This is a genomic window from Propionibacterium ruminifibrarum, assembly GCF_900289195.1.
GTDB lineage: Bacteria > Actinomycetota > Actinomycetes > Propionibacteriales > Propionibacteriaceae > Propionibacterium > Propionibacterium ruminifibrarum.
In genome coordinates, this window is record NZ_OMOH01000005.1 from 230,687 (window position 1) to 285,793 (window position 55,107).

The window sequence follows — 55,107 nt, forward strand, 5'->3', positions numbered from 1 at the left end:
GGGTAGGTGGGCAGCAGGTACAGGCCGGTGACGGCCGGGAACGAGGCCACCATGACGGCCCCGCTGACGCCCATCGCCGCGGCGACGGGCATGAAGGCCGCGGTCGTCGCGCCCTGCGAGTAGAGCAGGGCGGAGGCGAAGAACAACACCACTGCCAGCAGCCACGGGTTCCCCTGGATGACCGACTCGCCCGCACCCTTGATGAGATCCATGTTGGACTGCACGAAGGTGTTGCCGAGCCAGGCGACGCCGAGGATACACAGGGCCGCGCTCATGCCGCCTTTGAAGGTGGCCTGGTCCGTGACCTTGCCGAGTTCCATCTTGCAGGTGAGTTTCATGATGAGCGCCGCGGCCATCATGAAGGTCATGATCGCCGAGTTGCGGTCCAGCGGCAGCTCGAAGGCCGACGTCATGGCGGCATAGACCATGACGATGAGCAGGGTGACGCCGAAGATGACCAGCGAGCGGCGGGCGTACGGCTTGATGTCGTAGCTGCCCTCACCGCGCATCTTCACCAGTCCGGCCGCCATGCGCTCCTGGTAGACCGGATCGTCCTCGAGTTCGCTGCCCAGGCGGGAGGCGACCAGCGCGCCGACCATGCAGCCGGTGAAGCAGATGACGATCGCGATGCCGACCAACGGCAGGTAGTCGACGCCGAACGGCTCGACCACGCCGGCCATGGCGACCATGGCGGCCGAGATCGGGGAGGCGGCGATGGCGACCTGCGAGGCCACGACGGCGATCGACAGGGGCCGGGACGGGCGGATCTTCTGCTCCTTGGCCACCTCGGCGATGACCGGCAGCGTGGCGAAGGCGACGTGCCCGGTGCCGCAGAAGACGGTCATGAAGAAGGTGACGACCGGGGCGAGGAAGGTGATGCGCTTGGGATTGCGGCGCAGCATCCGCTCACTGATCTTGACCAGCAGGTCAAGGCCGCCGCAGGTCTGCAGACCAGCGATGCAGGAGATGACGGCGAGGATGATGCCGAGGACATCCCAGGGGATGCCGGTCGTGGGATCCACCTCGCAGCCGAGCAGTCCGAGGACGACGACACCGGCGGCGCCGGCGTAGGCGATACCGATACCGCCGAGCCGGGCGCCGATGAAGATGAAGATCAGAACCACGGCCAACTGGGCCCAGAACATGATGTGCTCCTTGTGTTGAGTGACGAATCAGCGGTGGGGGCGTGACCTACTTGGCCGGAGGGGTCAGCCCGTCGGGCAGGCCCTTCTCGTCGGGTCCGTAGATCTTGCCGGAGTAGGTGGGCTTGAGGAAGTTCTCCGTGGAGAGGATCGCGTCGATCTCGGCCTCGCTGAGCAGTCCCATCTCCAGGGTGACCTCGCGGACGGACTTGCCCGTGCGAGCGCACTCCTTGCCGATGAGGTCGCCGTTGTGGTGGCCGATCACGTCGTTGAGGTAGGTGACGATGCCGATCGAGTTCATGACGAAGTCACGGCAGATCTCCTCGTTGGCCGTGATGCCGTCGACGCAGAGCGTACGCAGCGTGTCGAGGGCGTTCGTGAGCAGGTGCAGCGACTCGAACATCGCCTGCGCCGTCGCCGGCTCCATGACGTTCAGCTCGAGCTGGCCGGCCTCGGCGGCGAAGCCGACCGTGACGTCGTTGCCGAAGACCTTGAAGCAGACCTGGTTGACGACCTCCGGGATGACCGGGTTCACCTTGGCCGGCATGATCGAGCTGCCGGCCTGCATCTCGGGCAGGTTGATCTCCTTGAGGCCGGCGCGCGGGCCGCTGGAGAGCAGACGCAGGTCGTTGCAGATCTTGGAGACCTTGGCCGCGAGACGCTTCACCGCCGCGTGCAGGGCGATGTAGTCGCCGTTGTCGTAGCTGGACTCCACCAGGTCGGGGGCCGAGACGATGTCGTAACCGGTGACCTCGGCGAGCTTGCGGGCCGCGACCTGCGGGAAATTCGGCGGCGTGTTGAGGCCGGTGCCGATCGCCGTGCCGCCCAGGTTCATTCCGAGCATCAGTTTCGCGGCGGAGCGCAGCTGCTCGATGTCCTCGGACACGTTGGTGGCGAAACCGTGGAACTCGTCGCCGAGCGTCATGGGCACGGCGTCCTGCAGCTGGGTGCGGCCCATCTTGAGGACCTGGCTGAACTCGTCGCCCTTCTTGTGCAGGCTCGCGACCAGCTCCTCGACCGCGCGCAGCAGGTCCTGCGCGACCGTGTAGAGGGCCAGGCGCAGGCCGGTGGGGTAGGCGTCATTCGTCGACTGGGACTTGTTGACGTGGTCGTTCGGGTTGATCACGTCGTAGCGGCCCTTGGGCAGGCCGATCAGTTCGAGCGCCAGGTTCGCGACGACCTCGTTCGTGTTCATGTTGACCGAGGTCCCGGCGCCGCCCTGGAAGGAGTCGGTGGGGAACTGGTCCATGCAGCGGCCGTTGACGAGGATCTCGTCGCATGCCGCGCAGATCGTGTCGGCGATGTCGGCCTGGATCGACTGCAGCTCCTTGTTCGCCAGCGCCGTGGCCTTCTTCACCTGGACCATGCCCCGGATGAACTCGGGTTCGTCGTTCATGCATCCGGCGGAGATGTTGAAGTTCTCCAGCGCTCGAACCGTGTGGATGCCGTAGTAGTTCTCGTCCGGTACCTCTCGCTGACCCAGTAGATCCTCTTCGATGCGGGTGGTCATGATCGTCTCTCCTTGATGTGCAGGACACGGAACAACGCGGATGGCCGAAGACCCCGACATCAGCGTCGGGATACCAGTGGTCTGTCCGGTATGACCATATAAACCAAGTCGCGTTCCCATGTCAAATCGAGATGTTGATGAGACACGAAGCAGGCTTCTCAGTGCGGGTTCTTGTTTTATCAGAATCGACTCGGTCAAATTTTGATCGGTTGTTGTCAACAATTCGATCGTCGGTGCTGGGGCTGGAAGAATGGGGGCATGTCCGTTCTCAATGGCGCACCGCTCCGCAAATCAGAGATGCTCGTCCGTGTCTTCGTCGATCGCATCCGGTCGGGGGAGTGGAAGCCGGGTGTGCGGCTGCCCTCCGAACGGGAGCTGGCCCGCCAGTTCCAGGTGAGCCGGACGGCGGTGCGTGAGGCGCTCAAGGCGCTCCAGCTCGCCGGCGAGATCGAGACGCGCCTGGGGGAGGGCAGTTACGTGCTCGAGAACCAGCGCAGTGTCGCCGACGAGGACGCGCTGGTGGGGGCGGGGCAGAGCATCGTGAGCAGGCTGCAGGCCCGGCAGGCCCTCGAGATCGCCTCCGGCGTGCTGGCCATCAGGAACGCGAGCGAGTCCGACCGCATCAAGTTGAAGGCCGTGCGGGTCGAGCTCTCCGAGGCACTCGAGATCGAGGACTACCAGTGGTACCTGGTCGTCACCTTCGACCTGCACGAACTCATCGCCCGGATCTCGCACAACAGCTATCTCGAGGAGGCCACGCGCGAGGTCGTCGAGCCCATGCGCAACGACGAGTGGGCGCTGACCGCGAGCTATGACGCCGAGATGGCCCGCTACTCCATCGGGGTGCATCACGCGATGATCGACGCCCTCCTGGCCAACGACGTCGACGCCTTCGTGGAGAGCGTGTCGAGGCACTACGAGGACTACCCGGCGCTGCGCCACCCGGAGCTGAAACGGCTCCGCGCGCTGTCCGAGGCGGGCTGACCGACCCTCGGCGACGATCTGTTCAACGAGGGGTGGGGCTCGGGGAACCATGGTTCCCCGAGCCCCACCCCTCGGAACTGGTGCCGGTCAGCCCTCGTCGGCGGCGGACGGATGGGTCATGTCCATCGGGACGACCCACTTGCCGAACTCCTCCTCGGTGACGAAGCCGAGTTCGAGTGCGGATTCCTTGAGGCTGATGCCCTTGTGGTGGGCATTCTTGGCGATCTTCGACGCCTTGTCGTAGCCGATGTGCCGGTTGAGTGCGGTGACCTGCATCAGGTTGATGTCGAGATCGTGGGCGATCTTCTCGCGGTTGGGCTCGATGCCGTAGGCGCAGTTGTCGTTGAAGCTCACGCAGGTGTCGCCCAGCAGCTGGATCGACTCGAGAACGCACCAGGCCATGACCGGCTTGAAGACGTTGAGCTGGAAATTGCCCTGCGAGCCGGCGAAGCCGACGGTGGCGTCATTGCCGAACACCTTGGTGGCGACCATCGTCATCGCCTCGCACTGGGTCGGGTTCACCTTCCCGGGCATGATCGAGCTGCCGGGCTCGTTCTCCGGGATGAGCAACTCACCCAGACCGTTGCGCGGACCCGAGGCGTACCAGCGGACGTCATTGGCGATCTTCATGAGGGCGTCGGCGAGGACCCGCAGCGACCCGGAGACCTGGACCAGGGCGTCGTGGGCGCTCAGGGCGGCGAAGAGATTGTCGGCCTGCTTGAACTCGATGCCGGTCTCCTCGGAGATCTTCTGCGCGGCGAGCGCCCCGAACCTCGGATGGGCGTTGAGGCCGGTGCCGACGGCCGTGCCACCGATGGCCAGCTCACGGGCACGTGACTCGGCGTAGCGGATGCCGTCGAGCGCGAAGTCGATCTGGGCGACCCAGCTGGAGATGACCTGGCCGAGCAGGATCGGTGTGGCGTCCTGCAGGTGGGTGCGCCCGGGCATGACGATGTCCATGTACTCCTTGGCCTTGGCGTCCAGGGTGTCGCGCAGCTTCTGCACGCGCGGGAACATGTCATTCAGCTCGCACACCACGGCGATGTGCATGGCGGTCGGGAAGGTGTCGTTCGAGGACTGGCCGCGGTTGACGTGGTCATTGGGGTGGACGGGGGTCTTGCTGCCCCGCTCGCCGCCGGCGATCTCGATGGCGCGGTTGGAGATGACCTCGTTGGAGTTCATGTTGGACTGCGTGCCGGAACCGGTCTGGAAGACGACCAGCGGGAACTCGGCGTCGAGCTTGCCCGCGATGACGTCATCGGCTGCCTGCACGATGAGCTCGGAGATGTCCTTCGGCAGCTCGCCCAGTTCGCCATTGGCCTGCGCGGCCGCCTTCTTGAGGGTGCCGAGGGCCTTGATCATCGGGCGGCCCCACACGAAGGTTTCACGGCCGATGTCGAAGTTGTGGAGGCTGCGCTCGGTCTGAGCGCCCCAGTAGTGGTCAGCGGGCACCTCGATCGTGCCCATGGAGTCGGTTTCCGTGCGCGTCTGTGCGCTCGTGTTATCAGCCATGGGCCCAGCCTAGCGGTGCGGGGCGGCGCCGTCGGCGGCCCCACCGGATTCCCGGGGCCGATGGGGAGGACGTCATCCCCGGAGACGTTCTCACCTGTCCCGGCGCGGGCGAGCGGGCCGGATCACCGCGTCACACGGCGCTGGGTGCCGGGCGGCCGGCGAGCACCGCCAGCACGTTCTCGACGGCGAGATCGCCCATCGCCGTGCGGGTCTCGATGGTCGCCGAACCCAGGTGGGGCAGCAGGACGACGTTCTCCAGGCCCAACAGCGCCGGATGGACCTGTGGTTCGTTCTCGTAGACGTCCAGGCCGGCGCCTCCCAGGTGGCCGCTGGCCAGGGCCGCGGCGAGCGCCTCCTCGTCGATGCAGGCGCCGCGAGCCGTGTTGATGACATAGCTGCCGGGCCGCATGGCCGCGATGCGCTCGGCGTTGAGGATGTGACGGGTCTCCTCGGTGAGTGGGCAGTGCAGGCTGATGACGTCGCAGCCGGCGACGAGCTCGTCGAGCGGCATGCCGGTGGCCGCCAGTTCGCCGGCCGCGGGCTCGCGCATGGGGTGCTCGTCCGCGTAGGCGATGGTCATGCCGAAGGCCTTGCAGCGGCGGGCCATGGCGGTGCCTATCTGGCCCGCCCCGATCAGGCCGATGGTCTTCCCCTCGATCGAGTGGCCGAGCATGAAGGTGGTGCGGTAGCGCCAGGGCCGCCCGGCGCGGATGAGGCGTTCCCCCTCGCCGAGTCGGCGGGTGACCATCAGGAGCAGGCCGAAGGCGATGTCGGCGGTGGCGTCGAAGAGCACACCAGGGGTGTTCGTCACGACGACACCGCGGGCCCGGCAGGCGGCCAGGTCGATGTTGTTGTACCCGGCGGCCACGTTGGCGACGATCCTCAGCTGGGGGCCGGCCGCATCGAGGAATTCCTCGTCGACCCCGTCGGACAACACGGTCAGCACGGCGTCGGCACCGGCGACCAGGTCGAGCAGTTCACTGCGGCCCGGGGGCAGGTCGCCGTCCCAGACCGCGACCTCGTGCCCAGCCGCGCGCAGCGTGGTGACGGCGGCCTCGGGGATCGCGTCGGTGATGCAGATTCGCGCCATTGGAGCCCCCATCGGTGGTTGGTCCTGCCGGCATGCTACTAGAGGTCCCAGGGGCGAGAAAATGAGGTTAGGCTCATCCTCACGGCGCCAGAAAACGTTCCGAGAGGGCTGCTCACCGCTGATTTTCGCGGCCCGGGAATCACCCGCGGGCACGGTAGAGTTGGCGGCGACGACCGCCGGTGTGGCGGCGTCCTCATCATTGTTGACCGTTTCAGGAGCCGTCATGACTTACGTCATCTCCTTGCCCTGCGTGGACGTCAAGGACAAGGCCTGCGTCGAGGAGTGCCCCGTGGACTGCATCTACGAGGGTGACCGCACGCTGTACATCAACCCTGAGGAATGCGTCGACTGCGGTGCGTGCGAGCCGGTGTGTCCCACCGAGGCGATCTACTACGAGGATGACCTGCCCGACGACATGACCGAGTGGCTCGACATCAACGCGAACTTCTTCGCCGAACTCGGCTCCCCCGGAGGCGCCGCGCGCCTCGGCAAGCAGGATTTCGACGAACCGACGGTGGCCGCGCTGCCGCCCCAGGCCTGATGAGCCTCTCGCAGACGCTGCCCGCATTCCCGTGGGACTCGTTGGCCAAGGCGAAGGCCTTGGCCAACTCCCATGAGGGGGGCATCGTCGACGTGTCCGTCGGCACGCCAGTCGACCCGACGCCGCGGATCGTCCGGGAGGCCCTCGAGTCCGCGTCACAGGCCCCCGGGTATCCCACGGTGTGGGGCACACCGTCGCTGCGCGCGGCCATCATCTCCTACTTCCAGGACCGCTGGTCCAGCACCGCGCTGGATGAGCACAACGTGACGACCGCCGTCGGCACGAAGGAGTTCGTCGCCTGGCTGCCCACGCTCCTGGCCTTCGGCCCCGGCGACACGGTCGTCCTGCCCCGGGTCGCGTACCCCACCTACGAGGTGGGGGCTCTCATGGCCGGTGCCGCGGTCCAGCGCTGCGACGATCCGGACCAGGTCGAGGGCTCCCCGCGACTCATCTGGGTCAACTCCCCGGCCAACCCGCACGGCGCCATCGCCTCGCTCGACCTGCTGCGCCGGTGGGTCCGGTTCGCCCGGGAGCACGACGCGGTCCTGGCGGCCGACGAGTGCTACGCCGAGTTCGCCTACGACGCACCCGCCCACTCGGTGCTCAGCCCTGCGGTGAACGACGGTGACATCACGGGGCTGCTCGCGGTGCACTCGCTGTCGAAACGCTCCAACATGGCCGGCTACCGGGCGGGTTTCGTCGGCGGCGACGCCGCCCTCGTCGACGAGCTCACCGCCGTGCGCAAGCACCTGGGCATGATGGTCCCCTCTCCCGTCCAAGCGGCCATGGTGGCGGCTCTCGGCGATCAGCGGCACGTCGATGAGCAGCGAGCCCGCTATGCCGCCCGCCGCGCCAGGATGCGTGCCGCGCTCGAGCAGGCGGGCTTCCGCATCGACCACTCGGAGGGCTCGCTCTACCTGTGGGCCACCCAGGACCGGCCCGGCCGGGAGAGCATCGACTGGCTGGCCGAACGCGGCATCCTGGCCGCACCCGGGGATTTCTACGGGCCCCACGCCACCGACCACGTGCGCATCTCGATGACCGCGACCGACGAGCGTATCGCCGCCGCGGTGGAGCGCCTGACCCGCTGACCGCCCGTCCCGGTGGGTCCCTCCGCCGCGTGTCGTGTCCCCGGCGCGGCGTGCCGGCCGCCTTCTCCAGCCGCCTGGGCACGGCCGGCCGGGGGTGTTCGCGGCTCAGGTGCGCAGCGTGGCGACGACCTGCGTCGCATCGGATGCGGTGTCGCCCTGCCAGCCGGCCCGTTCGGTGCTGCTGTTCGTCCACGTGGCCTGCCCCGCCTGAAGGCCCGTCAGGCCGGCGGCCGAGCCGCGGCACATGAGGAGCTGGGCGAGACTCCAGCCCTGGCGGGAGTCGGGCGCCGTGAAGGTGAGCGTGGTGCCCTCCCTGGCGGCGCCGACCGCAGAGCCCCAGACGGTGTCGACGAACTCCATGAGCGAGTCCGCGTCGGTGCCGGCCTCGGCGCGGTCGACGAGGGTGACGGCGGCCTCGTCATAGCCGTACAGGGCACTGGCCCAGATGCGGCCGGCGTCCTCGTGCTGGGCGTAGCCATCGGGCACACCGGAGCGCTGCACGCTCTGGGCCACGTCGTTGATGTCGCCGCTGTCCCAGCCCTCGACCTGCACGAGGGCGTCGTAGAAGGCTCCGGAGGAGTACCACGGATCCATGATCTGCTCCTCGGAGCCCCAGCCCTGGCTGGCGCGCTGCTGGAACAGGCCCAGCGAGTCCCGGTCGCCGTAGTCGATGTTGTAGAGCCTCGATTCCTGGAGCGCCGTGGCGAGGGCGATCGTGGCGGCCCGGGCCCTGAGACCCCGGCGGATCGCCTCACCGACGATGATCGCCGCGTTGGCGGCCTGGTCGAGGTCGAGCAGATCGGTGAGCCCACCGGCGCTCGCCTGGGCCCCCTGTTCCGGCAGGATCGTCTCGGAGCCTCCGGAACAGGCCGCCAGCGTCAACCCGAGCGCCCCGGCACCGAGACCGGCGAACAGCCCCCGGCGGGTCAGGGTCGTCATCGACGTCAGTTCTCGTGGAGGGCCGCGTTGAGCTCGATCTGCTGCCCGGCGCGGGCGACGACGCGCACCGCGCCGGAGACCGAGTCGCGGATGAACAGCATGTTGGAGCCGCCGGACAGTTCGCGGGCCTTGACCTGCGTCCCGTCGGGCATCGACACCTTGGTGCCGGCGGTGATGTACAGGCCGGCCTCGATGACGCAGTTGTCGCCCAGCGCGATGCCGCACCCGGACTCGGCGCCCAGCAGGCACCCCTTGCCGATACGCACCCGTTCGGTGCCGCCCCCCGACAGCGTGCCCATCGTCGAGGCGCCGCCCCCGATGTCCGAACCGGCGTCGACGACGACGCCCTGCGAGATACGCCCCTCGATCATCGAGTCGCCCAGGGTGCCGGCGTTGAAGTTCACGAAACCCTCGTGCATGACCGTGGTGCCCTCGGCCAGGTGGGCGCCCAACCGGATGCGGTCGGCGTCGCCGATACGCACCCCCGAGGGGATGACGTAGTCGACCATGCGCGGGAACTTGTCGACGCTCGTGACGACCAGTGAGCCGCGATCGGCCAGCAGGGCACGGCGGATCTGGTCGAAGTCCGTCGGCGAGCAGGGGCCGGCACTGGTCCACACCACGTTCGGCAGGACCGCGAAGATGCCGTCGAGGTTGATGCTGTTGGGAACGGCCAGACGGCTGCTCAGCAGGTGCAGACGCAGATAGGCGTCACTCACGTCGGCCGGTGCAGCGTCGAGGTCGATGACGCAGCGACGTACCCGGCAGCTCACGTGGCGCAGCTCGTCGCGGGTCTCGACGAGGTGATCCGGGGCCGGTTCGTCGGAGGGTTCGCCGAGGGCGGGCGAGGGGAACCAGGTGTCGAGCGTCTGGCCGGAGTCGTGCACGGTGGCCAGACCCCAGCCCCAGGCGGTACGAGTTGCGTCAGTCATGGCGACAAGACTACTGGTGGGCGGCGCGATACCCCGGCATGACAGGTGGCCCGGGTGATGTGAGGATTGAGCGGCCCGGCCGGGATTCGGCGCCGCCGTGATGATCACCGGGCGCATCGGGGGCGATCATGGCTAGGCTTCAGCTCATGACCGCGTACAAGGAGGAGCTCGCCCTCACTGACCTTCATGCCCTGTTCCGCCAGATCGTCGACGTCGAATCCGTCAGCGGCCGGGAGCACCACCTGGCCGATCTGGTCGAGCAGGCCCTGAGCGGCTGCCCGCACCTCGAGGTGCTGCGCCAGGGAAACACCATCGTGGCCCGCACCGACCTGGGCCGCAGTCAGCGCGTCATCATCGCCGGACACCTCGACACCGTTCCGGTGGCCGGTAACCTGCCCAGCCGCCTGGAGGAGCGCGACGGGCGGGCATTCCTCGTCGGACGCGGCACCGCCGACATGAAGGGTGGTGTCGCCGTGGCCCTGCACCTGGCGCACGCCCTCACGACCCCGGTGCACGATGTCACCTGGGTCTTCTACGAGTGCGAGGAGATCGAGGCCACGGCGAATGGTCTGGGCCGAGTCGCCCAGACCCACCCGGACTGGCTCGCCGGGGACTTCGCCGTCCTCATGGAACCAACCGGCGCCCGTATCGAGGGCGGCTGCCAGGGCACCACCCGGTTCAGGCTGACCACCCACGGCACCGCCGCCCACTCGGCCCGAAGCTGGCTCGGCCACAACGCCATTCACGAGCTCACCGATCTGCTGGAGACCATCCGTGCATACCCGGTGCGCGAGGCCGTCGAGGTCGAGGGCCTCGTCTTCAGGGAGGGCCTGAACGCCACGATCGTCAGCGGAGGCGTCGCCGGCAATGTCATCCCCGACACCGCCGAGCTGTACGTCAACTACCGCTTCGCGCCCGACCTGGCGGCCGACGACGCCATAGCGGCCATGCGCCGGGCCTTCGAACGTCCCGGCGTCGACTTCGAGGTGCTCGACCTGTCGCCCGGGGCACGCCCGGGCCTCGACCGCCCAGCGGCTCGGGAGTTCTGCGCGGCCGTCGGCGGCGAGCCCCGACCCAAGTACGGCTGGACCGATGTGGCCCGTTTCTCGGCCCTCGGCGTGCCGGCCGTCAACTACGGCCCGGCCGACGCCGGCAAGGCCCACGCCGACGATGAGTGCTGCCCGCTCGACGACCTCGACGCCACGAGGGACGCCCTCATCACCTGGCTCACCCCCGAGGAGCGCTCATGACAAACCAGCCCCACCCGTCGTCCCCGCAGATGACGTCCGGCCCAGTCATCCGCCGCGGTGGCCAGGCCATGGGACCCACCACCGACCAGCGCCTGCTCGACACCCGGCATGGCCAGAAGAACGACGATCCCTGGCGGGTGCTGCGCATCCAGGCCGAGTTCGTCGAGGGTTTCGGTGCGCTCGACGAACTCGGCCCGGCCGTCTCGATGTTCGGTTCGGCCCGCGCCGGCGAGGACACCCCCGAGTACGCGCAGGCGGAGTACATGGCCAGGGAGCTCGTGAGCAGGGGGCTGGCCGTCATCACGGGCGGCGGTCCCGGCATCATGGAGGCCGCCAACAGGGGGGCCCACGAGGCCGGCGGGTGCTCGGTCGGTCTGGGTATCGAACTGCCCTTCGAACAGGCCATGAACCAGTACGTGAACCTGGGGGTCAACTTCCGGTACTTCTTCGCCCGAAAGGTGATGTTCCTCAAGTACGCGCAGGGATTCATCGCCATGCCCGGAGGTTTCGGCACCTTCGACGAACTGTTCGAGGCACTCACCCTCATCCAGACCCGCAAGGTGACGAACTTCCCGGTCGTCCTGTTCGGCTCCGCGTACTGGGAGGGCCTGGTCACCTGGCTGCGGACCAACGTCATCGACGGCGGCTACATCAGCCCGGTAGACGTCGACATCTTCCACGTCACCGACGACCCGGATGAGGCGGTACGCGTCGTCACGGCACAGATCTGAGTGCCCGCCGCGCAGCCCGCCCGGCCCGCCGTGGCCCTCCCGCGGGCCCGGCCGTGCCGGTTGCGCGCCGTCCCTAGGATGGGCGCATGGTCTGGGCTCTGGGAATCCTCGTCGTCGTCATCATCGTGCTCGGGCTGTGGTCCTCGCGCGGCCGTCTCGGTCAGCTCGGACCGCAGCTGCCGGACCGCCCCGGCCCCGACCTGCCCGACGGTCCGGTACGTGCCGAGGACCTCGACGCCGTGAGGTTCGCCGTTGTCACGCGCGGGTACGACATGGAGCAGGTCGATGCCGTGCTCGCCCGTCTCGTCGAGCAGCTGGCTGCCACCGGGGACACCGCTGCGCCCTCGACCCAGTGGCCTGTACCCGACGCCCCGCGGACAACAGGTTCGATTTCCACCCGATCCATGGGGGATAATGGGGGCACGAGCACGGCTGGTGGCGTGCAGGACAACCCAGAAGCGAGGAACCAATGGCAGCAATGAAGCCACGTACTGGCGATGGCCCGATGGAGGTCACGAAAGAGGGCCGCGGCATCGTGATGCGCGTTCCGGTTGACGGTGGTGGCCGCTTGGTCGTCGAACTCAACGCGGAGGAAGCAGCCGAACTCCTCGGATGCCTCAAGGGCGTCGTCAGCTGACGTCCGGGAACAGGACACACGAAGAAGAACAAGCCAGAAATCGGGCCCGGCACAACGATGGTGCCGGGCCCGATTCGTGGGCAGCGATCGCGGGGTCAGTGGGCGCGGTGCGCGTCGTGGTATTCTGCGGCGGCCTTGTAGACGTCAACGGTCTGGGCGGCGATGGCCTCCCAGCTGAAATGGTCGATGCAGCGTTGGCGGCCGGCCTTGCCGAAGACCTCGACCTTGTCGGGATTGCCGACCATGTCATTCATAGCGACGGCGAAGCGGTGCTCGAAATCGGCCACGTACTCCGCGTCCTTCGCCTGGTCGGGGTCGTAGGAGACCAGTGTCCCGGTCGTGTCGTCGTCGACGACCTCGGGAATACCGCCGACCGCCGATGCCACGACGGCCGCCTCGCAGGCCATGGCCTCCAGGTTGACGATGCCCAGCGGCTCGTAGATCGAGGGGCAGGCGAAGAGCGTCGCATGCGAGTAGACCTGGCGGACTCCCTCACGCGGGGCCATCTCCTGCACCCAGATGACGTCATCGCCGTGCACCTTCTTGAGCGCGTCGAGGCTCTCGCCGAACTCGGCGGCGATCTCGGGCGTGTCGGGCGAGCTGGCCAGCAGGACGATCTGCGTGCCGGGGGTGAGTTCGCGGGCCGCGCGCACCAGGTGCACGAGCCCCTTCTGGCGCGTGATGCGTCCCACGAAGACCACCGATGGGCGGGACACGTCCATGCCGATCCGGTCGCAGAAGTCGTGGTCGTCGGTGGGGTAGAACTCCGTGACGTCGACACCGTTGCGCACGACGTGCACCTTGTCGGGATCGAGTTCCGGGTAGCACCGCAGGATGTCGCCGGCCATGGCGGTGCTCACCCCGATGATCGCCGAGGCGCCCTCGTAGGCGGTCCGCTCCGCCCAGCTGGACAGTTCGTAGCCGCCACCGAGCTGCTCCCGCTTCCAGGGGCGCAGGGGCTCCAGGGAGTGGGCGGTGACGACGTGGGGTATCGACTTGAACAGCCCACCCAGGTGGCCGGCCATGTTGGCGTACCAGGTGTGCGAGTGAACCAGGTCGGTCTCCTCGGGCAGTGCCGATACCATCGACAGGTCCGCGCCGAGCACTCGCAGGGCCGCGTTGGCCTCGGGCGGGAAGTCCTCGGCATGGGCGACCGCGCCGTCGCGGGGCTCGCCCATGCACTGCACATCGACGTTGATGAGGTCGCGCAGGCGCGGCACCAGCTGGGCCACGTGGACGCCCGCGCCGCCGTAGACGGACGGGGGGTATTCGCGAGTAAGGATGGATGCATGCATGACCCGATCGTTTCACAGCTCGGCGTCGCCGGCCCAGGCGGTCGGTGAGTTTTCGCTTCCCAACTCTCGACCACTGCACGCAAGATCGGGTGCCCGCCTTGTCGCAGAACCGTTCCGGGCCGTAGGTTGAGGTCATGGCTACACCCAGCGTTCTCTCCCTCGTGCTGGCGGGCGGCGAGGGCAAGCGGCTCATGCCCCTCACTGCTGACAGGGCAAAACCCGCCGTTCCCTTCGCCGGCTCGTACCGTCTCATCGATCTCGTCCTGTCCAACCTGGCGAACTCCAACCTGCTGAAGATCGCCGTCCTGACCCAGTACAAGTCGCACTCGCTCGACCGTCACATCTCGGTCAAGTGGCGCATGTCGACGATGCTCGGTAACTACGTCACGCCAGTGCCGGCTCAGCAGCGCCGCGGCCCCCACTGGTACCAGGGGAGCGCTGACGCGATCTACCAGTCGATGAACCTCATCAACGACGCCGACCCCGACTACATCGTCGTCTTCGGGGCCGACAACATCTACCGCATGGACGTCATGCAGATGCTCGAGGCCCACATCGACTCCGGCCTGGCCGCCACGGTGGCCGGAATTCGGGTGCCGCGTTCGGAGGCCTCGTCCTTCGGCGTCATCGACTCAGACAGCGACCACCGGATCAAGGGCTTCCTCGAGAAGCCCAAGGACCCGCCCGGCCTGCCCGACTCGCCCGACGAGGTCCTGGCCTCGATGGGCAACTACATCTTCAGCCGTAAGGCGTTCGTCGAGATGCTCGAGGCCGACGGCGTCAACTCCGATTCCAAGCACGACATGGGCGGCGACATCGTCCCCGCCTTCGTCGACGCCGGTGAGTGCGGGGTCTACGACTTCAAGGACAACGTCGTGCCAGGTGCCACCGAGCAGGACAAGGACTACTGGCGCGACGTCGGCACCATCGACGCCTTCCACGCCGCGCACATGGACCTCGTCTCGGTCGTGCCGCAGTTCAACCTGTACAACGAGCAGTGGCCCATCTGGGCGGACTCGATCCAGGCGCCGGGCGCCAAGTTCACCCTGCACGGCACGGCCGAGTCCTCGCTGGTGTCCGCGGGCTGCGTCATCTCCGGCGGTGACGTCGATCATTCGGTGCTCTGCCCGAAGGTCCGTGTCGAGAAGGGCGCCTCGCTGGACCGCTGCGTCCTCATGGACGGGGTCCAGGTGGGGGAGCAGTGCATCGTGCGCAACACGATCCTCGACAAGGGGGCCATCCTGCCGCCCGGGACGCATGTCGGGCTGGACCGGGAGGATGACGAGGCCCGTGGCCTGACGGTCTCGGCGGGAGGCGTCACCGTCGTGCCCAAGGGATTCACCGTGACCAAGGAGACGGCCTTCCGCGCCGACTCCTGAGCACCGGCCAGAACCGTGACAGGAGGAGGGCCCGGGGATCACCCCGGGCCCTCCTCTCCCTTGTAAGGTGGCTCCGCCTCCGGCGCCGCGGTCTCAGCGGGTCTTGATCCCCACGAGCAGGCCCTCGCCCACGGGCAGCATCGCGCTGGTGAGGGTCTCGCTCTCGAGGACGGCCGCGAGCGTCTCGCGGATGATGAGGGCCTCGTCCTCCTCGTTGGAGGGGTCGGCGACCTTGTTCTGCCAGAGCACCTCATTGAGGATGACCATGCCGCCGGGCCGGAGCAGGCGCAGGGCCTGGTCGAGGTACTCGGCGTACTCGAGCTTGTCGCCGTTGACGAAGACGATGTCGTAGGCGCCGTCGCGCAGGTTGTTCAGCACGTCCAGCGGGCTGCCGGGGATGAGACGGAAACGGCGCGTGGGGATCTTCTCGGCCGTGAAGGCACGGCGGGCCTCCACCTGCCACTGGGTCTGCACGTCGATCGAGGTGAGGACACCGTGCTCGTTCATGCCGGCGAAGAAGGCCAGCCCCGATGCGCCGGTGCTCGTGCCGATCTCGACGACGGCCTGCGCGTCGACCGCCTTGGCCAGCATCGTCAGGGTGGCACACGTCCCGCTGCTGAGTGCCGGTGCGCCCTCCAGGACAGCCTGCTCGCGGGCGGTGCGAACCGACTCGACGGCGGGGATGAAATCATCGGCGTAGGACAGGGAACGGGGGTTCAGCCCGTCCTGGGTGGGATTCTTGCTGCTCGAAGAGGTTGACACGTGCACAGCCTAGCCGCCCGGGTCTCTACCATGGGTTGAGGCATATCGCACGGATGAAAGGCGACAACGATGAGCGAACCGATTTTCGGGCGACTGTTGACAGCGATGGTCACACCCTTCGACGGCGAGAGGAAGCTCGACCTTGACAAGGCCAAGGTGCTCGCGGCTCATCTTGTCGACGACATGAGCAACGACGCCCTGGTCATCTCCGGCACAACCGGCGAGGCCCCCACGACCACCGCCCAGGAGAAGTTCGACCTGCTCGCGGCGGTCAAGGCGGAGGTCGGTGACCGCGCCAAACTGGTCGCCGGGGTCGGCACGAACGACACGGCCGTGAGCGTCGAGCTCGCCCGTCAGGCCGAGCAGGCCGGCGCCGATGGCCTGCTGGCCGTCACGCCCTACTACTCCCTGCCCCCGCAGGAGATGATCATCGACCACTTCGTGGCCATCGCCGACGCCACGAGCCTGCCGGTCATCCTCTACGACATCCCGCACCGGACCGGGCGTCCGATCGAGACCGAGTCACTGCTCACGCTGGCGAAGCACCCGAGGATCCGCGCCGTCAAGGACGCGAAGAAGAATCTCGACGCCTCGTCCCGTGTCATGGCCGAGACCGACCTGACCTACTACTCGGGTGACGACGCCATCACCCTGCCCCTCATGGCGATCGGCGGCGCAGGGGTGATCGGTACGAGCACCCACTTCACCGGGCGGCGCACCCATGAGATGATCGACGCCTTCTGCCGAGGCGACGTGGCCGAGGCGCTGCGCCTGCACCGCGCGCTGCTGCCCATCTTCACCGGCGTCTTCGCCACCCAGGGCTGCATGATGGTCAAGGCCGGCCTGGCCCACCAGGGCCTCGACGTCGGCGCCTGCCGGCCACCGCTGCAGAGCGCCCCGGCCGAACTGGCCGAGGTCTTCTTCGGGCTCCTCGACGCGGCCGATCTGTGAGCCGTCGGCCCGGGTGAGGGGCGGGCGCAGTCCCGCTTCCCGCCCGGGCCCCGTGTTTCTCCGGGGCGGCTAACCTTGGGGCGTGGTCCCCATGAGTTTCCTCGGCATCAATGCCAGCGAGTTCCTCATCCTCGTTGTGCTCGCCGTGATCTTCTTCGGGCCCGAGCGCATCCCCGAGTTCAGCCGCAAGGCGGCGCGGGTGGTCTTCTACGTGCGGAACATCGCCAACGGCGCCACCCAGCAGCTCAAGGACGAGCTCGGCCCCGAGTACCAGGACTTGACGCTTGACGACCTGAACCCCAAGAACTTCGTCCAGAAGCACCTGCTCGACGACATCCAGGCCGACCTCGACGGCGTCAAGAACGACCTCAACGACGTCAAACGCGAGATGACCTCGGCGACGAGTGCCGCGGCCGGCGCGACGAGCACCGTGAACCAGGCCGTCCGCGACGCGGCCCCCAAGAAACCGAGCGCCGGCCAGGCGCGGGCCGCCCACGGTGCACGGGACGGGTCCTCACCGGCCCGGCCGCAGGCCGCCTCGCCGGTGACGAGTGCGGCAGCCGGTCAGGCGACGGCGACGGCACTGGATGCCGCGGTGAACGCCATGAAGGCGCGCTACGGCCTCTGCTTCGACCTCGACGCGACCTGAGGGATCGCCCGCCCGGGGCGGGTCCTCAACTCACCGAGAGGTTCAGCGCCTTGCCCTTGAGGCCCTTGCGGTGCGAGGTGACGATGGCCGCCAACGTCTGGATGGCCTGCGTCGTCGGGCTGTTCTCGTCGGTGAGGACGATCGGGCTGCCCGTCTCGCCGCCTGCGCTGACCCGCGGGTCGACCGGGATCTGCACCAGCAGGTTGATCTTGCGGTTGCAGCGCTCGGACAGTGCGTCGGCGGTGGCCTGGCCCCCGCCGGCCCCGAAGAGCTCAACCTTGTGGTGCTCGTGGCAGTGCGGGCACTCGACGTCGTAGTAGCTCATGTTCTCGACGACGCCGAGCACGTGCTGGTGCAGCATCTCGGCCATCGTGCCGGCCCGCTCGGAGACCTCGGAGACGTTCGACTGGGGAGTGGTCACCACGAGCACGTCGGAGTTCGGGATCTTCTGGCCGACCGCCAGCGCGACGTCACCCGTGCCCGGGGGCAGGTCGATGAGCAGATAGTCCAGGTCGCCCCAGAAGACGTCGGACAGCAGCTGGGTGATGGCGCGGTCGAGGATGGGGCCGCGCCAGGCGATGACCTGGTCGCGGGACTGCTTGAGCATGCCCATCGAGATCACGTTGATGCCAGAGACCGGGACGGGCAGGATCATCTCGTCCACGACGGTGGGCCGGGCCTCACCGATGCCGAGCAGATCGGGAATCGAGTGGCCGTAGATGTCGGCGTCCAGCAGCCCCACCTTCAGCCCGCGCTGGGCGAGGGCCAGGGCCAGGTTGACCGTGACGGAGCTCTTCCCGACGCCGCCCTTGCCGGAGGCGACGGCCACGACCCGGGTGAGATTGCCGGGCTGGGAGAAGGGTATGACGTTCTCCGCCTTGCCGCCCTGCAGGGACTTGCGCATCGCCGCGCGCTGCTCGTCGTTCATGACGCCCATCTCCACCTCGACGCCGGTGACGCCTCGAACGGCGGACAAGACCCTCGTGACGTCCTGCCGGATGGTCGCGTGCAGCGGACAGCCCGGTACGGTCAGCAGCACCTTCACGGTGACGACACCATCGTCACCGATGATGACGTCCTCGACCATGCCGAGGTCGTCGATCGGGCGGCGGATCTCTGGATCCTGCACGTTGTGGAGAGCCGCCCGGATCTGGGACAGCATGGGGTTCGGCGCTTCGCTCATAGGCATGTGTCTACGTCACTTCCATGGTTTGTTTCAAATGCGGTGGAAGAATTCCCCGTCCGGGGGCGGTTCCGGAGGGCGGTCCCGCCCAGGCCGGTACTTAGGCGGGGCCTACGGGCCGCTCTCGGTGGCCGGCCCCTCGGTGTCCTCCTCGGAGTTGTTGCCGTGCTCCAGCTCGAACAACAGCTCGCGCAGCTGATCGCGCAGCTCCGAGCGGACGAAATCCCTGGTCGCCATGTCGCCGACGTTGGAGCGCAGCGTGGCGATCTCGCGCGCCAGGTAGTCCATGTCCGCTCGTGACTGGGCATTGACGCGCCTGTCGTCGTCGAGGGAGGCCTTGTCACGGGCCTCCTGGCGGTTCTGGGCCAACAGGATCAGCGGGGCCGAGTACGAGGCCTGCGTGCTGAAGGCCAGGTTGAGCAGGATGAAGGGGTAGGGGTCCCAGTGGCGCCACCGGCCGATCAGGTTGAGGACGACCCAGCTGATGACGAAGATGGTCATCCACAGCAGGAACCGCGGGCTGCCCATGAATCGAGCGATCCACTCGGCGAACTGGCCGAAGGTCTCCTCGTTGAACCGGAGGCGACGCCGGCGGTGGAAACCCGTGCGGTCCCCGGGCGTGTTGAGGCGGTCCTCGGGGCGCTGGCTGTCGGCCATCAACTCACCTCCCGGTCATTGGGCAGTTCATCCGGTTCGATCCCGTCCATCTGGTCGCCGCGCCAGTCGTCCGGCAGCATGTGGTCGAGCACGTCGTCCACGGTGACGGCGCCGATGAGCTGGTGTTCGGTGTTGACGACGGGCGCGATGACCAGGTTGTAGGTGGCGAAGTAGCGGGAGACCTTGTTCAGGTCGGCGTCGGGCGTCAACGGCTGCAGTGCGTCGTCGATCACCGTCGAGGCCATCAGGCTCGGCGGCTCGCGCAGCAGGCGCTGGACGTGGGCGGCGCCCAGGTAGCGGCCCGACGGGGTGTCCGTCGGCGGTCGGGTGATGAAGACCATCGAGGCCGCGGCGGGCGTCACCTCGGGGTTGCGCAGCTGCGCCAGAGCCTGGGCGATCGTTGCGTCGGGGGCGACGATCACCGGTTCGGGCGTCATCATGCCGCCGGCCGTGAGTTCCTCGTACTGCATGAGGTTGCGCACGTCGGCGGCCTCCTCCGGCTCCATGCGGGCCAGCAGGTCCTCGGCGAACTCCTCGGGCAGGTCGTTGATGAGGTCGGTGGCGTCGTCGGGATCCATCTCCTCGAGGACGTCCGCCGCCCGCTCGACCTCCAGGGCGCTCAGCAGGGCGACCTGCTCGTCCTCCGGCAGCTCCTGGAAGGCATCGGCCAGCTGCTCGTCGGCCAGCGCGCGGGCCACGTCGGTGCGCTGGGCAGGGGACATGTCGTGCAGCTCGCGGGCCACGTCGGCCGGACGCATGTCGGCCAGCTGGGCGACCTTGCGGTCGGTCGCCTCGTCGTCGGCGGCCAGTGATGGCGCGATCTCGTCCCACGGCACCTGGAAGAGGGTGCCCTTGCGGGATGTGAAGCTGAATCGTCTGGTCGTGGTCTCACGCAACGCCGCCTGAGTGATCTCCCACTGCCGGTTGCGCATCTCCTGCATGGCGACATCGAAGATCAGCGCCTTCTTACCGTCGGTGGTCACCACCGTGCGGTCGAAGAGGTCGTCGAAGACCAGGGTCTCGCCCTCTCTCTGGTGGAAACGACGGGCGTCGATCACGCCGGACAATGACAGGCGTTCGGCGTCGATCGATTGGACGCGGGCCATCGGCACGAAGATGCGGCGTGCGGCGAGCAGTTCGATGACCAGCCCCTTGACCCTGGGAAGACGCCCGAGGGCACGGAACTGGGTGACGAAGTCACGGACCTTGCCCACCTGATCACCCGAGGCATCCAGCACCGGCAGGCCCTGCAGGCGTGACAGGAAGATCGAGGAGACGACAGGACTCACGGGTGAAGATTACCCGCTGACGACCCGAAATCAGCCGGGTCCGCTCGGCGATCGCCGAACGGACCCGGCTTGTCGCTTCAGGGATCGGAGCCTTCGCGGCGGCCTCAGCGATACCTCGCCGCCTCCGCCTCGACCGTGGTCGGTTCGGAGTGGCCCGAGTACAGCACCGTGTCCGGTGGCAGCGTGAAGATCTTCTGCGCGATGGTGCTCAGCAGCTGGTCGGCGTTCCCGCCCGGGTATCCGGGGTTGCCGAGGCTCCCCTTGAAGATCGTGTCACCGACGAAGCAGGCCCGGTCGGCGCCGCTCAGGAACAGCGTCGAGTCCTCGGTGTGCCCCGGGGCGCCGATGACGTCCAGGAAGAACCCCGGGTTGGCCTGGAGCCGGATCCGGTCACCGTCGTGGAGCGGCCTGTGGCCGGGCACCACGACGTTCCTGTCGCAGTACGCGGAAAGGTTCATGTGGGTGTCGGTCAGGTACTTCTCGGCGCCCTGGTAGGCCAGAACCGGTATGGGCATCTCGGCCAGGAGTGCTTCGATCCCGCCGGTGTGGTCGAAGTGCCCGTGTGTCAGTACCACGTACTCGATCGTCCAGTCGTTCCGGCGGATCGTCTCGGCGAGGCGACGCCCCTCCGCGCCGGGATCGACCAGGAAGCCGTGCCCGGTGGCCGGGTCGATGCTGACGTAGCAGTTGGTCGTGAAGACGTCCGTGACGAAAATGGTCCTGATCATCGGATCCGGCACCCGTCGGGGCCGCAGGATGCTCCCTCGGGCGCGTCCGGCCCGGCCTGCTCCTCCTCCAGCGCCTTGCTGAGGACGGACTCCAGCTGCTCGGCGGGGACCGCTCCGGGCACGCCGTACCGGCCGATCACGAAGAATGGCACGGCGTGGACCCCGTACCGGGCCGCCTCCCTCTCGTCGAGTCGGACCTCGTCCTCGTAGCGGCTGGAGGAGAGGAATGCGGCGGTCTCCTGCCTGTCGAGCCCTGCGGCCTGCGCCACGTCGAGGAGGACCTCGTGGTCGGCGAGCTCGAGGTTCTTCGAGAAGTAGGCCTCGAAGAGGGCCTCCGAGAGTCGTTCGGCCACGTCGGCGCCCTTGGTCGTGGCGTACTTCGTCAACCGGTGGGCGTCCATGGTGTTCGTGAACAGGGTCGTCGCGTAGTTGAACTCGAGTCCCTCCTGCCTGCCCAACTCCGAGATGTCCTCGATCCTCGCCGCGGCCTCCTCGGTGCTGAGCCCGTACTTGGCGGCGAAGCGGTCCAGGGTGCTTCCCGCGGAGCGCTGCGGCGCTGCGGGGTCGAGCTGGAAGGACTTCATCTCGAGCTCGATGCTGGTGCCCGCCGGGAGTTCGGCGATCGCCTTCTTCAGCCGTGTCTCGCCGATGTAGCAGTAGGGGCAGGCGTAGTCGGACCAGTACGTGATGTTCATCCGGTGCTCCTTGTCTCGCGTCGGATCAATATTAGAACATGTTCTATTATTACAACAGTGCGGGCCTGCGATCGAGGGTGTGAGCAACGTGGTGCCGTCCGGGTGCTTGCGAGGACAGTCCGCCGGGGCGCCGTGAAGCCATTGCGAGGGTGGATCGGTGGACCCGGCGGTGAGGGTGGCCGGACGGGAGTGCGTCGAAGGGCTGGTAGCGTGAGGGCGCTGAGAGCCGGGACGAACGTGAGTTCAGCGGTCGGCGGGCTCGTCGGCACGGGTTTCTCCGGGCCGTGCCCGCTCGGTGCCGACGTGATGCGTGCGGAGGATGGAAGACATGGCCGGTCCACCGGGAAGACCGAGAAGGGGCGAGACGAGGGACAGCCGACAGGTGATCCTGGACGCGACGGTCGCGATCATCAAGGAGCGCGGCGCCGGTGCGGTGCGCGTGAGGGATGTGTGCGAGCGGGCCGGCGTGTCCACGGGAACCTTCTACCATCACTTCGAGAACAAGGACGATCTCCTCATGTTCTTCGTGCGGGACGGCTTCTTCCCCGCAACGGACCTGCGGACGCCGCGGGACGACCCGGCGGGACGGATCGTCGAGCTCTACTCGTCCCTCATGTCCGCCTACGTGGCCATGGGCGAGGACTTCATGAAGAGCTTCTACACCACGGACAACGCGGCACTGTCGGCCTCCTTCGGCCAGACGGACGGCAGATTCCCGCCCGGATCGGTCATGGCGGTGAGCGAGGAGGAGATCACGGTCGCGGTCTCGTCGGGTCTTCTCCCGGGCGTCCGGGACGTTCACCAGGCTGCCGCCGACATCTGCACCCTCGTGAAGGGGTGCGTGTTCGAGTGGTGCCTCAGCGGCGCCGACCTCGATCTGGGCGAGATGATCGACCGGCTCATCCGGGACCATCTGCGCGCGTGGGGCCTGCGCGACCGCACCCGGTAGCGGGGCCTGAGCCCGGTGGCGGCACGACGATGCCTGCGCGGGGCTTGGTGGCCAAGGCCACGGCCGGGTCGGGCATCCGGGGCGCCGGGGCGTTAGCGTTGTGCCATGAGCTACCGACCTCGCCGCTCCGTGCTGTACATGCCGGCGTCCAACGCCCGTGCCCTGGCCAAGGCCAGGACGATCGACTGCGACGCGGTCATCCTGGACCTCGAAGACGCCGTCGCGCCAGACGCCAAGCCGGCGGCACGCGAGGCGGCCTGCGAGGCCGTGCGGAGCGGCCAGTACGGTCACCGCGAGCTGGTCGTGCGCGTGAACTCGCCGGGTACCCGCTGGCACGAGGACGACCTGGCGGCCGTCTGCGCCGCCGCCCCCGACGCCATCGCCGTGCCGAAGGTGGACTCCGCCGAGCAGGTTCGATCACTGATCGCAGCCATGGACCGGCTCGGCGCGCCCGGGAGCACCGGCCTGTGGGCGATGATCGAGACGCCGCGGGCCGTCCTGGACGCCGACGAGATTCTCGGCTCCTCCGAACGCCTCGAGGTGGCCGTACTCGGTACGAACGACCTCGTCAACGAGCTGAGGGCGGCGTGGGTTCCCGGGCGCGCGCCGCTGGTCCACGCGCTGCAGACCGTCGTGGCCGCGGCCCGCGCCCATGGCAGGGTCGTGCTCGACGGCGTCTACAACGACGTGCGCGACGAGCGGGGCTTCGAGGCCGAGTGCAGGCAGGGCCTGGAGTTCGGGTTCGACGGCAAGACGCTCATCCACCCCGGCCAGGTCGCCATCGCCAACGACGTCTGGGCGCCGGATGAGGCCGCCGTCGCCGAGGCCCGCGAGCTGATCGCCGCCTTCGACGAGGCACTCGCTGCCGGCTCCGGAGTCGTCACCTTCCGTGGGCGCATGATAGAGAACCTGCACGTGGCGGCTGCGCGCCGCATCGTCGACGCCTACGAGGCGATCGCGAGTCGCTGAGCCGTTCGCCGCGCAGCACGGGAAGGCCTCCGACTCGGATGCTGCACACAAGCGGTTCACAGTCGGCGCAATGCTTCGTCCAGGCATGCCGACTAGACTTGAGTCAATCAGGCTTAGGTTTCGCTCTCACGTGGAAGAGCGGGGCTGGACCACGGTGATACGAGGAGAACCCATGACCTTGACGGGCGGCACGGCTTCTGTCCCCGGTCGCGGCAATACGCGCCTTCAGCTGCGTTCCCCCGCGTCCATCGCGATCTACGACTCCTACGATGACGCCCAGCACGCCGTCGACTATCTGGCCGACCGCAACTTCCCGGTGCAGTTCCTGTCGATCGTCGGCACCGATCTGAAGAGCGTCGAACGCATCACGGGGGGCCTCAACTGGGGCCGGGTGCTCGCCAGTGCCGCAATGAATGGGCTCGTCTGGGGCGCCATGGCGGCCCTGCTGTTCTACTTCTTCATTCCCGATGTGAGTCTCGGGCTGATCTTCCTGGGCGCCATCGTCGTCTTCGTCCTGGCCAACGTCATCACCTCGGCGATCAGCTATGCGATGACCGGCGGGCGGCGCGACTTCACCTCGGCCTCCCAGATCGTCGCCACCCGCTACGAGGTCCTCGGCGAGAGCCAGGTGGCGGGCCAGGCCCGCCAGCTCCTGGCCGGCGGCCAGCCGGTGCGCACGGTGCGCAACGATCCCCCCGCCCAGCCCGCAGGGGCCCCCGCCGCCCCCACCGATCCCGTCGGCGGCCAGCAGCCACCCGCGTACGGCCCGCCAGTGCATGGCCAGCCACAGCCCTACGATCAGGGCGGGGCACAGGGTGACCTGTCTGACCTGCCGGTCCCCGGGTATCCGGCGGCGGCCGGGCCCTCCGGCGTCCCGAACCAGACGCCTCCCCAGGCGACCGGTCGTGGCGGTGAGGTCGGCGACGCAGAGGCCTTCGACCCCACTGATCGCGGCCAGGGCTGATAAACCGTTCGGCGTGGATCCAGGGTAGCCTTAGGCCTGTTCGGCTCGGCGAGGAATGTGGTACTTCCCGAAAAACACCGAGCACTCCCATGGCCAAGGCGCGGGTCGATGCTGTTGTGTCCAGCGTCGTAGTAGACGGCAGGTTTGATCGGTCCTGCTTGTGAGGGGAATGAGGTGGTGCCTGTGGTTGCGAAGTGGACGTTGTCGTTCAGGATGCGTCGTCCGGGGCAGGAGGAGCGCATGGAGGAGGAGGCTGCGCGGTCCTGGGAGCTGATCCAGCAGTTGCGGGGCCTGCACCCCACCCTGGACCCCTGGCGGCAAACCAATAGGATCAAGGCGAAGGCCGCGGCGAACCCCGAGATCACCACCCTGGAGGAGTTCCTCGCCGTCATGCACGCCAACATCAAACCCGACCTGTCCGGCGTCAGGTTCTCACTGTTCTCCGGTGATGTGGACCGCGCCGATGGCGCCTCCATCATGGTGAGGATTGGCGGGTGGCAGCCCGACACCGGCGGCGTAAGGCTTGAGTTCCATAGTAGTGAGTTCGCTGATCTGCTCGTCGGTGATGAGTCGCTGGCTGATCGCCTAGTCGCCATGGGCGCGGACATCCTGGATCCCGAGATCGGGGGCCTGTCCCGTGAAGATCACCCTGTCAAGGATCATCCTGAGCCGTATGACTATACGCAGGGGTGGAAGATGTTCTTCCCGGCCTCCTCACCCCACTGGGCGCAGGCGGGTGCCCTGGCCACGGCCTCCTACCCGACCGCTAACGGTGCGGTGTTCACCTACGGTACTCCCGACACCTACCCCACCATCCTGGACACCTGGCCCAAGAACTCCTGAACCCTTCAAACCCGCTCGCCCCGAACAACGTCACCCGCACCGGGTGCTCACATCCCGGGTGCGAGCTGACGTGCTGCGCTGTGCACGGCGCCGCAATCAACGGCAGACACACCCCGGCATGTCCGGCATCCCAGCCGGGCCATCCGGGGACAGCAGCAGGGGTGGTATCAGACGGCTTTACCACGAAGCCTCGAGCCGGCTATCAGGGGGCGCAGGAGCCAAAAAGGTCTGCACTGACCCAAGGAGCGCCTGGGTCTTTCACTCGAGCGGTACCGTCACTGAATCATGATGACCAAGAGTGCTGCGGAATGACCTGTCGCTCACAAACACTCTCGCTCAAGGAAGGGGAACTCCCATGATTGACATGGATGCTGTCGGCCGGGAGATTGCTGCTGGTAAGAACGAGCTCTCCTCCAGTGACAAAGCGATCCTCTCCCTTGGTGCGCGCAGGCGCATCTGGATGGCGATGCAGGATCCCGACGACAATGAGATCACCTACCGACACCGCGTTGAATTGGAAATTCAATGTGTCGAACACGTTCAACATCTCTGGGACAGGGCATTCCCTGGTGATGCTGGCATCAATGAGATGATTGCACTCGCACGAGAGCTCATCGAGCGACGAGCGGATCCTGAGCAGGCAGAGCGACGCGCGAGTAGCTTTTTGATCGATACCTTGGACAGGGTTTCTGTGTTCGATTCTGTCGTTGAGCCCGCTACCTTCGTCGCCGATGCCGCCTCGCACACGGTGATATCCGCCTGTTATCGTAATCCTGGTTTTGATATCGAGGATCCGGAGCTTGACGACGACGAGCTACTCCCTGATGCGCTCGAGGCAAGCTACAGCTGCGCCATTGCGATGGCGAATGCTGCGAACTGGCAGCCGATTGAGGAGACCGACGTGGCGGCACGCCGGGAGTTCTGGGCCTGGTACCTGGATGAGGCCATCCCCCAAGTCCTCGCGAGATAACTCCCCAACGGCCCTTTCCCCTACATTTTCGGTACGATCCATTCCGCATCGACGCACCCCCAAAACAGGCATAGAACGCCAGTTCGTAAGAGTTGTCTCAGCCCGCGGCCATAATTCAGAAGGCGGGTCATGGGTGGGTGCGGAGGTCGAGTCCTACAGCGTACACTATGGGGCGACAGGAACCGTTCGATGATCTGGTCTCACCTGATAACCCGGCCCGGGTCGCGCTGCCGGACTGAGACGCCATCGAGAACACCGAGGTTGAAGTGCATTCCGTGTCCGGCCGGTACTGGTCATATGCACCAACGACGGAAGGAGGCAATCATGAGACGTTTCATCACGTGGGTTGTTGACGCTCAGTCGGGTCATCTGGAACAGTTCAAGGCCCATCAGACCCCTGAGGTGATTGCCGACGACATCGCCCGTCAGCTGACTTCCCCGACCTTCCTCACTGGGGGGCCGCGCTTTGCCTCGGGACTCTGGATGCTGTCTGACAGGAAGGACACCCGTGCCGAAGGCGCCTATTTTGCTCTGGGGGTTCAGCCCCTTCCCGAGGGGGTGAGATCTCCCGATGAGTTGCCAGATGATGATCCTGAGCAGATGCGGTACATGCAGGCGGCCGGGTCTAATCGGGCCATGACGATCGAGGCCCGGGTCCCCGACGCGGACGGGGGCTACACCCACTACGTGCTGGCGCGTGAGCCTGGCGCGGATCCGAACCGGTGGGTGCCCCTGGCCTGGGACAACGGCTCGGCCAAGCCGTACAAGATCCGGCTGCACCCGGAGGAGGTGTTCACCGGCGAGCAGGCGGCATCCGTCTTCCGCGACTACATCGTCAACGACCAACTCCCCGGCCCCGAGCTACTGCGCCCCATCGACGTCTGACCCGCTGCCGCAGTCCCTCCCGGTCGGCACGGGGCGCCTCCTCAGACGCGGGGGACCGATCCCATCCACGCCTCGACCCCGGCGCTGTCCCTCGGCAGCTGGTCGCTGAGGATCGAGCAGCCGTCGGCGGTGATGACGATGTCGTCCTCGATGCGCACCCCGATGCCGCGCAGCGGCTCGGGGACGAGCAGGTCGGTGGACTTGAAGTAGATCCCCGGTTCGACGGTGATGACCATGCCCTCGGCCAGGGTTCCCTGGCGGTACTGCTCGGCACGGGCGTGCGCGCAGTCGTGCACGTCGAGACCCAGGTGGTGGCTCGTGCCGTGCACCATCCAGCGGCGCCACTGGCCGCCGTCGGTCGACAGCGCCTCGTCCACCGAGACCGGCAGGATGCCCCAGTCGTGGAAGGCCTGCGCGAGCACCTGGACCGCCGCCCGGTGCACGTCGAGGAACCCCGCCCCGGGCCGCGCCGCATCCATACCGGCCTGCTGCGCGGCACGGACCGTGTCGTGGACCTGGCGCTGGGCGTCGGTGAAGGAACCGGTGACCGGCATCGTGCGGGTGATGTCGGCGGTGTAAAGAGAGTCGAGCTCGATGCCGGCGTCCATGAGGACGAGGTCGCCGGGTCGCACCGGGCCGTCGTTGTGCACCCAGTGCAGGGTGTTGGCGTGGTCGCCGGCCGCGACGATCGAGTCGTAGCCGACGGCATTGCCCTCGGTGCGCGCGTGCATGCCGAAGACCCCCTCGAGCAGCCGTTCCCCGCGGCGGTGGGCGACGGCCCGGTCCATGTGGGCGACGACGTCGGTGAAGGCCTCGGCGCTGACCCGGCAGGCCTCGCGCAGCTGGCCGAGTTCCCAGTCGTCCTTGACCAGGCGCAGCTCGTCGGCGGCGGTGTGCAGCTCCCCGTCGGCCGCAGCACGCATGCCGCGGGCCCTGTCGACCAGCTCGGTGACGCCCCGGTCCGCCTCGCGGATGACGCGTAGCGGGGCGCCGCCGCCCTCGATGAGCGCCGGCAGCCGGCCGATGTCGGCGGTCCGCATGCCGCACATCGCCGACATCTCCTCGAGCGACTCGCGGGCGCCGACCCACATCTCGCCATAGCGGGCATCGGAGTAGAACTCCGGGTCGGTGCGCGGGGCACGCGGGTGGAAGTGCAGGACACCCTCGCCGTCGGGCTCGATGACGAGGACGGCGTCGGGTTCGCGGTCGGTACCCAGTCCGCTGAGATGCGCGAAGGCCGAGTGCGGGCGGTAGGGGAAGTCGCAGTCGTTGTTGCGCCGCCGGTACCCGCCGGCAGGGATGATCAGACGCTCGCCGGGGAACAGGGCGGCGAGGGCTGCGCGGTGGGCCGCTGCGCTGGGGGCCGCCGGCAGCCGGGGCGGGGGCTCGGTGGGGTAGGGCGCCCAATCAGAGGTGATGAAGTCCTTGAACGCGTCCGAGTAGCGCGGCCCGCTGCGGGGCTGCTGTGGTTCCTGCTCGCTCATGGGCGCCTCCCATCCGGCTCGTGTCGATACTAGGCCGGGCGGGCGGTTCCGGGGTCTCGGCCTCCGAAGACGCTCCATCCCCGCGGCCAGCCGACGGGCTCGTCGTCGAGCACCGCCAGCGCCGCGACCGCGTCGGGAAGGGGCCGCCAGTGCGCCAGCTGCACGCCGGGCCACTGCAGGGTGTCGTTCTCGGGCCGGCGCGGGTCGGACAGGAAGCCGGTGCCGCGGGCCTTCAGCAGCGCCTCCTTCGCGGTCCACAGGCGCAGCGCGTCCGCATCGCGGGGGTGGGCGGCCAGCCATGCGCGTTCGGTGGCGGTGAACACGGAGTCCAGTTCGCGGATGGTTCCGGCGCTGCCCAGACCCTGCGTGTCGACGCCTACCGTGGCCTGGGAGAGTACGACGACCACGGTGTTGTCGTGACTGATCGAGACCTGCCAGCCGGGCAGGTCGGGCACGGGGCGGCCGGTGCCGTGGTCCGACCCGCTTGTGAGGAGCCGGACCGTGGTTCCCGGCGGGGCCAGGCCGAGATCGGCGGCGATGAGTCCGGCACGGTGCAGCAGGGCCCTGGCGGTGGCGTACCGGGAACGGTCCTGCTCGCGGCGTAGCCGCCCCAGGCGCTGGTGATCGGCTGCGGTGAGCAGGTCCGGCGGGATGTCGCGGCGCCAGTGGGCCAGGGGCCGCGACCAGGTGAGGACGGCCAGCGGCCGGGCCAAGGTGAGCGCGCCGAACGAGTCGTCCGGCCACTGTCCGACGTCAGACATGATCGCTCCCCGCTGCTTCGCCCTGGTCGACGTTCGGCCAGCCTATCGTTCGTACCGATGGACCAAGACGCTTCGGCGCGAGTGATGGTGGTGCGGAAGTCCACGCAGGCGGCCCTATCCGGTCGATCGCCGGCGCCCCCGACTAGGCTTGGCCCATGCTCGCTGATCCAGCCGCGCAGCGTCGCCTGCTCGACGTCGCCGCCCTCGACATGAAGCTCATGCGCCTTCGCCATCAGGCGGCGAACCTTCCCGAGAACGAGGAACTCAAGGCGCTGCAGGCCGAACGGGCCACGCTGACCGGGCAGATCACCGAGGCGGAGACCCGACGCAGCGACGCCCAGGCCGAACTCGACCGGATCGACCGTGACCTCGACGCCGCCAAGGCGCGCCAGGACCGCAACCAGAGGCGCGCCGACTCCGGCGAGGTCGCCGACCAGCGGGCACTGCAGTCCCTGCTGGCCGAGATCGAGCACCTCGGTGGCCGCATCAACGACCTCGAGGACACCGAACTCGAGGCCATGCAGGCCGTCGAGGACGCCACGACGGCGCACACCGAACTGACCGCCCAGCGCACCGAGATCGAGAACCGGATGCGTGCGCTGCTGGCCAGCCGCGAGAAGAAGAAGACCGAGATCACCGAGCAGGGCAGGCAGCTCATGGACGAACTGGCCCTCACCCGCAAGCCGCTGCCCGATGATCTGCTGGGACTGTACGACAAGGTCGCCAAGCGCACCGGCTCCAGCGGTGCCGCCGAGCTGCGTGCCAAGCGCTGCGGAGGCTGCGGCCTCGAGCTGGACGCCGCCGAACTGCACGCCATCGCCGCGGCCCAACCGAACACGGTCGTGCGGTGTGAGGAATGCGGCCGCATCCTCGTGCGCACCGACGAGTCGGGCCTGTGACAACCGGCGACCGACCCCCGCCCTCCGCGCATCGTGGGCGCCGGCGAGGCGCGCTACGCTGTCCACGGACGAGTCGGCCGGACGGTCGCGGCGTCTCGGCGTCGAGGAAAGTCCGGGCTCCACAGGGCAGGGTGGTGGACAACATCCACCCGGGGCGACCCGCGGGACAGTGCCACAGAAAACAAACCGCCCGAGTGATCGGGTAAGGGTGAAACGGTGGTGCAAGAGACCACCGCGTCGCAGGTGACTGCGATGGCAGGGCAAACCCCACCCGGAGCAAGACCAAGAAGGATGCCTCGGCATCCGCGCAGGTGTTCGAGGGCTGCCCGCCCGAGCCTGCGGGTAGGTCGCGCGCCCGTTGCGGAAGCGGCGGGCGGAGGGCGCCGGCAACGGCGTTCACAGATGGATGACCGTCGGCTGTTCGCAGTCACAGAACCCGGCTTACAGGCCGGCTCGTCCTCTCGTGTGGCAGAGTTGGCCGTGCTGGTGCACATGGAGTAGTCCTCGCCAGTCCCGAATGGGTGCGTGAAAGGACCGCTGATGAAGAGATTCCAGACCGCAACCCTGGCCATGGCGGTGATCACCTGTGCGGTGTGGATCGACGACACGGCGTGGTGGACGCGTGCCATCACCACCGCAGCACTCGTGGTGTGCCTCGTGGCCGACATACGTGGTGCGCGCAGGCAGGTGAGTACGAGGTGAGTGTTCAGGCTGTACAGGAAGCCGCCGGTCGGGTCGCAGAGGCGAAGGCCGTTCATGATGAACGGGTCAGAGAGCTGCGGGCACAGATGCGGGCGGCCGCGGAGGCGGGCGTTCCGGTCGCTGCCGTGGCGCGAGCCGCCGGGGTGTCGCGGCAGACGGCGATCAACTGGCTCAAGAACGAGCACTAAGGCCCCAAGGTCGGGCCGTGCAGGGCGTGTTGTCTTTGACAGGACGGGCGGCCAGGCAGCCTGCCAGCAGGTGAGGACGGTCAGCTTGACTGCTGGGCCTGCCAGACGTCCTTGTGCCGTTCAACGAGAAGAGATGGTTGTGATGAGTCGCAGCAGATTCACGGTCACTGTTGAGCGCGGTCATGGTTCATGGTGGGTGATCGAGTGCGCAGAGCTCGGTGCCGTCTCCCAGGTGCGTCGCATCGATCAGGCAGCCGACGACATCCGGGAGGCGGTCGCCCATTTGTCCGGATTGCCCGAGGACGGGTTCGACATCGAGGTCGTCCAAGCGCTGCCGACGAGCTCCGAGCGAAAGTGAGAAACCTCAGGATGCCGCAGGGCTGAACCACGGACTCCCGCACGATGCGGGTGTTCCGCCTGCTCGGTACCTGCACTGTCACTGCCCACCCCGGTGGCACCATGGAGGGCATGGCGGATGCGGATTCGAGCGGCACGGACGGGCTGAGGCCCGGCTATCTCGTCTCGTTGGCCGTCAAGACCTTCCTCCTGGTGGGGGTCGTTCTCGTCGTCGTGTGCTTCTTCACGCTGATCTCCTCCTCGCTCGGCTACCAGGAGGGGAGCCCCGCTGGGGGCGTCAGCGACTGGAGTGGGTGGATTCTTCAGCGTGCCTTCTTCGACGGTCTCGACCCGCGTCTGTCGGCAGGGGAGTTGTTCGGTGCAGCCCTGTGGACCGGTATGCGCACCTTCGGTCTCTTCCCCCTGACCCTGGCCCTGATGGCCAGGCATGTCTCCCGCCAGATCTGGGAGGAACCGAAGCGCCATGTCTTCAGACTCATCGGCCTGGGCATGTTCGTGCTGGCCCTGCTCAACCCGGACGATCTCATGCGCTCGGGCCTGCCCTACGGCCTGAACATCTACGCCGTGACCCTGGGCCCCGCCCTGACCGTGGTCGGCGGATGCATCGACCGGCAACTCTTCGGTGCCGAGAAACCCATCTGGCAGCGCGACTGGGATCCTGCTGCGCAGGGCCTTCCCCAGCCCGTCTGGTCATCAGTGGCGGGGCCCAGCGGTACACAGGAGCCGCCGCTGCCAAGCAGCCAGAACCCGTACTGACCGATGACCCGCCCAGCAGCCGGGCCGCAGCCCGCGCGGCCCGGCCTGGCGTCAGGCGACGGACTGCTCGATGGCCGACAGATCGATGGCGCCCGGGTCACCGCCGAGGATCGGTTCGCCGCTGCTGGGCAGGGTGAGGACCTCGGCGCCCTGCTCGGTGATCACCAGGGTCTGTTCGAACTGGGCGCACCGTGAGCCGTCCTGGGTCAGGACGGTCCAGCCGTCGTCCCACTGCGTGGTGCGGGCGCTGCCGATGGTCAGCATCGGCTCGATCGTCAACGTCATGCCCGGCGCCATCGTGCGGTCGTAACGCGGTTCGTCGTAGTGGAAGATGATCAAGCCGGAGTGGAAGGCCGTGTGCACGCCGTGCCCGGTGTACTCGCGCACCACGTCGTAGCCGAAACGCCTGGCGTACTTCTCGATGACGCGGCCGATGACCGACACCGAACGGCCGGGCTTGCAGGCCTTGATCGCGCGATACATCGCCTCCCTGGTGACCTCGGAGAGACGCTTGGACTCCTCGTCCACCTCACCCACGTAGAAGGTGGCGCAGTTGTCGCCGTGCACGCCCTCGGCATAGGCGGTCACGTCGATCTTGACGATGTCGCCGTCCTCGAGGGGCCGCGTGTCGGGGATGCCGTGACAGATGACCTCGTTGACGCTCGTGCAGATGCTCTTGGGGAAGCCCCGGTAGTCCAGGCTCGCCGGCCACGCATGATGGTCGCACATGAACTCATGGGCCACGGCGTCGAGATGATCGGTCGTGACGCCGGGTGCGATCTGGCTGGCCGCCACGAGGATGGCGTCGGCGGCGATCCGGCCCGCGACGCGCATCCTCTCGACGATCTCGTCGCTCTGGATGTCGGAGCCCTCATAGTTCTCAGGCCCCATCTTCCCCACATAGGGGGGGCGGGCGATGCCGGCGGGGACGGAACGTTTCGGGCTCTGAGGGTAAGGCTTCATGGCAGTCACGGGCACAGTCTAGGACCCGGCCCGCGCCCCGCCCATCAGAATTGCGAGTGGTTCTCGAAAATGCTCAGGGGACCACCTTCATCTGGTCCATGCACTCCTGCGCCTTGGCCATCCGGTCGGCATCGCCCAGGTTGATGCTGGAGATGAAGACGCCGAGGTGGTCGTTCGAGCCGACGTCGACGACGTAGATGTCGACGACGTCGCCCCTGACCTGGGGCAGGGAACTCATCGACACGTAGACCTCTGACTGGATGTGCCAGGCCTGGTGCCCGTCGACGGTGGTCTCCTCGTCGACGAGGTCCTTCTGTCCCGTGTATCCGTCGTAGTAGCCGCTGGAGGCGTAGCACTCGAGGGTCTGGCGGGCCGAGGTGCTCAGATCGGTGAAACCGTCCTCGAACAGCAGGGCGCCGACGGCGATGTCCGCCACCCAGCCAACGTAGATCTGATCATCGATGGCGTGGAAGTCGGCGACCCAGTCGAGACCCTTGTAACTCTTGTCCCAGCCCTCGATCGTGGGGACCCGCAGGTTGCCACCGGTCAGTGAGCCATCCACCTGATCGGTCGTCGTCCCGCCTGTCGTGACGGGGCAGCGTTGGCTGGATTGGTTGGAGGTGTCTTCGGGGGTGGGGGTGCTGGTTTCGTCCCAGACGGGTTCGGTGGGTGCTGCGGTGTTGGTGTCCTCGGGGACGTCGCCGTGTCGGTTGAGTCCGCCTCGGGTCAGGGCGATGGCTGTGATGATGGCGNTGCTTGTTGTGGCGGGTGTGGTTGTTGGTGGTGGTGTTGTGGCGGGGTCGGTTGTTGTGGCGTCGGACCAGGTGTGTCCGTCCCAGTAGCGGTAGCTGCCGGGTGTGCCTGCTGGGTCGGGGTACCAACCGGGGACGGGCATGCGCACTCCTCAACGACGGTGGGTGAAGACGGCTCTAGGAGGTGACCTCGACCCCGGAGATGCAGTCGCGCACCTTCTTGTCACGGCCGGAGTCGCCGATCGTGACGCTGGAGATGAGGACGCCGAGGTGGTCGTTCGAGCCGACGTCGACGACGTAGATGTCGACGACGTCGCCCCTGACCTGGGGCAGGGAACTCATCGACACGTAGACCTCGGACTGGATGTGCCAGGCCTGGTGCCCGTCGACGGTGGTCTCCTCCTCGACGAGGTCCTTGCGGCCGGTGTACCCGGAGTAGTAGCCGCTGGAGGCGTAGCACTCGAGGGTCTGGCGGGCCGAGGTGCTCAGATCGGTGAAACCGTCCTCGAAGTTCAGGGCCCCGACCGAGACGTTCGACATCCAGCCCGTGTACACCGTGTCCATGAGCGTGTGCGTGTCCGAGACCCAGTCCAGGTAGAAACTCGACGAGGTCCGCCAGCCCGAGATGTCCGGGGCCTTCAGGCCGCCCCCGGCGATGCCCTTGGCGGGCTGGCTCGACTCGGCCGATGCGGTGGTGACGGGGCAGCGTTGGCTGGATTGGTTGGAGGTGTCTTCGGGGGTGGGGGTGCTGGTTTCGTCCCAGACGGGTTCGGTGGGTGCTGCGGTGTTGGTGTCCTCGGGGACGTCGCCGTGTCGGTTGAGTCCGCCTCGGGTCAGGGCGATGGCTGTGATGNTTGTGGCGGGTGTGGTTGCTGGTGGTGGTGTTGTGGCGGGGTCGGTTGTTGTGGCGTCGGACCAGGTGTGTCCGTCCCAGTAGCGGTAGCTGCCGGGTGTGCCTGCTGGGTCGGGGTACCAACCGGGGACGGGCATGCGCACTCCTCAACGACGGTGAACCGGGCGAACCCCTGTCCGCGCGGCGGCCTGTCATGGCCGAGACGGTGGCTCACAGTGGAGTTTATCGCCTCGGCCCCCCGGTCGCGTCGGCGTTGGGCGGTGCGCGCTGGCACACTTGGGGGCATGGATCGTCAAACCGAGTTCGTCCTGCGCACTGTCGAGGAACGCAATGTGAAGTTCATTCGGCTCTGGTTCTCCGACGTGCAGGGCTTCCTGAAGTCGGTGGCCATGGCCCCGGCCGAACTCGAGAGCGCCTTCGACGAGGGCACCGGTTTCGACGGCTCGTCCATCGAGGGCTACGCCCGCGTGTACGAGTCCGACATGATCGCGCACCCCGATCCGTCCACCTTCCAACTGCTGCCGTGGCGCACCCACGCCAACACGGCACGCATGTTCTGCGACATCACCATGCCCGACGGCTCGCCGGCGATGGCCGACCCGCGGCAGGTGCTCAAACGGGCCCTGGGCAAGGCCGCCGACATGGGGTTCACCTTCTACTGCCACCCCGAGATCGAGTTCTTCCTGCTCGAGAAACTGCGCCAGGGCGACTTCGAGCCCAAACCGCTCGACAACGCCGGCTACTTCGACCACACCACGATGGACGACGGCACCGATTTCCGCCGCGACGCCGTGATGATGCTCGAACAGATGGGCATCTCGGTCGAGTTCAGCCACCACGAGAGCGCGCCGGGCCAGCACGAGATCGACCTGCGCTACGCCGACGCCCTGTCGATGGCCGACAACATCATGACCTTCCGGGTCGTCGTGCGTGAGATCGCAGCCGCCCAGGGCATCCAGGCGTCCTTCCTGCCCAAGCCGTTCACCGACGCCGCCGGCTCGGGCATGCACACCCACATGAGCCTGTTCGAGGGCGACCGCAACGTCTTCTTCGACGCCGCCGACGAGGTGCGCCTGTCGAGGACCGGCAGGCGTTTCGTGGCCGGCCTGCTGGCCCACGCCCGCGAGATCACCGCCGTCACCAACCAGTTCGTCAACTCGTACAAGCGCCTGTGGGGCGGCGGCGAGGCGCCCGCCTACATCTGCTGGGGCCGCAACAACCGGTCGGCGCTGGTACGGGTGCCGCTGTTCAAGCCCAACAAGCAGTCCAGCGCCCGCATCGAGTACCGGGCCATCGACTCGGCCTGCAACCCCTACCTCACCTACGCCCTTCTCCTCAACGCCGGGCTGGACGGCATCGAACGCGAACTGCCGCTGCCCGACGAGGCCGAGGACGACGTGTGGGCCCTGACCCACAAGGAGCGCCACGCCCTCGGCATCGCCCCGCTGCCGCGCAGCCTCGACGAGGCGATCGAGGCCATGGAGTCCAGCGAGCTCGTCGCCGAGACCCTCGGCGAGCACGTCTTCGACTACTTCCTGCGCAACAAGCGCGCCGAGTACTTCGAGTACGCCCAGCAGGTCACCCCGTGGGAACTCAAGCGGGGCATCGGCCGGATCTGAACCAGCGAAGCGGAGGAGGCCTGCCATGATGTTCGTCTGCTCGTCATGCGGGGCCCGCGAGCCGGCCACCACCCGGGCGTCTGGGTGCGCCTGCGGCGGCCTGTGGGACCTGGAACACGAGCACCCGCCGTTCGGCCTCGACGCCGTTGACCGCGGCGAGTGGAGCATGTTCCGCTACCGGGCCTTCATGGGGCTCGACGACGATACCGCCTGGCGGTCCGTCACCATGGGCGAGGGCATGACCCCGATCATCGACTTCGACGACGACCTGGCGCTGAAGATGGACTACTTCATGCCGACCCTGTCGTTCAAGGACCGCGGGGCCGCGGTGCTCGTCGCGCACTGCGTCTCGATCGGGGTCGAGAACGTCGCGCAGGACTCCAGCGGCAACGCCGGCCACGCCGTGGCCGCCTACTGCGCCCGCGCCGGGATCGGCTGCGAGATCTTCGTGCCCGAGGGCACCTCACCGAAGAAGATCGACCTGATCAGGGCCTGCGGCGCCACGGTCAACGTCGTGCCGGGCAACCGCGACCACTGCGCGGAGGTCTGCCGCGCCAAGGTCGCCGACGAGGGCGTCTACTACGCCAATCACGTCTACAACCCGGTCTTCTACGAGGGCACGAAGACCTTCGCCTACGAGATCTACGAGCAGCTGGGGCGCGTCCCGGCGAACATCCTCGTGCCGGTCGGCAACGGCACACTGTTCCTCGGCCTGATGAAGGGCCTGGAGGACCTGCTGCACGCGGGACTCATCGAGACGATGCCGCAGATCATCGCCGTCCAGGCGCAGGGCTGCGACCCGCTGCTGCGGGCTGCCGAGGCCGGCGCCTCGCAGCCGGTGACGGTCACGCCGGAACCCACCCTCGCTGAGGGCATCGCCATCGGAGCGCCGATGCGCGGAGCGCAGATCCTCGCCCACGCCCGCAGGTACGGCGTGCGTTTCGTCCACGCCCCCGAGGACGAGATCCTGCGGGCCCGCGCGGCGCTCGCCGCCAGGGGCGTCTACTGCGAGCACACGACGGCCGCGAACCTGGCCGCCTACTGGCAGTACTGCCGGCAGTGGGGACCCACCCCCGACTGCCTCACGGCCATGTGCGGGGCCGGCCTCAAGTCGGACCACTGAGCCCGGGCCGGGGCATCACTCCGGCGCTCGGGTGCCGGCCGCCCCGTGCCGGTACCCGACTCTTCCCAGACCCGCCCGGGGGGCCTGCGCGACCGGGCGCCGCCTCGCATGTTTCGCGTTCCTCCCCGATCCGCCGGGGGGCGGACCAGCCCGGATCAGCGCGGGGCGATGACCGGCAGCATCTGCCGCACCTCGGCGGCGTGCACGCCCGAGACGCGCAGCAGGTGCCGTTCTCGCGCGGCGGTCCAGTCCAGCATGCCGGTGCACAGGGCCCAGAAGGTGTCCGGGTCGGTCTCGACGACGTTCGGCGGGGTGCCGCGGTGGTGCGTCGGGCCGCCGGTGAGCGCTCCGAGCTGCACGGCCGTCACCGGGGGCACCCGCAGTTCGATGCTCTGGCCCGGGTGGCGTTCGCTCAGCGCCTGCGCGCAGGCCCGCAGCGCCTCGGCCGTGCCCGCCCGGTCGAGTCCGGCCCCGCACCGCTCGGCCAACAGGCGGGCCTCGATCGTCGCGGCCCGGATGACGTCGGGCAGCCTGACGGGCCCCTGGTCGGTCTCGACGACACCCGTACCGGCCCCGTCCAGCGCCCGCCCGCACGCGGCTAGGGCCTCGTCCGCGTGGGCGGCCAGCTGCTCCGGCGACTCGTCGGCGGCGAGACGGTCGACCCGATCGTCGCGGGCCGGGCGGTCCTGCTCCAGGGCGGTCAGGTAGTCGGCCAGCGACATCGGGGTTGCGCGCAGCGGGGCAGTGGCCGCCCGCTCGACGACCTCTGTCTGCCAGATGAGCTCGGCCAGGGCGCGGGCTCCGTGGGCTTCCGCGGGGTCTCTCAGCGCCCTCAGCCGGGTGAGATGGGCGCCTGCCGATCTGCGTGCTGCCGCTTCGGCGCGGGTTGCCATGCGATCCCTCCCGCCTCGTTGGTCCTCATCGTCGCCCACCTGACGCGTGGACGGCAGGTCAGCGCGCTGCGAGACTACCCGCTCATCGGCTGTCGAGGCGCGGAGCTCGGGACTGAAGACCCCACGTCCCGCGGTGGCCACGGCCCGGCGGGATCACGAGGCATCCGCATTGCACCAGCAATCACTGAGCAGAGCAGTGTTTCTGCGCAGATCTATGATGCGGCACGAACTGGCCGAGGTTCGAGTAGGCTCCTGACGAGGGCAGTGGGGTTGGTCTCGAGACCGGCCCAGCATGTGGCGTGCTGTTCTGCGCGTCCGGCTCGGGCGGAAGCCGCCGAGAGCCCGATGACGTGCGCTCTGAAGAGGCGCTGTCGGCTGCGCGAGGGTCTCCAGGAGGCGGGTGTGAGTGACGAAGAGGACGAAGGCGCCGGCGCGGCTGACTTCTGGGCCATGACGCCTCCGCCGGAGCCTGATGACCCGGTGGAGCAGGATGCGTTGACCGATGAGTTGATTGACCGTGATCTGCTCGATCCGGTGACGGGGGCCGGACTTGCGCCGATGGGCGTAGCGACCCCGGTGCCGGAGGAATACTTCGAGCGGTTCGCGCAGATCTTCCCCCGGTCGATTCTGCGGGTGTGGCGGCGGTTCGGGTTCGAGGGCTTCGGTGACGGCCTGTTCTGGATCACCGACCCGCTGGAGTGGGCGCCGGTGGTGCAGATGTGGCTGGAGCCGGTGAGGGATCGGCTTCCGTTCACGGATACCTGGTACTGCCTTGCCCGTGACGCCATGGGGAACCTGTTCCTGTGGGGTGAGAAAACCGGCCGCAGTCTGGAGGTCGACCCCACTCGTGTCGAGGTGATCATCGACCAGCTCGCCTTACTGTCCTTCGACGATCCGGCGGTCCGTGAACGAGCCGGACGTGTCCGGTTCATCGGTCCCGCTGGCCGGATCGTTGAGGATCCTGAGGACGACGAGGATGACATGGAACCGCTGTTGGCGCCGCAGGCCCTTGAACGACTGGGCCCGGTCGACTCGGGGCAGGTGTACGGTTTCGTACTGCCACCGGCGCTGGGCGGGCAGCTCAGCGTCGACAATCTGCGGATCGTTGACGCGCAGACCTACCTGACCCTGCAGGCGCAGCAGGACGAGATCACTGTGAGCGATCCGGTCGGCGCCAACTGGGGGCAGGTCTCCACGCTCATCGGTGCCGATCCAGTGGCTCCCCCGGTTGAGCAGATGGGTGAGGAGAACGGCGGGGCGGCCGGTGCCGGGCAGGGCGATGCCGGCTCGGCGATCCCGTGGCACATGGTTCCTGAGCCGTCCGATCCGGCCGCGCAGGATGCGCTGACCGATGAGGTGATCGACCACGATCTACTGGGGCCCGGGGGCGCGAACCTCAAGCCGATGGGTGTGGCCGTACCGGTGCCCGAGGAGTACTTCGAACGGATGGCAGTTTTTGTCCCGCGGTCGGTGCTGAGGGTGTGGCGGCGGTTCGGGTTCGAGGGTTTCGGCGATGGCCTGTTCTGGATCACCAATCCGTTTCAATGGATGACGGTGGTGAAGATGTGGCTGGACCTGGTCTGGGACCAGCTGCCGTTCGCGGACACGTGGTTCTGTGTGGCTCGCAGCGCCATGGGGGATCTGTTCCTGTGGGGGGAGGACAGCGGCAGAAGCCTGACGATCAATCCCGCCTACGGAGAGGTGATCATCGATTGGCCCGCCATATTGTCCTCCAGCGATCCTGATCCCGCGGCGCGACAGCGGGACGGTCGCGCAGTTTTCACTTCTGCGGCGGAATGGAGTGTGACGGAGCCTGCGGATGATCTGGAGCGACCGCTGGCGCCGCAGGCACTCAAGCGGCTGGGTCCGGTCAATTCAGGGCAGATGTACGGGTTCGTCGTGCCGCCGACGCTGGGCGGGCCACTCAGCGTGGAGAATCTGCACATCGTCGACGCCATCACCTACCTGACCGCGCGGGTATGGCAAGGTGGGATCAGGGTGGATGATCCGATGAGTGACTACGACAACAGCTGATATGACTAGGGGTTTTGTCACGTGGGAAGGACGAGGAGCCGCCGGACGGGGTGCCTGGCGGCGCCTGTCTCGTGTTGGCCCGGGGTGGTGCCGGCGAGGTCCCGGCGGTCGCGGATCGTCTTACCGGGAACGTAGCGGTGCTGGTGGTGCCGGGCCCGCATCAGATCCGAACGGCAGTCCTCACACGCCCTGAAGATCTCTCCGGTCCACACATCCACCGCATGCGCCACCACACAGCGGGCGTGCACATCCTGACCATCACTCGTACGCCCGCGTGAACAACCGGGGCCTCCCACACATGACCGCGTGAGGCCGGACAAGCCCGCCCTGCCCGGCAGCCCACGCATCGTTACGCGGCAAGCCACCGGCCCACCAGAACCTCACCACAACCCGGGGCCACCCACATACCGTCTAGGCTCGTGTGCAGCGGACCGCGACACGGGTGTGCGGTGAGGAGGGGCCATGGCAGCACGCAGGACGACACTGGCGGGCATCCTGGCGCGGCGCGGGTTCACCGGCGCCGCCCACGCCGCCGAGGTGCTCGAGTCGCTGCCGGTCGACCCGGCCGGGCTCATCGACGAGCTGGCCGCCACGGCCGACCCGGACCTCGCCCTCACCGCCTTCGCCGAACTCCTCGACAAGGACCCCGAGCTCATCAACGAGGTCATGGGCGACGGCGACTGGCGCCGCCGCCTGGTCACCGTCATCGGCTTCAGCCAGGCCCTCGGCCGCCACCTGGGCGCCCACCCGCAGGATGTGCGCGTCCTCGCCGACGAGCCGCAACGGTGGACCGCCGCACGCATCCGCGCCGACCTGCTCACCGCCATCGGGCTGGGCGAACTCGTCGACGCCCGACCCGACGAGCTGGCCTGGGCCGTCGCCACCGAACCCGATGCCGCCGACCGGCTGCGCCTGGCCAACAAGCGCCACCTGCTGCGGATCGCCGGGCGTGACCTGTCGGCCGACGACCCCCCGGAGATCGTGAGCTCGGTCGCCTCCGAACTCGCCGACCTCGCGGACGCCATCATGGGCTGCGCACTCGCGATCGCCCGCGGGCAGGTCACCGAGCAGGCAAAGGCCAGGCTGGGGGTCATCGCGCTCGGGAAGTGCGGAGCCCAGGAGCTCAACTACCTGTCCGACATCGACGTGCTCTTCGTCGCCGAACCCGCCGACGAGTCGGTCCCCTCCTCGGAGGCCACCGCGGTGGGCAATCTCATCGCCGCCGCCATGACCCGCATCTGCTCGGCCCACTCCGCCAGCGGCACCATCTGGCAGGTCGACGCGGCACTGCGCCCCGAGGGCAAGAAGGGCCCGCTCACCCGCACCCTGTCCGGGCACCGGGCCTACTACGAGCGCTGGGCCAGGAACTGGGAGTTCCAGGCCATGCTCAAGGCCCGCCCCATGGCCGGCCACCCCGAGCTGACGGCCGGTTTCTGCCGGATCGTCGAACCCCTTGTCTGGCAGGCCGGCGGCCGCGACGACTTCATGAGCGAGGCGCAGGCCATGCGCCGCCGGGTCGTCGACCTCATCCCGGCCAAGGACACCGAGACCGAGATCAAGCTCGGCGCCGGCGGCCTGCGCGACATCGAGTTCAGCGTGCAGCTGCTCCAGCTCGTCCACGGCCGTGTCGATGAGCGGCTGCGCCTGCGCGGCACCCTGCCCGCCCTGCGGGCACTGGCCCAGCACGGCTACATCGGCCGCGGTGACGCCTCCGAGCTCGACCGGGCCTACCGGTTCGAGCGTGTCGTCGAGCACCGCATCCAGCTGTTCAACCTGCGCCGCAGTCACCTGATGCCGCTGTGCGACGACGACCGACGCCGCATCGCCCGCTCCCTGGGCATGCACGAAGGTGAGGAACTGTGGCACGCCTGGCGCAGCACGGCCCGTGACGTCGAGCACCGGCAGCGCCGCATCTTCTACTCGCCGCTGCTGGAAGCCGTCTCGCAGCTGTCCGACGAGGAGCTGCGGCTGTCCCCGCAGGCAGCCCAGGACCGCCTCAAGGCCCTCGGCTTCGCCGACCCGCGCTCGGCGCTGGCCCACATCGAGGCGCTCACCAAGGGGGCCAGTCGCACAGCTGAGATCCAGCGCCAGCTCATGCCCGCCATGCTCGGCTGGTTCGCCGAGGGCCCCAACCCCGACCTCGGCCTGCTCAGCTTCCGTCAGCTGTCCGAGGCGATGGGCGGCACCAGCTGGTACATGCGCGCCCTCCGGGACGAGGGGCAGATGGCCGAGTCCCTGGCGACGATCCTGTCGAGCAGCCGCTACGTCATCAAGATGATCGGCTACGTGCCCGGCGCGGTGCAGATGCTCGCCGACAGCTCCCAGCTCGCCCCGCGCAGCCGCGAGAGCCTCTCCGAGACGATGAGCGCCGCAGCCCGCCGCCACGACGACACCGAGGAGGCGATCGAGGCGCTGCGCACCATACGGTGCCGCGAACTCACCCGCCTGGCCCTCGGCGACGCCCTCGGCCTGGTCACCACCCAGAACGTGGGCGCCGGACTGTCGTCGGTCATGGCCGCGACCATCGAGGTCGCCCTGGCCATCATCGGGCGCGAGCAGATCGACCCGGTGCCGCCGATCGGGGTCGTCGCGATGGGACGCTGGGGCGGCGCCGAACTCAGCTACGGTTCGGACGCCGACGCCATGTTCATCGTCCCCGACGGCACGAGCAGCGAGCAGCTGGCCGTCGCCACCCGCGTCGTGGCCCGCCTGCGCGCCCTGCTCAACGCGCCGGGACGCGGCCCCGCCCTGCGGGTCGACGCCGACCTGAGGCCCGAGGGCAAGGAGGGTCCGATGGTGCGTACCCTGTCCGGCTACCTGACCTACTACGAGCGGTGGTCGAGCACCTGGGAGCACCAGGCCCTCGTGCGGGCCGACTACGGCGCCGGCGACCGCGGACTCGTCGACGCCCTGCTGGACGGCATCGCGCCGCTGCGCTACCCGCCCGGCGGTCTCAGGGCCGAGCAGGTGACCGAGATCCGCAGGCTCAAGGGGCGGATGGAACGCGAACGCATCCGGCGCGGCACCGACCCGCACCGCAACCTCAAACTCGGCCCCGGCGGCCTGTCCGACGTCGAGTGGACCGTCCAGCTGCTGCAGATGCAGCACGCCGGCGACCTCGAACAGCTGCGCACCCCGACGACGATGACCGCGCTGGCCGCCCTGCGTGAGACCGGTCTCGTGGGCGAGCACGACGCCCAGGTGCTCGGGCGGGCGTGGCGGCTGGCCAGCGCGCTGCGCGACCACACGATGCTCGTCAGCGGCCGCTCCAGCGACCTGCTGCCCTCGGACCCGCGCGACCTGGCGGCCATCGCCCTGCAGATGCGCCGGGACATGAAGAACGCCTCCGAGCTCATCGAGGACTGGGAACGCACCTCGCGGCGCGCCTCGAACGTCGTCGACCGCATCTTCTGGGAGCGTGACGCATGAGGCGCCCGAGATTCCCGCAGGGCACCGGCCGGAACCCCGGTGCCGGGCGACCGGAGCCGGGCCGGGGCGCCGACCGCGATGACGGCGCCCTGGTCGTCTTCGGCGGGACGAGCGACATCGGCCTTGCCATCGCGGCGGAGCTGCTGGCGAGCGCGCCCCGACCCGTCGTCCTCGTGTGCCGGGCGGGCGCGCCCCGGCTGCCCGCGGCCCGCCGGGCGATGCTCGACGCGGGCGCGACCCGCGTGCGGGTCATCGACCTCGACGTCACCGACCTGGGGGCCCACGAGAGGGCCGTCGACGAGGCCTTCGCCGACCCGGTCGGCCGTGTCATCGTGGCCTTCGGGGTGCTCGGCGACCAGGAGCGGGCCTGGCAGGACGCGGACGCCGCCGTCAACGTCTTCACCGTCAACACGACGGCCGCGGTGAGCATCGGCGTGCTCGTCGCCCAGCGGCTCCGCGGGCAGGTGTGGGCGACCGGGCGGCGCGGCCGCATCATCGCGATCAGTTCGGTGGCGGCCGAACGGGTGCGGCGCTCCAACTTCGTCTACGGCGCCTCCAAGGCCGGTATGGACGGCTTCTTCACCGGCCTGCGGGAGGCCCTGCGCCCCGACGGCATCGGCGTGCTCCTCGTCCGCCCGGGCTTCGTGCGCAGCGCGATGACGGCGGGGCGTCGCGTCGCGCTCGCGGTCGACCCTGAGCAGGTCGGCCGGGCCGTGGCCAGGGCCGACGAGGCCGGCCGCGAGCTGGTGCGCGTGCCGGCCGTCTTCGGGCCGCTCATGGCGGTCTTCACCGTGCTGCCGTCGTCGCTGGCACGCCGACTGCCCTGGTGATGATCTGCTGAACGGCGGTGGTTCTCAGCCGGCCCCGGCGGCGATGCCGTCCAGGAGCAGCTGGACGCCGGCGCGGAAGTCCGTCTCGCCGTCCTCGGCCGCGAGGGCCGCGCCCCCGTCCGCGCCGGCCAGCGGGGACAGTTGGGCGCGCTGCTGCTCCTCGTTGACGTGGCCGATGACCAGATGGACGAGTGTGCGGGCGCCCAGACCGGCCCGCGCCTGGTCGAATCCCGCCGCGATGAGCGCCGCCGCGGGCCCCTCGGCCAGGTCGGTGGCCGCCATGTTGATGGCTCGCATGCTGGCGAGCAGATCGGCTGAGTCGCGGTGGGCCAGCAGGCGGGCCCGCAACTCGTCGGCCCACGCGGCCAGGGACTGGCGCCACGGCCCGGCGGGGACCTCGAGGCCGTCGAGAATGGTCGCGACGAGTCTGGCGAGCAGGGTCTGCTTGTTGGCGACGTGCCAGTAGAGCGCCCCTGCCTTCACGTCGAGGGTCCCGGCCAAGCGGCGCATCGTCAGATCGGCCAGGCCGTACTCGTCGAGAATGCTCAGGGCCGCGTCGATGACGTCCTTCTCGGTCAGTGCCATGCTGCGATCAGCCCAGCGCGTCGTAGAGGTCGTTCGTGAAGGCGCCGAGCTCTTCGGCGGTCGAGCCGGTCGCGGTGACCTGGATCAGCCCGCCGGTCAGCTCGCGGGTGCAGGTGGTGGCGTCCGGTACGTCCTGGGGCGTGCCGCAGTGGGAGGCGCCGACCGTCGTCGAGCCGGTCGTCCTCCTGCGCTGCGACTCCAGGTAGCCCTTGTCCCGGGTCGCGATGAGGGTCACGAGACGGGTGCCGGTGCCGTCGGTGTAGAGGCCGGTCTGCAGGACGGCCGACGAGTTGTCGATGGTCGTCGGCGCCGGGGTGGGGGACTCCCGGGTGCTCCAGCCCGCGATCTGTGCGGGAAGGACGAGTCCCTCGGCGGCCAGGGGCGACGGGCTGCCCGATGCGCTCGAAGCCGGGCTGGAGGGGCTCGCTGCGGTGGAGCTCGCCGAGGGCTCCGGTGCCGGCGGATCCGCGCACCCGGCAAGCGCCAGCACGGCCAGTGCCGTGCCGCCGATCGCGAGTGAGTGCTTCAGGAAGCCCATGAGGCCAAGTATGGCAGTCCCGATGGGCTGAGAAACGAGCGTCTAGAACTTGCAGATACAAGTGAAAGCTCTTACTGTTACAGATGATGTCGAGGACTTCTCGCGAGGGCTCTCGCATCAACTCGGCAGGGTGTTCAAGGGAGGAAGCCGATGGCCATCGTGACCGACGCCGAACATGTCCTGACAACTGCCGAGGATGCGCGGGCAGCCGAAACCGTGGCCGAGGAGATGCGTCGTCCCAAGGCCGTTCTGCACATTGAGAACCTGCCGCTGCGAACCGTGGAGCTCATTCTCCGGGTACTCGACGTGACGGCAAGGGGAGGGACTCTCAGTGTCACCGCTCTGCCCGAAGAGCTGACGACGTCCACCGCGGCCAAGATCCTCGGCATCTCGCGCCCCACCCTGATGAAGATGATCCGTGAAGGCCGGATCCCGGCCCACGAGGTGGGGACGCACCACAGGCTGAGGACCGAGGACGTCTTCACGGAGCTGCATGAGCGCCGTGAACGCCAACGCGCAGCCTTCGCCGAACTCCTCGAACTGGAAGGTGATGAACTGTGACCCTCGTCCTGCCGCTCTGCGTGGAAGGACGTTCTTCTCGTGAACAGCATGCCGAAGGATGTGCTGTTACGCTTGGCGAGTGATGACCCTTGGGGGAACCTCGATCTTCCCTGACGCCAACTTCTGGATGTCCAGGACACTTCGGGACTGGCTGATCCAGATTTATTTGGTGCCAGAGCATGCCCCTTTCATGGTCTACTGGACTGAGGATGTTTACGCTGAAACCGCTTATCACCTGCGACGGAAACACCCTGAGTGGGATGGCAAGAATGTCGCAAAGTTTCGGGAAAAGTTTGAGGTCGTGTTCCCGGCGGGACGGCTGGATGATTTCGATGGGCGGCCTGACAACGTTGTTCTTGCAGATGAGAACGATCAACACATTCATGCGGCAGCGGTTGCTTGCCGGGCTGATTACGTGGTGACCAGTGACAAGGGTTTTCACGCTGTGAACCGGGATGAGCTTCCTTACGAGGTCTATACCCCAGACGAGTTCTTCACGCTTGTCGACGAGTCGATGCCATCTGTCGTACGGGCGGCGGCTCTACTTCAGTTCAGATACTGGGAGGGTAATACCGACGAACCTGATATCGCGGCTCACCTGAGGAAAGCAGGGTGTCCAGAGTTTGCGTCACGTGTCGGTCGGCACTTGTACTTAGCGTTGAGCGGCTCGAGCCATGGCCATGCCCCTATCTGACGCTGAGAGGTTAATTTAGCCCAGATCAGTACGGAAGTGACCGGGGGTGGGCAAGGGTCCTTCGAACGGGCTTCTGGATGGCTTAAAGTGCCTTCGGGCCCGCCTCGGTTGAGACGGACCCGAAGACGTGGATTCGAGGCGGCGGATCAGATCTGGTAGTACAGGTCGAACTCGTAGGGGTGCGGGCGCTGCTGCAGCTCGGCGATCTCCTCGCGCTTCATGTCGATCCAGGTGTCGATCAGGTCGGGCGTGAAGACGTCACCGGCGAGCAGGTACTCGTTGTCCTCCTCGAGGGCGTTGAGCACCTCGGCCAGGGAACTGGGGACCTGGTCGACCTCGTCGTACTCTTCGGGCGGCAGCTCGTAGAGGTCCTTGTCGATGGGCGCCGGGGGCTCGATCTTGTTCTGGATGCCGTCGATGCCGGCCATCAGCTGGGCGGCGAAGGCCAGGTACGGGTTGGAGCTCGGGTCGGGGCAGCGGAACTCGATGCGCTTGGCCTTCGGGTTCGGGCCCGTGACGGGGATGCGGATGCAGGCCGACCGGTTCCCGTTCGAGTAGACCAGGTTGACCGGGGCCTCGAAGCCCGGCACCAGCCTGTGGTAGCTGTTCACCGTCGGGTTGGTGAAGGCCAGCAGGCTGGGGGCGTGCTTGAGCAGGCCCCCGATGTAGAAGCGGGCCATGTCGGACAGCTGGGCGTAGCCGTTCTCGTCGAAGAACAGGGGCTCGCCGTTCTCCCAGATGGACTGGTGGCAGTGCATGCCCGAGCCGTTGTCGCCCGCGACGGGTTTCGGCATGAAGGTGGCGCTCTTGCCGTGCCGGTAGGCCGTGTTCTTCACGATGTACTTGAACTTCATCGTGTCATCGGCGCTGGCGAGCAGCTCGTCGAAACGCCAGTTGATCTCGGCCTGGCCGGCCGAGCCGACCTCGTGGTGGGCGCGTTCGATGTCGAGGCCGGCCTTGAGGCAGTACGTGACCATCTCGTCGCGCAGGTCGACGTAGTGGTCGGTGGGGGCGACGGGGAAGTAGCCGCCCTTGACGCGGACTTTGTAGCCCTGGTTGCCGCGTTCCTCCTCGCGTCCGCTGTTCCAGGCGGCCGCCTCGGCGTCGACCGAGTAGAAGGACTGGTGGCCGTTGGTCTCGTAGCGCACGTCGTCGAAGACGTAGAACTCGGCCTCGGGGGCGAAGTAGGCGGTGTCCCCGATGCCCGTGGTGCTGAGGTAGGCCTGGGCCTTGCGGGCGATGTTGCGGGGGTCGCGGCTGTAGGGCTCCTTCGTGATGGGGTTGTGCACGAAGAAGTTGACGATGAGAGTCTTGTGATCGCGGAAGGGGTCGAGCCAGGCGCTGGACGGGTCTGGCATGAGGGCCATGTCGGACTCGTTGATGGTGGCGAAGCCCTTGACCGAGGAACCGTCGAAGGCGAGGCCCTCGGTGAAGGCCTCGGGGCCGAAACCACTGGCCGGGACGACGAAGTGCTGCATGACGCCGGGCAGGTCGCAGAAGCGTACGTCGATGAACTCGACGTGCTCGTCCTCGATGAACTTCAGCAGGTCGTCGGCGCCTTTGAACATGATGTCCCTCCGGGAGAGTCGAGCGCGGCCCGGTGCCGTGCTCGTGCGGTGTCGGGGATCACGCTACTAGCAGTTGAGTCTCCCCGTGTTGCACGCGTGTTTCACCAAGGTATCGGTTCGGTCCGGGCGGCCTTGACGAGACCCCGGTCAATGCCGGGAGGGCTGCCGCGGTGGGGGCGGTGCGGGCCCGGTGGTCTCCTCGGCCGTGCCGGCATGCTCATGGGCCCGACCGGGCAGGGTTGTGCTCGCCGGTATTTCTTTAGGAAAGCCTTCCCAATATATGTGCTTGAATGTTAGCCTCAGTGCGCCTGAGGCCTCGGGTCATGCTGCGGCTCGGACCCCACACGGGAGCGGCACCGGGATTCGAGGCCGATGGTCCAGCTCGGGTCGGATCCTGCTGTGTTCGGGACGACGAGGCCCGCGGCGCATCATGCATCAGGCCCATAGCGAGAACCGGGGAAGGTCATGGCCGACAACGAACCGACAGGGCAGCCGGGGCAGGAGACGCGGAACGGTTCGGCCCCGTCTCCTGGCGCCATTGCCGTACTGACACGCTTCATGCGCCCCGTGAGACGCACCATCGCCCTGGGCGTGCTCCTGACGGCACTGTCCTCGGCGTGCACCTTCGTCCCGTACCTCGTCATCACCCGCATCGCACAGCAGGCGCTCTCCGGCCGGATCCCCTCGCCGGGGGCACTCGCCGGCCCGCTGGCCGCAGCCGCCGTCGCCGCGTTCCTGGGCCGGGCGCTCTTCGGCATGGGAACAGGCATCTGCCACTACGCCGACGCGGACTTCCGAGTCGGCGTACGAGAGGAACTCATCCGGCACCTGTCCCGGGTGCCCCTGGGGTGGTTCCTCGACAACCCCTCCGGCCAGGTGAAGCAGGCCGCCTCCGACGACGTGCTGTCCATGCACCAGGCGGTCGGACACGCCCCGGCGGACATCACCGCGGCGCTCCTGTCCCCGCTGATCCCGCTGGTCTACCTGTTCACCGTCGACTGGCGGTTCGCGCTCATCCTGCTGCTGTACGTCCTGGTTGGCCTCGGCGTTTCGCTCATCCCGATGAGCAAGGACCACGATCGCCTGAACCGCGAGTACAACAACGCCATCGTCGAGCTGTCCGCCGCCTCGGTCGAGATGATCGACGGCGTCGAGGTGGTGAAGACCTACGGCACCTCGGCCCGCGCCAACCGGCGTTTCACGCAGGCCGTCGATCGCTTGGCCGACATCGCCTATCGCTGGGGCATCAGCACCGCGGGGCCGTTCAGCACGGTCGCGGCCCTGTTCTCGCCGGCCGTCATGCTCATCCTGCTCTGTGCACTCACCATCTTGTTCGTCACACGGGGCTGGCTGGGGCTCGTCGACTGCGTCCCCTTCCTCATCCTCGGCGTCGGCATCCCCAGCGCCCTGTTGAACATGGCCACATCCCTCGGCTTCCTGCGTCTGGCCCTGCAGAGCAGCGGGCACTTGGGCACCGTCCTGGCCGCAGAGCCCCTGACCGAGCCCGACGAACCCGGCGAGTTCCCCGACGGCGAGCTGAGCGTGCAGATGGAAGGGGTGAGCTTCGCCTACGGCACGCAGTCGGCGCCGGTGCTCACCGACGTCGACATCACGCTGCGCCCGGGCACGGTGACGGCACTGGTCGGGGACTCGGGCAGCGGCAAGACGACCCTTGCGCGCCTCATCCCGCGCTTCTGGGACCCGACGTCGGGGGTCGTCAGGATCGGGGGAGTGGACCTCCGCGACGTGACGACCACGCAGGTGCTGTCGAGGACTGCCGTGGTGCTGCAGGACAGCATGCTGCTGCGTCAGAGCATCCGCGACAACATCCGCCTCGCGCGGCCCGACGCGGACGACGACGAGGTCGTCGCGGCGGCCCAGAACGCCCAGATCCACGACCGCATCATGGAACTGCCCCACGGCTACGACACCATCATCGGCTCCGACGACGGCGAGCTCTCCGGCGGCGAGGCCCAGCGCGTGGCCATCGCCCGCGCCATCATGCAGGACGCGCCGATCCTCATCCTCGACGAGGCCACCGCTCACGCCGACCCCGAGAACGAGGTGGCCATTCAGGACGCGCTCGCGCACCTGGCCCGGGGCCGTACGACCGTCGTCATCGCGCACCGACTCAACACCATCACCCACGCCGACCAGATCCTCGTCGTCGAGCGCGGGCGCATCGTCGAACGCGGCACCCACGACGAACTGCTCGCCGGAGGCGGACGGTACGCGGCGCTGTGGGACAAGCAGCAGGTCAAGGATGAGGAGGGACTGGCGCGATGATCATCGACCAGATGGACCGGCTCGCCGCCGGCCGCACCGGTGTCCTGCCGCAAGCCGGGGTCTACGTCGGCACCGGCCTGCTCGAGGCCGCCATTTTCGCGCTGCTGTTGCCGCTGTTGCGCGCCCTCGTCGGCGGCGACGTCGCCCGGGCGCTCGTCCTGCTCGCCGCGGGGGCCGGGGTGGCCCTCGTCTACGGCGTCGTGCTGTACTGGGCTGACAACCGCGGCTATCTCATCGGCATCAAGCACGTGCTCCGGCCGATCCAGCACCGGCTGGGCGACCACCTGGTTCAGCTGCCCCTCGGCTGGTTCACCAAGGAACGCAGCGGCCAGATGTCGACCCTGCTCACCCACGACCTGCAGATGGTCATGAACATGCCCAGCATCTTCATGCGCCAGCTCATCTTCTCGGTACTGACCCCGGTGACGGTCGCCGTCCTGTTCTTCGTCGTGGACTGGCGGGTGGGGCTCTCGTTCCTCGTCCTCACACCCGTGCTGTACGCCAGCTCCCGCTGGATGGCCAGGGCCGTGGGCGACGGGCACTTCGAGGAGGAACGGGCCGGCGCGGAGCTGTCGTCCCGCATCCTGGAGTTCGCTCAGGCGCAGCCGGCCCTTCGCTCGGCGAACCGGAACGAGTCGGCCTGGGGAGCCCTGGGTGAGGCCATCGGGACCGACCGGCACGCCACAGTCCGCACCCTGCGCATGACGGGCCTGCCCATGTGGACGCACACCCTGCTCGTGCAGAGCATCTTCGCCCTGGTGCTCGTCACGGCGGCACTCGTCCTGGCCACCGGCGGCATCGGCGTCGCCGACTTCGTCTTCGTCGCCGTGCTGGCGCTGCGCGCCGTCGACGCCCTCAACAGCATCGGGCAGCAGGGCATGAGCATCCGCGTCACGCAGAACGCCCTCGACGCCGTGCAGCGCGTCCTGGACGAGGAGCCCCTTCCCCAGCCCGAAACGCCGAACCGGGCCGACGGTTCGGGCATCACGTTCGACCACGTGAGTTTCTCCTATGACGGCGAGCGCACAGTGCTGGACGACGTGAGCCTTGACATCCCTGAGCGCACGCTCACGGCGCTGGTGGGCCCCAGCGGTTCGGGCAAGACGACACTCACCCGTCTCATTGCGCGCTTCTGGGACGCGACGGGCGGCAGCGTGCGCATCGGCGGCACCGATGTGAGGGAGCTGAGCACCGAGGAGCTCATGAGTCGCATGGCCCTCGTGTTCCAGGACGTCTACCTGTTCGACGGCACCATCGAGGAGAACATCCGTCTCGGCCGGCCCGACGCCGACGATGAGCAGGTGCGCCATGCCGCCCGCCTGGCCCGGCTGGACGAAGTGGCCGAGCGGCTGGAGGACGGCTGGGACACCCGCGTCGGCGAGGGCGGCAACCGTCTGTCGGGCGGCGAACGCCAGCGCGTGTCCATCGCCCGGGCGCTCCTCAAGGACGCACCCATCCTGCTCTTCGACGAGGCGACCGCCGCGCTCGACGCCGAGAACGAGGCGGCCGTCGTCGAGGCCATGCACGAGCTGGCACGCGACCGCACCGTCGTGGTCATCGCGCACCGCATGTCCACCATCGCCGCAGCCGACCAGATCGCCGTCCTCGAGGACGGGCGCATCACCCAGCTCGGAACCCACGAGGAACTCGTCGGTCTGCCCGGCCGCTACGCAAGCTTCTGGGAGGAACGCCTGAAGGCGCAGGGCTGGCACATCACCAACGACTGACCTGCGCTCGTCCTGCGGTTGTCGTGGGAAGACGCACAACAACCGCAGGGCGATGCTGGTCCTGCGGTTGGGGTGCTGCTCGTTCTGCTGTGTGGATGATCCTGCGGTCTGCGTTCGGGCTGCGGTCGTCGTGAAAAGACGCACGAGAACCGCAGGGTGAGACTGGCCCTGCGGTTGGGCGGAGGTTCACCCTGCGGTTCTCGGCGGACGTCGGCGCGTCGTCACGAGGTGGTGCGGGGGAAGCGCTGCGCGAAGTCGAGGGCGACGTCCTTCATGTAGGCGAACTCGACCCCGTCGGCCTCACGCATGTGCGCGATGAGCCTTTCCAGCATGAGCAGGTTCTGCGGGTGGCCCGACACGTCGGGGTGGATCGTGATGGGGAACACCGCGTAGTCCATCTCCCGCTGCACCCAGTCGAACTGGTCGGTCCACAGCTGCTCGATGTCCCGCGGCGACACGAAGCCGTGGCTGGTGAAGCTCGACTTGATGAACATCATCGGCGGCAGGTCATCCAGGTACCACGACGCCGGCAGCTCGATGAGGTCGGTCTCCTCGCCCCGGACGAGCGGTTTCATCCACTCGTAGGCCGACTCGGCCTCGTAGTCGATCTTCGTCCAGGTGTCACCCACCCTGACGTAGTAGGGGGTGTGGTCGTTGTGCATGAGCGAGTGGTCGTAGAGGAAGCCCCGCTCCACGAGCAGTTCGTTGGTGATGGGGGAGAACTCCCACCACGGCGCCACGTACCCGACCGGGCGGGTGCCCGACCGCTTCTCGATCAGGTCGGTGCAGTAGTCCAGGATCTCGGTCTCCTGGCGGCGGGTCATCGCGATCGGGTTCTCGTGCGAGTAGCCGTGCACGCCGATCTCGTGGCCGGAGGCGACAACCTGGTCGAACTGCTCCGGGAAGGTCTCGATCGAGTGCCCCGGCCAGTACCAGGTGACGGGCAGTTCCTGCTGCTCGAACAGTTTCAGGAGCCGTGGCACGCCGACCTCGCCGGCGAACATGCCGCGCGAGATGTCGCCGGGGGAGTCCTGGCCTCCGTAGGACCCCAGCCAGCCGCCGACCGCGTCGATGTCGATGCCGAACGACACGTAGATCTTCTTCGACATGGTGATCACTCCTTGTCCACTCGTGGTGTCAGACGTAGCAGTAGAACTGCTCGCGGAAACCGTCGGCCGATGCCCCGTTCGCGACGAGCAGGGCCGACAGGATCCGGGCCTGGTATGCGTTGAGGTCGCCGGAGGGGACCGCGCCGGCGTCCACCAGGTCGACCCCGCCCCCGTTGCCGTAGACCGGCACCGTGGGACCTGATGCCACCCGGGTGGACAGGACGACGGGGATCTGGGCCCTGGTGGCGCGTTCAACCTGCTCACCGAAGCCGATACCGGCGTTGCCGATGCCGGTGCCGGCGAGCACGATCGCGTCGGCGCCCTCGTCGATCACGTGGGAGAGCACGCCCGGCGTCGCGCCGAGGTAGCAGGGCACGACCTCGACCCTGGTCCGGTCGAAACGTTCACCCGGAGCGGGCAGCGGCGGGAACCTGCGGGGGACGGCGACCTGGTGCAGCTGCTGGTCGCGGACGGTGGCCACCACGGTGCCGCCGTCGAACGCCGACAGCGACCAGGTGCGGGCCTTCCGGGTGCCGCGGGCGGAGCGGACCTCGCCGGCGAAGCAGATCAGTACGCCGCAGCCGCGCATCGCCGGGGAGGCCGCAACGGTGATCGCGTCGTTGAGATTGCCCGGCCCGTCCGGGGCGGGGGAGTCCGCGGTGCGCTGGGCGCCGGTGAGCACCACGGGCTTGGGACTGTCGTGCACCAGGTCGAGCAGGAACGCCGACTCCTCCATCGTGTCGGTGCCATGGGTGATGACGACACCTGCGCAGTCCTCGTCGGCGAGGGCCTCGGCGACGGCCCGTTGCAGCACCCGCAGATCTGCGAACGTCAGCAGATAGCTGCCGGTCTTGAGCACGTCGGTGGCG

The 55,107-nt window shown here is 68.1% G+C and carries 51 protein-coding genes, 1 other RNA gene and 2 pseudogenes (2 of these 54 only partly in view); 30 read left to right on the forward strand and 24 right to left on the reverse strand.

Annotated features, from left to right (window positions below):
* Both PROPJV5_RS07735 and aspA read right to left on the reverse strand, forming a co-directional pair.
* Positions 1-1,145: the 5' portion of an anaerobic C4-dicarboxylate transporter gene (locus tag PROPJV5_RS07735; RefSeq protein WP_119715773.1), read on the reverse strand. It extends 151 nt beyond the left edge of the window; 1,145 of the gene's 1,296 nt are visible here — the first part of the coding sequence; its start codon is at positions 1,143-1,145; the stop codon falls past the left edge of the window.
* 46 nt (positions 1,146-1,191) lie between these two features.
* Positions 1,192-2,652, reverse strand: coding sequence for an aspartate ammonia-lyase (gene aspA / locus PROPJV5_RS07740; RefSeq protein ID WP_119715774.1), 1,461 nt, complete (start codon positions 2,650-2,652; stop codon positions 1,192-1,194).
* Positions 2,653-2,910: 258 nt separating this feature from the next.
* On the opposite strand from aspA, the gene PROPJV5_RS07745 reads away from it, so the two are divergent.
* A complete protein-coding gene (locus tag PROPJV5_RS07745) occupies positions 2,911-3,636 on the forward strand; it encodes a FadR/GntR family transcriptional regulator (RefSeq protein ID WP_119715775.1) in 726 nt (241 codons plus the stop codon).
* A gap of 87 nt (positions 3,637-3,723) precedes the next feature.
* Here PROPJV5_RS07745 and fumC read toward each other — a convergent pair whose 3' ends face one another.
* Both fumC and PROPJV5_RS07755 read right to left on the reverse strand, forming a co-directional pair.
* The gene (gene fumC, locus PROPJV5_RS07750; protein ID WP_119715776.1) at positions 3,724-5,148 is read right to left on the reverse strand and encodes a class II fumarate hydratase; all 1,425 of its coding nucleotides are present in this window, start codon (positions 5,146-5,148) and stop codon (positions 3,724-3,726) included.
* Between the two features lie 130 nt (positions 5,149-5,278).
* Entirely contained in the window at positions 5,279-6,238 is a 960-nt protein-coding gene (locus PROPJV5_RS07755; protein ID WP_119715777.1) for a 2-hydroxyacid dehydrogenase, read from the reverse strand.
* A 223-nt stretch (positions 6,239-6,461) separates the two neighbouring features.
* Between PROPJV5_RS07755 and fdxA the strand changes: the two genes are divergently transcribed.
* Both fdxA and dapC read left to right on the forward strand, forming a co-directional pair.
* The gene (gene fdxA, locus PROPJV5_RS07760) at positions 6,462-6,779 is read left to right on the forward strand and encodes a ferredoxin (protein WP_119161878.1); all 318 of its coding nucleotides are present in this window, start codon (positions 6,462-6,464) and stop codon (positions 6,777-6,779) included.
* Positions 6,779-7,870 (forward strand): succinyldiaminopimelate transaminase, encoded by a 1,092-nt coding sequence (gene dapC, locus PROPJV5_RS07765; protein WP_119715778.1) that lies wholly within the window; start codon positions 6,779-6,781, stop codon positions 7,868-7,870. The genes fdxA and dapC overlap by 1 nt, the downstream gene beginning before the upstream one ends.
* Before the next feature lie 105 nt (positions 7,871-7,975).
* Here dapC and PROPJV5_RS07770 read toward each other — a convergent pair whose 3' ends face one another.
* Together PROPJV5_RS07770 and dapD are read right to left on the reverse strand one after the other, a co-directional pair.
* Positions 7,976-8,809 carry a hypothetical protein gene (locus PROPJV5_RS07770; protein ID WP_119715779.1) on the reverse strand — a complete coding sequence of 278 codons (834 nt, stop codon included), beginning with the start codon at positions 8,807-8,809 and terminating at the stop codon, positions 7,976-7,978.
* 5 nt (positions 8,810-8,814) lie between these two features.
* Positions 8,815-9,771 carry a 2,3,4,5-tetrahydropyridine-2,6-dicarboxylate N-succinyltransferase gene (gene dapD, locus PROPJV5_RS07775; RefSeq protein WP_119715840.1) on the reverse strand — a complete coding sequence of 319 codons (957 nt, stop codon included), beginning with the start codon at positions 9,769-9,771 and terminating at the stop codon, positions 8,815-8,817.
* 116 nt (positions 9,772-9,887) lie between these two features.
* Here dapD and dapE point away from each other — a divergent pair, with 116 nt between their 5' ends.
* From dapE to PROPJV5_RS07795, 4 genes are all read left to right on the forward strand, one after another.
* The gene (dapE, locus tag PROPJV5_RS07780; RefSeq protein WP_119715780.1) at positions 9,888-10,991 is read left to right on the forward strand and encodes a succinyl-diaminopimelate desuccinylase; all 1,104 of its coding nucleotides are present in this window, start codon (positions 9,888-9,890) and stop codon (positions 10,989-10,991) included.
* Entirely contained in the window at positions 10,988-11,722 is a 735-nt protein-coding gene (locus tag PROPJV5_RS07785; protein WP_119715781.1) for a TIGR00730 family Rossman fold protein, read from the forward strand. Before dapE ends, PROPJV5_RS07785 begins: the two co-directional genes overlap by 4 nt.
* Before the next feature lie 86 nt (positions 11,723-11,808).
* On the forward strand, positions 11,809-12,204 hold the full coding sequence (locus PROPJV5_RS07790) for a DivIVA domain-containing protein (protein ID WP_119715782.1): 396 nt from the start codon (positions 11,809-11,811) through the stop codon (positions 12,202-12,204).
* Entirely contained in the window at positions 12,192-12,359 is a 168-nt protein-coding gene (locus tag PROPJV5_RS07795; RefSeq protein ID WP_119715783.1) for a DUF3117 domain-containing protein, read from the forward strand. Before PROPJV5_RS07790 ends, PROPJV5_RS07795 begins: the two co-directional genes overlap by 13 nt.
* Positions 12,360-12,454: 95 nt before the next feature.
* Here the strand turns inward: PROPJV5_RS07795 and glgA are convergent, their stop codons facing one another.
* Positions 12,455-13,654 carry a glycogen synthase gene (glgA, locus tag PROPJV5_RS07800; protein ID WP_119715784.1) on the reverse strand — a complete coding sequence of 400 codons (1,200 nt, stop codon included), beginning with the start codon at positions 13,652-13,654 and terminating at the stop codon, positions 12,455-12,457.
* A 134-nt stretch (positions 13,655-13,788) separates the two neighbouring features.
* Between glgA and glgC the strand changes: the two genes are divergently transcribed.
* Positions 13,789-15,033 (forward strand): glucose-1-phosphate adenylyltransferase, encoded by a 1,245-nt coding sequence (gene glgC / locus PROPJV5_RS07805; RefSeq protein ID WP_119715785.1) that lies wholly within the window; start codon positions 13,789-13,791, stop codon positions 15,031-15,033.
* Between the two features lie 93 nt (positions 15,034-15,126).
* Here the strand turns inward: glgC and PROPJV5_RS07810 are convergent, their stop codons facing one another.
* Complete coding sequence (locus tag PROPJV5_RS07810; protein WP_239018430.1) at positions 15,127-15,795, reverse strand: O-methyltransferase; 669 nt, start codon at positions 15,793-15,795, stop codon at positions 15,127-15,129.
* Positions 15,796-15,864: 69 nt separating this feature from the next.
* Here PROPJV5_RS07810 and dapA point away from each other — a divergent pair, with 69 nt between their 5' ends.
* A complete protein-coding gene (gene dapA / locus PROPJV5_RS07815; RefSeq protein ID WP_119715786.1) occupies positions 15,865-16,746 on the forward strand; it encodes a 4-hydroxy-tetrahydrodipicolinate synthase in 882 nt (293 codons plus the stop codon).
* Between the two features lie 91 nt (positions 16,747-16,837).
* Entirely contained in the window at positions 16,838-17,395 is a 558-nt protein-coding gene (locus PROPJV5_RS07820; protein WP_239018435.1) for a sec-independent translocase, read from the forward strand.
* 25 nt (positions 17,396-17,420) lie between these two features.
* Here the strand turns inward: PROPJV5_RS07820 and PROPJV5_RS07825 are convergent, their stop codons facing one another.
* The 5 genes from PROPJV5_RS07825 to PROPJV5_RS07845 form a co-directional block, all read right to left on the reverse strand.
* The gene (locus PROPJV5_RS07825; protein ID WP_119715788.1) at positions 17,421-18,578 is read right to left on the reverse strand and encodes an Mrp/NBP35 family ATP-binding protein; all 1,158 of its coding nucleotides are present in this window, start codon (positions 18,576-18,578) and stop codon (positions 17,421-17,423) included.
* 111 nt (positions 18,579-18,689) lie between these two features.
* Positions 18,690-19,235 carry a DUF1003 domain-containing protein gene (locus PROPJV5_RS07830; RefSeq protein ID WP_119715789.1) on the reverse strand — a complete coding sequence of 182 codons (546 nt, stop codon included), beginning with the start codon at positions 19,233-19,235 and terminating at the stop codon, positions 18,690-18,692.
* On the reverse strand, positions 19,235-20,524 hold the full coding sequence (locus tag PROPJV5_RS07835) for a magnesium transporter MgtE N-terminal domain-containing protein (protein ID WP_338047470.1): 1,290 nt from the start codon (positions 20,522-20,524) through the stop codon (positions 19,235-19,237). The genes PROPJV5_RS07830 and PROPJV5_RS07835 overlap by 1 nt, the downstream gene beginning before the upstream one ends.
* A 104-nt stretch (positions 20,525-20,628) precedes the next feature.
* Positions 20,629-21,252, reverse strand: coding sequence for an MBL fold metallo-hydrolase (locus tag PROPJV5_RS07840; protein WP_119715790.1), 624 nt, complete (start codon positions 21,250-21,252; stop codon positions 20,629-20,631).
* Positions 21,249-21,947, reverse strand: coding sequence for a DsbA family oxidoreductase (locus tag PROPJV5_RS07845; RefSeq protein WP_119715791.1), 699 nt, complete (start codon positions 21,945-21,947; stop codon positions 21,249-21,251). Before PROPJV5_RS07845 ends, PROPJV5_RS07840 begins: the two co-directional genes overlap by 4 nt.
* 328 nt (positions 21,948-22,275) lie before the next feature.
* On the opposite strand from PROPJV5_RS07845, the gene PROPJV5_RS07850 reads away from it, so the two are divergent.
* The 6 genes from PROPJV5_RS07850 (at position 22,276) to PROPJV5_RS07875 (ending at position 27,527) form a co-directional block, all read left to right on the forward strand.
* Positions 22,276-22,896 (forward strand): TetR/AcrR family transcriptional regulator, encoded by a 621-nt coding sequence (locus PROPJV5_RS07850; protein ID WP_119715792.1) that lies wholly within the window; start codon positions 22,276-22,278, stop codon positions 22,894-22,896.
* Between the two features lie 105 nt (positions 22,897-23,001).
* The gene (locus tag PROPJV5_RS07855; RefSeq protein ID WP_119715793.1) at positions 23,002-23,865 is read left to right on the forward strand and encodes an HpcH/HpaI aldolase/citrate lyase family protein; all 864 of its coding nucleotides are present in this window, start codon (positions 23,002-23,004) and stop codon (positions 23,863-23,865) included.
* Positions 23,866-24,037: 172 nt separating this feature from the next.
* Positions 24,038-24,829 carry a YflT domain-containing protein gene (locus PROPJV5_RS07860; protein ID WP_119715794.1) on the forward strand — a complete coding sequence of 264 codons (792 nt, stop codon included), beginning with the start codon at positions 24,038-24,040 and terminating at the stop codon, positions 24,827-24,829.
* A 240-nt stretch (positions 24,830-25,069) separates the two neighbouring features.
* A complete protein-coding gene (locus PROPJV5_RS07865; RefSeq protein WP_147385401.1) occupies positions 25,070-25,672 on the forward strand; it encodes a hypothetical protein in 603 nt (200 codons plus the stop codon).
* 355 nt (positions 25,673-26,027) lie between these two features.
* On the forward strand, positions 26,028-26,642 hold the full coding sequence (locus PROPJV5_RS07870) for an Imm5 family immunity protein (protein WP_182858636.1): 615 nt from the start codon (positions 26,028-26,030) through the stop codon (positions 26,640-26,642).
* Between the two features lie 324 nt (positions 26,643-26,966).
* Complete coding sequence (locus PROPJV5_RS07875; RefSeq protein ID WP_119715796.1) at positions 26,967-27,527, forward strand: NTP pyrophosphohydrolase; 561 nt, start codon at positions 26,967-26,969, stop codon at positions 27,525-27,527.
* Positions 27,528-27,568: 41 nt separating this feature from the next.
* Here PROPJV5_RS07875 and PROPJV5_RS07880 read toward each other — a convergent pair whose 3' ends face one another.
* Together PROPJV5_RS07880 and PROPJV5_RS07885 are read right to left on the reverse strand one after the other, a co-directional pair.
* Positions 27,569-29,011 carry an aminopeptidase P family protein gene (locus PROPJV5_RS07880; protein ID WP_119715797.1) on the reverse strand — a complete coding sequence of 481 codons (1,443 nt, stop codon included), beginning with the start codon at positions 29,009-29,011 and terminating at the stop codon, positions 27,569-27,571.
* 29 nt (positions 29,012-29,040) lie between these two features.
* A complete protein-coding gene (locus PROPJV5_RS07885) occupies positions 29,041-29,772 on the reverse strand; it encodes a 4'-phosphopantetheinyl transferase family protein (RefSeq protein ID WP_119715798.1) in 732 nt (243 codons plus the stop codon).
* A gap of 155 nt (positions 29,773-29,927) precedes the next feature.
* Here PROPJV5_RS07885 and PROPJV5_RS07890 point away from each other — a divergent pair, with 155 nt between their 5' ends.
* The 5 genes from PROPJV5_RS07890 (at position 29,928) to PROPJV5_RS07905 (ending at position 32,674) form a co-directional block, all read left to right on the forward strand.
* Positions 29,928-30,671 (forward strand): zinc ribbon domain-containing protein, encoded by a 744-nt coding sequence (locus PROPJV5_RS07890; RefSeq protein ID WP_119715799.1) that lies wholly within the window; start codon positions 29,928-29,930, stop codon positions 30,669-30,671.
* Between the two features lie 69 nt (positions 30,672-30,740).
* Positions 30,741-31,131, forward strand: an RNA gene (gene rnpB / locus PROPJV5_RS07895) — RNase P RNA component class A.
* An 80-nt stretch (positions 31,132-31,211) separates the two neighbouring features.
* On the forward strand, positions 31,212-31,373 hold the full coding sequence (locus tag PROPJV5_RS12550) for a hypothetical protein (protein WP_182858637.1): 162 nt from the start codon (positions 31,212-31,214) through the stop codon (positions 31,371-31,373).
* 330 nt (positions 31,374-31,703) lie between these two features.
* Positions 31,704-31,919, forward strand: a complete 216-nt coding sequence (locus PROPJV5_RS07900; protein WP_182858638.1) for a hypothetical protein — start codon at positions 31,704-31,706, stop codon at positions 31,917-31,919.
* A gap of 110 nt (positions 31,920-32,029) precedes the next feature.
* On the forward strand, positions 32,030-32,674 hold the full coding sequence (locus tag PROPJV5_RS07905; RefSeq protein WP_147385402.1) for a hypothetical protein: 645 nt from the start codon (positions 32,030-32,032) through the stop codon (positions 32,672-32,674).
* 51 nt (positions 32,675-32,725) lie between these two features.
* Here PROPJV5_RS07905 and map read toward each other — a convergent pair whose 3' ends face one another.
* From map to PROPJV5_RS12915, 3 genes and pseudogenes are all read right to left on the reverse strand, one after another.
* Positions 32,726-33,646, reverse strand: coding sequence for a type I methionyl aminopeptidase (gene map / locus PROPJV5_RS07910; protein WP_182858639.1), 921 nt, complete (start codon positions 33,644-33,646; stop codon positions 32,726-32,728).
* 744 nt (positions 33,647-34,390) lie between these two features.
* Positions 34,391-34,532, reverse strand: a pseudogene (locus PROPJV5_RS12910) (DUF2510 domain-containing protein); the annotation flags it as partial.
* A gap of 711 nt (positions 34,533-35,243) precedes the next feature.
* Positions 35,244-35,379 (reverse strand): annotated as a pseudogene (locus PROPJV5_RS12915) (DUF2510 domain-containing protein); the annotation flags it as partial.
* Positions 35,380-35,526: 147 nt separating this feature from the next.
* Between PROPJV5_RS12915 and glnA (PROPJV5_RS07925) the strand changes: the two are divergent.
* Positions 35,527-36,861, forward strand: coding sequence for a type I glutamate--ammonia ligase (gene glnA, locus PROPJV5_RS07925; RefSeq protein WP_119715805.1), 1,335 nt, complete (start codon positions 35,527-35,529; stop codon positions 36,859-36,861).
* Positions 36,862-36,886: 25 nt separating this feature from the next.
* Positions 36,887-37,984 carry a threonine synthase gene (locus tag PROPJV5_RS07930; RefSeq protein WP_119715806.1) on the forward strand — a complete coding sequence of 366 codons (1,098 nt, stop codon included), beginning with the start codon at positions 36,887-36,889 and terminating at the stop codon, positions 37,982-37,984.
* A 155-nt stretch (positions 37,985-38,139) separates the two neighbouring features.
* Here the strand turns inward: PROPJV5_RS07930 and PROPJV5_RS07935 are convergent, their stop codons facing one another.
* Complete coding sequence (locus PROPJV5_RS07935; protein WP_147385403.1) at positions 38,140-38,877, reverse strand: sterol carrier family protein; 738 nt, start codon at positions 38,875-38,877, stop codon at positions 38,140-38,142.
* 402 nt (positions 38,878-39,279) lie between these two features.
* Between PROPJV5_RS07935 and PROPJV5_RS07940 the strand changes: the two genes are divergently transcribed.
* From PROPJV5_RS07940 to PROPJV5_RS07955, 3 genes are all read left to right on the forward strand, one after another.
* Positions 39,280-40,911 carry a GAD-like domain-containing protein gene (locus tag PROPJV5_RS07940; protein ID WP_182858640.1) on the forward strand — a complete coding sequence of 544 codons (1,632 nt, stop codon included), beginning with the start codon at positions 39,280-39,282 and terminating at the stop codon, positions 40,909-40,911.
* Between the two features lie 462 nt (positions 40,912-41,373).
* Positions 41,374-44,340 (forward strand): bifunctional [glutamine synthetase] adenylyltransferase/[glutamine synthetase]-adenylyl-L-tyrosine phosphorylase, encoded by a 2,967-nt coding sequence (locus PROPJV5_RS07950; protein ID WP_119715810.1) that lies wholly within the window; start codon positions 41,374-41,376, stop codon positions 44,338-44,340.
* Positions 44,337-45,170 carry a decaprenylphospho-beta-D-erythro-pentofuranosid-2-ulose 2-reductase gene (locus PROPJV5_RS07955; protein WP_119715811.1) on the forward strand — a complete coding sequence of 278 codons (834 nt, stop codon included), beginning with the start codon at positions 44,337-44,339 and terminating at the stop codon, positions 45,168-45,170. Before PROPJV5_RS07950 ends, PROPJV5_RS07955 begins: the two co-directional genes overlap by 4 nt.
* Before the next feature lie 24 nt (positions 45,171-45,194).
* On the opposite strand, the gene PROPJV5_RS07960 is transcribed toward PROPJV5_RS07955, so the two are convergent.
* Together PROPJV5_RS07960 and PROPJV5_RS07965 are read right to left on the reverse strand one after the other, a co-directional pair.
* Positions 45,195-45,755 (reverse strand): TetR/AcrR family transcriptional regulator C-terminal domain-containing protein, encoded by a 561-nt coding sequence (locus PROPJV5_RS07960; RefSeq protein ID WP_119715812.1) that lies wholly within the window; start codon positions 45,753-45,755, stop codon positions 45,195-45,197.
* A gap of 7 nt (positions 45,756-45,762) precedes the next feature.
* Positions 45,763-46,293: a hypothetical protein gene (locus tag PROPJV5_RS07965; protein ID WP_119715813.1), complete on the reverse strand. Its 531-nt coding sequence runs from the start codon at positions 46,291-46,293 to the stop codon at positions 45,763-45,765.
* Between the two features lie 150 nt (positions 46,294-46,443).
* Here PROPJV5_RS07965 and PROPJV5_RS07970 point away from each other — a divergent pair, with 150 nt between their 5' ends.
* The gene (locus tag PROPJV5_RS07970) at positions 46,444-46,854 is read left to right on the forward strand and encodes a helix-turn-helix domain-containing protein (RefSeq protein WP_119715814.1); all 411 of its coding nucleotides are present in this window, start codon (positions 46,444-46,446) and stop codon (positions 46,852-46,854) included.
* Positions 46,855-46,936: 82 nt separating this feature from the next.
* Positions 46,937-47,548 carry a PIN domain-containing protein gene (locus PROPJV5_RS07975; RefSeq protein ID WP_239018436.1) on the forward strand — a complete coding sequence of 204 codons (612 nt, stop codon included), beginning with the start codon at positions 46,937-46,939 and terminating at the stop codon, positions 47,546-47,548.
* A gap of 146 nt (positions 47,549-47,694) precedes the next feature.
* Here PROPJV5_RS07975 and glnA (PROPJV5_RS07980) read toward each other — a convergent pair whose 3' ends face one another.
* Complete coding sequence (gene glnA / locus PROPJV5_RS07980) at positions 47,695-49,116, reverse strand: type I glutamate--ammonia ligase (RefSeq protein ID WP_119715816.1); 1,422 nt, start codon at positions 49,114-49,116, stop codon at positions 47,695-47,697.
* A 567-nt stretch (positions 49,117-49,683) separates the two neighbouring features.
* On the opposite strand from glnA (PROPJV5_RS07980), the gene PROPJV5_RS07985 reads away from it, so the two are divergent.
* The gene (locus PROPJV5_RS07985; protein ID WP_220474388.1) at positions 49,684-51,402 is read left to right on the forward strand and encodes an ABC transporter ATP-binding protein; all 1,719 of its coding nucleotides are present in this window, start codon (positions 49,684-49,686) and stop codon (positions 51,400-51,402) included.
* Positions 51,399-53,129, forward strand: coding sequence for an ABC transporter ATP-binding protein (locus PROPJV5_RS07990; RefSeq protein WP_119715818.1), 1,731 nt, complete (start codon positions 51,399-51,401; stop codon positions 53,127-53,129). The genes PROPJV5_RS07985 and PROPJV5_RS07990 overlap by 4 nt, the downstream gene beginning before the upstream one ends.
* Before the next feature lie 221 nt (positions 53,130-53,350).
* On the opposite strand, the gene PROPJV5_RS07995 is transcribed toward PROPJV5_RS07990, so the two are convergent.
* Positions 53,351-54,238: a polysaccharide deacetylase family protein gene (locus tag PROPJV5_RS07995; RefSeq protein ID WP_119715819.1), complete on the reverse strand. Its 888-nt coding sequence runs from the start codon at positions 54,236-54,238 to the stop codon at positions 53,351-53,353.
* Between the two features lie 28 nt (positions 54,239-54,266).
* Positions 54,267-55,107: the 3' portion of an asparaginase gene (locus tag PROPJV5_RS08000; RefSeq protein WP_119715820.1), read on the reverse strand. 131 nt of this gene lie beyond the right edge of the window; 841 of the gene's 972 nt are visible here — the last part of the coding sequence; its start codon lies off the right edge, out of view — the gene reads right to left on this strand; it ends in the stop codon at positions 54,267-54,269.

What these genes read in the sequence shown, in the direction of transcription:
- PROPJV5_RS07965 (WP_119715813.1), bottom strand. Translation starts at nt 46,293, where the DNA reads ATGGGCTTCCTGAAGCACTCACTCGCGATCGGCGGCACGGCACTGGCC.
- glnA (WP_119715805.1), top strand. Translation starts at nt 35,527, where the DNA reads ATGGATCGTCAAACCGAGTTCGTCCTGCGCACTGTCGAGGAACGCAAT.
- PROPJV5_RS07770 (WP_119715779.1), bottom strand. Translation starts at nt 8,809, where the DNA reads ATGACGACCCTGACCCGCCGGGGGCTGTTCGCCGGTCTCGGTGCCGGG.
- PROPJV5_RS07785 (WP_119715781.1), top strand. Translation starts at nt 10,988, where the DNA reads ATGACAAACCAGCCCCACCCGTCGTCCCCGCAGATGACGTCCGGCCCA.
- fdxA (WP_119161878.1), top strand. Translation starts at nt 6,462, where the DNA reads ATGACTTACGTCATCTCCTTGCCCTGCGTGGACGTCAAGGACAAGGCC.
- PROPJV5_RS07820 (WP_239018435.1), top strand. Translation starts at nt 16,838, where the DNA reads ATGAGTTTCCTCGGCATCAATGCCAGCGAGTTCCTCATCCTCGTTGTG.
- PROPJV5_RS07990 (WP_119715818.1), top strand. Translation starts at nt 51,399, where the DNA reads ATGATCATCGACCAGATGGACCGGCTCGCCGCCGGCCGCACCGGTGTC.
- PROPJV5_RS07845 (WP_119715791.1), bottom strand. Translation starts at nt 21,947, where the DNA reads ATGAACATCACGTACTGGTCCGACTACGCCTGCCCCTACTGCTACATC.
- PROPJV5_RS07880 (WP_119715797.1), bottom strand. Translation starts at nt 29,011, where the DNA reads ATGAGCGAGCAGGAACCACAGCAGCCCCGCAGCGGGCCGCGCTACTCG.
- PROPJV5_RS07905 (WP_147385402.1), top strand. Translation starts at nt 32,030, where the DNA reads ATGGCGGATGCGGATTCGAGCGGCACGGACGGGCTGAGGCCCGGCTAT.
- dapC (WP_119715778.1), top strand. Translation starts at nt 6,779, where the DNA reads ATGAGCCTCTCGCAGACGCTGCCCGCATTCCCGTGGGACTCGTTGGCC.
- PROPJV5_RS07935 (WP_147385403.1), bottom strand. Translation starts at nt 38,877, where the DNA reads ATGGCAACCCGCGCCGAAGCGGCAGCACGCAGATCGGCAGGCGCCCAT.
- PROPJV5_RS07975 (WP_239018436.1), top strand. Translation starts at nt 46,937, where the DNA reads ATGACCCTTGGGGGAACCTCGATCTTCCCTGACGCCAACTTCTGGATG.
- PROPJV5_RS07825 (WP_119715788.1), bottom strand. Translation starts at nt 18,578, where the DNA reads ATGAGCGAAGCGCCGAACCCCATGCTGTCCCAGATCCGGGCGGCTCTC.
- PROPJV5_RS07900 (WP_182858638.1), top strand. Translation starts at nt 31,704, where the DNA reads ATGAGTCGCAGCAGATTCACGGTCACTGTTGAGCGCGGTCATGGTTCA.
- glgA (WP_119715784.1), bottom strand. Translation starts at nt 13,654, where the DNA reads ATGCATGCATCCATCCTTACTCGCGAATACCCCCCGTCCGTCTACGGC.
- fumC (WP_119715776.1), bottom strand. Translation starts at nt 5,148, where the DNA reads ATGGCTGATAACACGAGCGCACAGACGCGCACGGAAACCGACTCCATG.
- PROPJV5_RS07850 (WP_119715792.1), top strand. Translation starts at nt 22,276, where the DNA reads ATGGCCGGTCCACCGGGAAGACCGAGAAGGGGCGAGACGAGGGACAGC.
- PROPJV5_RS07950 (WP_119715810.1), top strand. Translation starts at nt 41,374, where the DNA reads ATGGCAGCACGCAGGACGACACTGGCGGGCATCCTGGCGCGGCGCGGG.
- PROPJV5_RS07970 (WP_119715814.1), top strand. Translation starts at nt 46,444, where the DNA reads ATGGCCATCGTGACCGACGCCGAACATGTCCTGACAACTGCCGAGGAT.
- glgC (WP_119715785.1), top strand. Translation starts at nt 13,789, where the DNA reads ATGGCTACACCCAGCGTTCTCTCCCTCGTGCTGGCGGGCGGCGAGGGC.
- dapA (WP_119715786.1), top strand. Translation starts at nt 15,865, where the DNA reads ATGAGCGAACCGATTTTCGGGCGACTGTTGACAGCGATGGTCACACCC.
- PROPJV5_RS07755 (WP_119715777.1), bottom strand. Translation starts at nt 6,238, where the DNA reads ATGGCGCGAATCTGCATCACCGACGCGATCCCCGAGGCCGCCGTCACC.
- PROPJV5_RS07840 (WP_119715790.1), bottom strand. Translation starts at nt 21,252, where the DNA reads ATGATCAGGACCATTTTCGTCACGGACGTCTTCACGACCAACTGCTAC.
- PROPJV5_RS07795 (WP_119715783.1), top strand. Translation starts at nt 12,192, where the DNA reads ATGGCAGCAATGAAGCCACGTACTGGCGATGGCCCGATGGAGGTCACG.
- dapE (WP_119715780.1), top strand. Translation starts at nt 9,888, where the DNA reads ATGACCGCGTACAAGGAGGAGCTCGCCCTCACTGACCTTCATGCCCTG.
- PROPJV5_RS07790 (WP_119715782.1), top strand. Translation starts at nt 11,809, where the DNA reads ATGGTCTGGGCTCTGGGAATCCTCGTCGTCGTCATCATCGTGCTCGGG.
- PROPJV5_RS07855 (WP_119715793.1), top strand. Translation starts at nt 23,002, where the DNA reads ATGAGCTACCGACCTCGCCGCTCCGTGCTGTACATGCCGGCGTCCAAC.
- PROPJV5_RS07860 (WP_119715794.1), top strand. Translation starts at nt 24,038, where the DNA reads ATGACCTTGACGGGCGGCACGGCTTCTGTCCCCGGTCGCGGCAATACG.
- PROPJV5_RS07890 (WP_119715799.1), top strand. Translation starts at nt 29,928, where the DNA reads ATGCTCGCTGATCCAGCCGCGCAGCGTCGCCTGCTCGACGTCGCCGCC.
- PROPJV5_RS07870 (WP_182858636.1), top strand. Translation starts at nt 26,028, where the DNA reads ATGATTGACATGGATGCTGTCGGCCGGGAGATTGCTGCTGGTAAGAAC.
- PROPJV5_RS07960 (WP_119715812.1), bottom strand. Translation starts at nt 45,755, where the DNA reads ATGGCACTGACCGAGAAGGACGTCATCGACGCGGCCCTGAGCATTCTC.
- PROPJV5_RS07745 (WP_119715775.1), top strand. Translation starts at nt 2,911, where the DNA reads ATGTCCGTTCTCAATGGCGCACCGCTCCGCAAATCAGAGATGCTCGTC.
- PROPJV5_RS07955 (WP_119715811.1), top strand. Translation starts at nt 44,337, where the DNA reads ATGAGGCGCCCGAGATTCCCGCAGGGCACCGGCCGGAACCCCGGTGCC.
- PROPJV5_RS07995 (WP_119715819.1), bottom strand. Translation starts at nt 54,238, where the DNA reads ATGTCGAAGAAGATCTACGTGTCGTTCGGCATCGACATCGACGCGGTC.
- PROPJV5_RS07930 (WP_119715806.1), top strand. Translation starts at nt 36,887, where the DNA reads ATGATGTTCGTCTGCTCGTCATGCGGGGCCCGCGAGCCGGCCACCACC.
- PROPJV5_RS12550 (WP_182858637.1), top strand. Translation starts at nt 31,212, where the DNA reads ATGAAGAGATTCCAGACCGCAACCCTGGCCATGGCGGTGATCACCTGT.
- aspA (WP_119715774.1), bottom strand. Translation starts at nt 2,652, where the DNA reads ATGACCACCCGCATCGAAGAGGATCTACTGGGTCAGCGAGAGGTACCG.
- PROPJV5_RS07875 (WP_119715796.1), top strand. Translation starts at nt 26,967, where the DNA reads ATGAGACGTTTCATCACGTGGGTTGTTGACGCTCAGTCGGGTCATCTG.
- PROPJV5_RS07865 (WP_147385401.1), top strand. Translation starts at nt 25,070, where the DNA reads ATGGAGGAGGAGGCTGCGCGGTCCTGGGAGCTGATCCAGCAGTTGCGG.
- PROPJV5_RS07830 (WP_119715789.1), bottom strand. Translation starts at nt 19,235, where the DNA reads ATGGCCGACAGCCAGCGCCCCGAGGACCGCCTCAACACGCCCGGGGAC.
- PROPJV5_RS07885 (WP_119715798.1), bottom strand. Translation starts at nt 29,772, where the DNA reads ATGTCTGACGTCGGACAGTGGCCGGACGACTCGTTCGGCGCGCTCACC.
- glnA (WP_119715816.1), bottom strand. Translation starts at nt 49,116, where the DNA reads ATGTTCAAAGGCGCCGACGACCTGCTGAAGTTCATCGAGGACGAGCAC.